The sequence below is a fragment of the Oryzifoliimicrobium ureilyticum genome (assembly GCF_037199735.1).
In the GTDB taxonomy this organism is placed as follows: Bacteria; Pseudomonadota; Alphaproteobacteria; order Rhizobiales; family Rhizobiaceae; genus Rhizobium; species Rhizobium ureilyticus.
Genome location: NZ_JBBBVQ010000028.1, coordinates 1 through 57,177, shown reverse-complemented (window position 1 = coordinate 57,177; position 57,177 = coordinate 1). Strand labels below are relative to the sequence as shown.

The 57,177-nt window shown below is 56.6% G+C and carries 54 protein-coding genes and 3 pseudogenes (1 of these 57 only partly in view); 39 read left to right on the top strand and 18 right to left on the bottom strand.

The window, feature by feature from the left end; genetic code table 11:
* The 12 genes from VQ830_RS25925 to VQ830_RS25870 all read left to right on the top strand — a co-directional run.
* On the top strand, window positions 1-156 hold the 3' end of the coding sequence (locus VQ830_RS25925) for a BMP family protein (protein WP_337271052.1). It extends 831 nt beyond the left edge of the window; the window shows 156 of its 987 coding nt (coding positions 832-987); its start codon lies beyond the left edge, outside the window; its stop codon occupies window positions 154-156.
* Window positions 157-164: 8 nt separating this feature from the next.
* Entirely contained in the window at window positions 165-1,568 is a 1,404-nt protein-coding gene (locus VQ830_RS25920; protein WP_337271051.1) for an amidase, read from the top strand.
* A complete protein-coding gene (locus VQ830_RS25915; RefSeq protein ID WP_337271050.1) occupies window positions 1,565-3,103 on the top strand; it encodes an ABC transporter ATP-binding protein in 1,539 nt (512 codons plus the stop codon). The genes VQ830_RS25920 and VQ830_RS25915 overlap by 4 nt, the downstream gene beginning before the upstream one ends.
* A complete protein-coding gene (locus tag VQ830_RS25910; protein WP_337271049.1) occupies window positions 3,093-4,142 on the top strand; it encodes an ABC transporter permease in 1,050 nt (349 codons plus the stop codon). The genes VQ830_RS25915 and VQ830_RS25910 overlap by 11 nt, the downstream gene beginning before the upstream one ends.
* A complete protein-coding gene (locus VQ830_RS25905; RefSeq protein ID WP_337271048.1) occupies window positions 4,139-5,083 on the top strand; it encodes an ABC transporter permease in 945 nt (314 codons plus the stop codon). Before VQ830_RS25910 ends, VQ830_RS25905 begins: the two co-directional genes overlap by 4 nt.
* Before the next feature lie 32 nt (window positions 5,084-5,115).
* Window positions 5,116-6,582, top strand: coding sequence for an amidohydrolase family protein (locus VQ830_RS25900; RefSeq protein ID WP_337271047.1), 1,467 nt, complete (start codon window positions 5,116-5,118; stop codon window positions 6,580-6,582).
* Between the two features lie 1,253 nt (window positions 6,583-7,835).
* Complete coding sequence (gene repA, locus VQ830_RS25895; RefSeq protein ID WP_337271046.1) at window positions 7,836-9,047, top strand: plasmid partitioning protein RepA; 1,212 nt, start codon at window positions 7,836-7,838, stop codon at window positions 9,045-9,047.
* Window positions 9,048-9,118: 71 nt separating this feature from the next.
* Window positions 9,119-10,090 (top strand): plasmid partitioning protein RepB, encoded by a 972-nt coding sequence (gene repB / locus VQ830_RS25890; RefSeq protein WP_337271045.1) that lies wholly within the window; start codon window positions 9,119-9,121, stop codon window positions 10,088-10,090.
* 151 nt (window positions 10,091-10,241) lie between these two features.
* Entirely contained in the window at window positions 10,242-11,477 is a 1,236-nt protein-coding gene (gene repC / locus VQ830_RS25885; protein WP_337271044.1) for a plasmid replication protein RepC, read from the top strand.
* 151 nt (window positions 11,478-11,628) lie between these two features.
* On the top strand, window positions 11,629-12,099 hold the full coding sequence (locus tag VQ830_RS25880) for a tetratricopeptide repeat protein (RefSeq protein ID WP_337271043.1): 471 nt from the start codon (window positions 11,629-11,631) through the stop codon (window positions 12,097-12,099).
* Between the two features lie 460 nt (window positions 12,100-12,559).
* On the top strand, window positions 12,560-14,527 hold the full coding sequence (locus VQ830_RS25875) for a methyl-accepting chemotaxis protein (RefSeq protein ID WP_337271042.1): 1,968 nt from the start codon (window positions 12,560-12,562) through the stop codon (window positions 14,525-14,527).
* Window positions 14,527-15,000, top strand: a complete 474-nt coding sequence (locus tag VQ830_RS25870) for a chemotaxis protein CheW (protein WP_337271041.1) — start codon at window positions 14,527-14,529, stop codon at window positions 14,998-15,000. The genes VQ830_RS25875 and VQ830_RS25870 overlap by 1 nt, the downstream gene beginning before the upstream one ends.
* Before the next feature lie 93 nt (window positions 15,001-15,093).
* On the opposite strand, the gene VQ830_RS25865 is transcribed toward VQ830_RS25870, so the two are convergent.
* Together VQ830_RS25865 and VQ830_RS25860 are read right to left on the bottom strand one after the other, a co-directional pair.
* Window positions 15,094-16,512, bottom strand: coding sequence for a sensor histidine kinase (locus VQ830_RS25865; protein WP_337271040.1), 1,419 nt, complete (start codon window positions 16,510-16,512; stop codon window positions 15,094-15,096).
* Entirely contained in the window at window positions 16,513-17,178 is a 666-nt protein-coding gene (locus VQ830_RS25860) for a response regulator (RefSeq protein ID WP_337271039.1), read from the bottom strand.
* A 261-nt stretch (window positions 17,179-17,439) separates the two neighbouring features.
* On the opposite strand from VQ830_RS25860, the gene VQ830_RS25855 reads away from it, so the two are divergent.
* Together VQ830_RS25855 and VQ830_RS25850 are read left to right on the top strand one after the other, a co-directional pair.
* Complete coding sequence (locus tag VQ830_RS25855; protein ID WP_337271038.1) at window positions 17,440-18,738, top strand: MFS transporter; 1,299 nt, start codon at window positions 17,440-17,442, stop codon at window positions 18,736-18,738.
* Between the two features lie 89 nt (window positions 18,739-18,827).
* Window positions 18,828-19,607: a substrate-binding domain-containing protein gene (locus tag VQ830_RS25850; RefSeq protein WP_337271037.1), complete on the top strand. Its 780-nt coding sequence runs from the start codon at window positions 18,828-18,830 to the stop codon at window positions 19,605-19,607.
* 184 nt (window positions 19,608-19,791) lie between these two features.
* On the opposite strand, the gene VQ830_RS25845 is transcribed toward VQ830_RS25850, so the two are convergent.
* Together VQ830_RS25845 and VQ830_RS25840 are read right to left on the bottom strand one after the other, a co-directional pair.
* Window positions 19,792-20,691 carry a recombinase family protein gene (locus VQ830_RS25845; protein ID WP_337271036.1) on the bottom strand — a complete coding sequence of 300 codons (900 nt, stop codon included), beginning with the start codon at window positions 20,689-20,691 and terminating at the stop codon, window positions 19,792-19,794.
* Between the two features lie 349 nt (window positions 20,692-21,040).
* Window positions 21,041-21,403 carry a metalloregulator ArsR/SmtB family transcription factor gene (locus tag VQ830_RS25840; protein WP_438618731.1) on the bottom strand — a complete coding sequence of 121 codons (363 nt, stop codon included), beginning with the start codon at window positions 21,401-21,403 and terminating at the stop codon, window positions 21,041-21,043.
* 158 nt (window positions 21,404-21,561) lie between these two features.
* On the opposite strand from VQ830_RS25840, the gene VQ830_RS25835 reads away from it, so the two are divergent.
* A complete protein-coding gene (locus tag VQ830_RS25835) occupies window positions 21,562-22,548 on the top strand; it encodes an acyl-CoA desaturase (RefSeq protein ID WP_337271034.1) in 987 nt (328 codons plus the stop codon).
* 180 nt (window positions 22,549-22,728) lie between these two features.
* Here VQ830_RS25835 and VQ830_RS25830 read toward each other — a convergent pair.
* The 5 genes and pseudogenes from VQ830_RS25830 to VQ830_RS25810 form a co-directional block, all read right to left on the bottom strand.
* Window positions 22,729-23,000: pseudogene (locus VQ830_RS25830) on the bottom strand (site-specific integrase); the annotation flags it as partial.
* A gap of 119 nt (window positions 23,001-23,119) precedes the next feature.
* The gene (locus tag VQ830_RS28875) at window positions 23,120-23,380 is read right to left on the bottom strand and encodes an ester cyclase (RefSeq protein WP_438618729.1); all 261 of its coding nucleotides are present in this window, start codon (window positions 23,378-23,380) and stop codon (window positions 23,120-23,122) included.
* Between the two features lie 57 nt (window positions 23,381-23,437).
* Window positions 23,438-24,253 carry an NAD-dependent epimerase/dehydratase family protein gene (locus tag VQ830_RS25820; RefSeq protein ID WP_337271033.1) on the bottom strand — a complete coding sequence of 272 codons (816 nt, stop codon included), beginning with the start codon at window positions 24,251-24,253 and terminating at the stop codon, window positions 23,438-23,440.
* Window positions 24,254-24,257: 4 nt separating this feature from the next.
* Window positions 24,258-24,710, bottom strand: a complete 453-nt coding sequence (locus VQ830_RS25815) for a MarR family winged helix-turn-helix transcriptional regulator (RefSeq protein ID WP_337271032.1) — start codon at window positions 24,708-24,710, stop codon at window positions 24,258-24,260.
* Between the two features lie 407 nt (window positions 24,711-25,117).
* A complete protein-coding gene (locus VQ830_RS25810; RefSeq protein WP_337271031.1) occupies window positions 25,118-25,555 on the bottom strand; it encodes an ester cyclase in 438 nt (145 codons plus the stop codon).
* 121 nt (window positions 25,556-25,676) lie between these two features.
* Here VQ830_RS25810 and VQ830_RS25805 point away from each other — a divergent pair, with 121 nt between their 5' ends.
* From VQ830_RS25805 to VQ830_RS25795, 4 genes and pseudogenes are all read left to right on the top strand, one after another.
* Window positions 25,677-26,033 carry a winged helix-turn-helix transcriptional regulator gene (locus VQ830_RS25805; protein WP_337271030.1) on the top strand — a complete coding sequence of 119 codons (357 nt, stop codon included), beginning with the start codon at window positions 25,677-25,679 and terminating at the stop codon, window positions 26,031-26,033.
* 274 nt (window positions 26,034-26,307) lie between these two features.
* On the top strand, window positions 26,308-27,267 hold the full coding sequence (locus VQ830_RS25800; RefSeq protein ID WP_337271029.1) for an alpha/beta hydrolase: 960 nt from the start codon (window positions 26,308-26,310) through the stop codon (window positions 27,265-27,267).
* A 192-nt stretch (window positions 27,268-27,459) separates the two neighbouring features.
* Window positions 27,460-27,633 (top strand): annotated as a pseudogene (locus tag VQ830_RS28870) (transposase); the annotation flags it as partial.
* Window positions 27,634-27,659: 26 nt separating this feature from the next.
* Window positions 27,660-28,217 carry an IS5 family transposase gene (locus VQ830_RS25795; RefSeq protein ID WP_438618727.1) on the top strand — a complete coding sequence of 186 codons (558 nt, stop codon included), beginning with the start codon at window positions 27,660-27,662 and terminating at the stop codon, window positions 28,215-28,217.
* 78 nt (window positions 28,218-28,295) lie between these two features.
* Here the strand turns inward: VQ830_RS25795 and VQ830_RS25790 are convergent, their stop codons facing one another.
* From VQ830_RS25790 to VQ830_RS25760, 7 genes are all read right to left on the bottom strand, one after another.
* Window positions 28,296-28,688 (bottom strand): VOC family protein, encoded by a 393-nt coding sequence (locus VQ830_RS25790; protein ID WP_337271027.1) that lies wholly within the window; start codon window positions 28,686-28,688, stop codon window positions 28,296-28,298.
* Between the two features lie 107 nt (window positions 28,689-28,795).
* The gene (locus tag VQ830_RS25785) at window positions 28,796-29,077 is read right to left on the bottom strand and encodes a type II toxin-antitoxin system RelE/ParE family toxin (protein WP_337271055.1); all 282 of its coding nucleotides are present in this window, start codon (window positions 29,075-29,077) and stop codon (window positions 28,796-28,798) included.
* Between the two features lie 25 nt (window positions 29,078-29,102).
* Window positions 29,103-29,354 (bottom strand): ribbon-helix-helix domain-containing protein, encoded by a 252-nt coding sequence (locus VQ830_RS25780; RefSeq protein ID WP_337271026.1) that lies wholly within the window; start codon window positions 29,352-29,354, stop codon window positions 29,103-29,105.
* A 669-nt stretch (window positions 29,355-30,023) separates the two neighbouring features.
* Complete coding sequence (locus VQ830_RS25775; RefSeq protein WP_337271025.1) at window positions 30,024-30,572, bottom strand: sarcosine oxidase subunit gamma family protein; 549 nt, start codon at window positions 30,570-30,572, stop codon at window positions 30,024-30,026.
* Window positions 30,565-33,528, bottom strand: coding sequence for a sarcosine oxidase subunit alpha (locus VQ830_RS25770; RefSeq protein WP_337271024.1), 2,964 nt, complete (start codon window positions 33,526-33,528; stop codon window positions 30,565-30,567). Before VQ830_RS25770 ends, VQ830_RS25775 begins: the two co-directional genes overlap by 8 nt.
* On the bottom strand, window positions 33,525-33,800 hold the full coding sequence (locus tag VQ830_RS25765; RefSeq protein WP_337271023.1) for a sarcosine oxidase subunit delta: 276 nt from the start codon (window positions 33,798-33,800) through the stop codon (window positions 33,525-33,527). Before VQ830_RS25765 ends, VQ830_RS25770 begins: the two co-directional genes overlap by 4 nt.
* A 24-nt stretch (window positions 33,801-33,824) precedes the next feature.
* Window positions 33,825-35,075 carry a sarcosine oxidase subunit beta family protein gene (locus VQ830_RS25760; protein ID WP_337271022.1) on the bottom strand — a complete coding sequence of 417 codons (1,251 nt, stop codon included), beginning with the start codon at window positions 35,073-35,075 and terminating at the stop codon, window positions 33,825-33,827.
* A 92-nt stretch (window positions 35,076-35,167) separates the two neighbouring features.
* On the opposite strand from VQ830_RS25760, the gene VQ830_RS25755 reads away from it, so the two are divergent.
* The 19 genes from VQ830_RS25755 to VQ830_RS25665 all read left to right on the top strand — a co-directional run bounded on the left by VQ830_RS25755 (window position 35,168) and on the right by VQ830_RS25665 (window position 53,751).
* A complete protein-coding gene (locus tag VQ830_RS25755) occupies window positions 35,168-36,142 on the top strand; it encodes a GlxA family transcriptional regulator (protein WP_337271021.1) in 975 nt (324 codons plus the stop codon).
* Between the two features lie 48 nt (window positions 36,143-36,190).
* Window positions 36,191-36,856: a helix-turn-helix domain-containing protein gene (locus tag VQ830_RS25750; protein ID WP_337271020.1), complete on the top strand. Its 666-nt coding sequence runs from the start codon at window positions 36,191-36,193 to the stop codon at window positions 36,854-36,856.
* 95 nt (window positions 36,857-36,951) lie between these two features.
* Window positions 36,952-37,857 carry a class II glutamine amidotransferase gene (locus VQ830_RS25745; protein ID WP_337271019.1) on the top strand — a complete coding sequence of 302 codons (906 nt, stop codon included), beginning with the start codon at window positions 36,952-36,954 and terminating at the stop codon, window positions 37,855-37,857.
* Between the two features lie 36 nt (window positions 37,858-37,893).
* On the top strand, window positions 37,894-38,580 hold the full coding sequence (locus VQ830_RS25740; RefSeq protein WP_337271018.1) for a GXGXG domain-containing protein: 687 nt from the start codon (window positions 37,894-37,896) through the stop codon (window positions 38,578-38,580).
* Between the two features lie 15 nt (window positions 38,581-38,595).
* On the top strand, window positions 38,596-39,924 hold the full coding sequence (locus tag VQ830_RS25735) for an FMN-binding glutamate synthase family protein (RefSeq protein WP_337271017.1): 1,329 nt from the start codon (window positions 38,596-38,598) through the stop codon (window positions 39,922-39,924).
* An 86-nt stretch (window positions 39,925-40,010) separates the two neighbouring features.
* Window positions 40,011-41,318, top strand: a complete 1,308-nt coding sequence (gene glnT, locus VQ830_RS25730) for a type III glutamate--ammonia ligase (protein WP_337271016.1) — start codon at window positions 40,011-40,013, stop codon at window positions 41,316-41,318.
* 82 nt (window positions 41,319-41,400) lie between these two features.
* Entirely contained in the window at window positions 41,401-42,285 is an 885-nt protein-coding gene (gene purU, locus VQ830_RS25725; RefSeq protein WP_337271015.1) for a formyltetrahydrofolate deformylase, read from the top strand.
* A gap of 152 nt (window positions 42,286-42,437) precedes the next feature.
* Window positions 42,438-43,136: a GntR family transcriptional regulator gene (locus VQ830_RS25720; RefSeq protein WP_337271014.1), complete on the top strand. Its 699-nt coding sequence runs from the start codon at window positions 42,438-42,440 to the stop codon at window positions 43,134-43,136.
* 480 nt (window positions 43,137-43,616) lie between these two features.
* Window positions 43,617-44,219: an amino acid synthesis family protein gene (locus tag VQ830_RS25715; RefSeq protein ID WP_337271013.1), complete on the top strand. Its 603-nt coding sequence runs from the start codon at window positions 43,617-43,619 to the stop codon at window positions 44,217-44,219.
* An 11-nt stretch (window positions 44,220-44,230) separates the two neighbouring features.
* Complete coding sequence (locus tag VQ830_RS25710; RefSeq protein WP_337271012.1) at window positions 44,231-45,076, top strand: alpha/beta fold hydrolase; 846 nt, start codon at window positions 44,231-44,233, stop codon at window positions 45,074-45,076.
* A complete protein-coding gene (locus tag VQ830_RS25705) occupies window positions 45,073-46,011 on the top strand; it encodes a flavin reductase family protein (RefSeq protein ID WP_337271011.1) in 939 nt (312 codons plus the stop codon). The genes VQ830_RS25710 and VQ830_RS25705 overlap by 4 nt, the downstream gene beginning before the upstream one ends.
* Window positions 46,008-47,048, top strand: coding sequence for an LLM class flavin-dependent oxidoreductase (locus tag VQ830_RS25700; protein ID WP_337271010.1), 1,041 nt, complete (start codon window positions 46,008-46,010; stop codon window positions 47,046-47,048). The genes VQ830_RS25705 and VQ830_RS25700 overlap by 4 nt, the downstream gene beginning before the upstream one ends.
* Before the next feature lie 4 nt (window positions 47,049-47,052).
* Complete coding sequence (locus VQ830_RS25695) at window positions 47,053-48,519, top strand: aldehyde dehydrogenase (protein ID WP_337271009.1); 1,467 nt, start codon at window positions 47,053-47,055, stop codon at window positions 48,517-48,519.
* 4 nt (window positions 48,520-48,523) lie between these two features.
* Window positions 48,524-48,838, top strand: coding sequence for an NIPSNAP family protein (locus VQ830_RS25690; RefSeq protein WP_337271008.1), 315 nt, complete (start codon window positions 48,524-48,526; stop codon window positions 48,836-48,838).
* 58 nt (window positions 48,839-48,896) lie between these two features.
* Window positions 48,897-49,907: an ABC transporter substrate-binding protein gene (locus tag VQ830_RS25685; RefSeq protein ID WP_337271007.1), complete on the top strand. Its 1,011-nt coding sequence runs from the start codon at window positions 48,897-48,899 to the stop codon at window positions 49,905-49,907.
* Window positions 49,908-49,981: 74 nt separating this feature from the next.
* The gene (locus VQ830_RS25680) at window positions 49,982-50,857 is read left to right on the top strand and encodes an ABC transporter permease (RefSeq protein ID WP_337271006.1); all 876 of its coding nucleotides are present in this window, start codon (window positions 49,982-49,984) and stop codon (window positions 50,855-50,857) included.
* Window position 50,858: 1 nt separating this feature from the next.
* The gene (locus VQ830_RS25675) at window positions 50,859-51,659 is read left to right on the top strand and encodes an ABC transporter permease (protein ID WP_337271005.1); all 801 of its coding nucleotides are present in this window, start codon (window positions 50,859-50,861) and stop codon (window positions 51,657-51,659) included.
* A complete protein-coding gene (locus tag VQ830_RS25670; protein ID WP_337271004.1) occupies window positions 51,656-52,738 on the top strand; it encodes an ABC transporter ATP-binding protein in 1,083 nt (360 codons plus the stop codon). The genes VQ830_RS25675 and VQ830_RS25670 overlap by 4 nt, the downstream gene beginning before the upstream one ends.
* Window positions 52,739-53,187: 449 nt before the next feature.
* Complete coding sequence (locus VQ830_RS25665) at window positions 53,188-53,751, top strand: metal-independent carbonic anhydrase family protein (protein ID WP_337271003.1); 564 nt, start codon at window positions 53,188-53,190, stop codon at window positions 53,749-53,751.
* A gap of 5 nt (window positions 53,752-53,756) precedes the next feature.
* Here VQ830_RS25665 and VQ830_RS25660 read toward each other — a convergent pair whose 3' ends face one another.
* On the bottom strand, window positions 53,757-54,467 hold the full coding sequence (locus tag VQ830_RS25660) for a response regulator transcription factor (protein ID WP_337271002.1): 711 nt from the start codon (window positions 54,465-54,467) through the stop codon (window positions 53,757-53,759).
* On the bottom strand, window positions 54,464-56,092 hold the full coding sequence (locus tag VQ830_RS25655; protein WP_337271001.1) for a sensor histidine kinase: 1,629 nt from the start codon (window positions 56,090-56,092) through the stop codon (window positions 54,464-54,466). Before VQ830_RS25655 ends, VQ830_RS25660 begins: the two co-directional genes overlap by 4 nt.
* A gap of 669 nt (window positions 56,093-56,761) precedes the next feature.
* Here VQ830_RS25655 and VQ830_RS25650 point away from each other — a divergent pair.
* Window positions 56,762-57,177 (top strand): annotated as a pseudogene (locus VQ830_RS25650) (MFS transporter); the annotation flags it as partial.

Below are 57,177 nucleotides of genomic sequence, written 5' to 3'. Positions count from 1 at the left end.
TACACCGCCTACGGCCTGATGAAGGAAGGCGGGAGCGATATCGTCTACGTCAAGGGCGTCGCACCCGCCGATGCGGAGGCAGCCATGGAAGCCAAGCGCACCGAGATCAAAGCTGGGAAATTCGAAGTGCCGAAGATCATGGACGAACCGAAGTAATCGCTTCCATGTTGGCAGATGCAACGGCGTTGGCGGAAGCGATCTCGGGCGGCCGCCTTTCCAGCAAAGAGGCCATGCAGGCGTCTCTTGAGGCGGCAACCGTCGCGGCTGATCTAGGCAGCATAGCCTATCTGGATGCGGAGAAAGGACTGTCGTCGGCAGACAAAATCGACAGCCTGCCACGCGAAGCGCTCAAAGCAATGCCTTTTGCCGGGGTGCCGAGCCTTGCCAAAGACTTGGGAGGCCCGTTTGCTGGCTTTCCCGTCACAGCCGGCTCAGCTCTCATGACGCGGCGAGGCGGTCTGATCGATTCTGATCTGGCAGAGCGTTTTCGTGCGGCCGGCCTCTGCGTGTTCGGACTGACGACAAGCCCGGAATTTGGCCTGTCTCTTTCGAGTGAACCTGCCGTCGGCCCTGTTGCTCGCAATCCGCTCGCACCGCATCTTTCGGCTGGCGGCTCATCCGGGGGTGCAGCGGCTGCGGTCGCCGCGGGCATCGTCTCCATTGCTCACGCCACCGATGCCGGCGGCTCCATTCGTGTGCCCGCTGCTTGCTGTGGCCTTTTCGGGATGAAACCCAGCCGCGGCCTGATGCCGGCAGGACCGCATTTCGGCAACCATCTGGGCGGCATCGCCACGGAACTCGCCATCTGCCGTTCGGTCCGGGACACAGCGGCCATTTTGACAGCCCTTTCGGGCAATGCTCGCGGGCCGTTTCCGCCGGTTGCTTTGCAAAGCGCGCCGCAACAGAGCCTGCGGATCGGCGTTTTAAGCGAAACCGGCACCGATCTACCAACGACCTCTGAACGAAGCGAGGTCGTCGAAGAGGCGGCGCGCTTCCTTCAAGCAGCAGGGCATCGGCTCGTACCGATCCCTTTCACCACTATTGAGGCCGTTGCCGAGACCAGTCGCCGTGCCTTCGTGGAGATCGTCTGCATCAATCTAGCCGAGACCTTTACGCGTTTCGACCTCGACGCCGGAAGGACCGAGGTCCTGACACAAGCTGTTATCGAGCGCGGATTGCAGATCTCTGCTCGCAGTCTTTGGCAGAGCCTCAATGCCATGGTTCTGGTGAGCCGCGATCTCTGGCGTCTCTTCGATGAAATTGACTGTCTGCTCAGTCCGATCCTTTCTTCAGCGCCACTTCCGATCGGCTCTTTTCCGAGCAACCACACCGATACAGATTTGCATTTTCACCGCATGGCGGCTCTTGCTCCGCTAGCAGCCCTTGCCAATGCCTCAGGCTTTCCGGCGCTGACCCTGCCCTTTGGAGCGGATGCGGACGGTTTGCCATTGCCCGTGCAAATCATGGCGCCTATGGGCGCGGAGGCTTTGCTATTGCAGCTTGCCGGCAGCTTGGAGCAGGATGGCCGCTGGCAACACCCCTTCCCCATTGCAGGATGGCCCGCATGAGCACACCCGTTCTTGAAATCGAGGGTGTCAGCAAACGCTTCGGCTCGACGCTTGCCAACGACAATATTTCACTTTCCCTCGCGAAGGGCGAGATCGTTGCGTTGCTGGGCGAAAATGGCGCAGGCAAGACGACGCTAATGAGTATTCTCTTCGGCCATTATGTGCCAGATACCGGACAGGTCCTCGTGGATGGCGAGGCGCTACCTCCGGGCCAGCCCCGCGCCGCCATCCGCGCTGGGATCGGCATGGTTCATCAGCATTTTGCCTTGGCACCCAATCTGACCGTGCTGGAAAACGTCATGACCGGCACTCAAAGCCTGCGATCGCTTGTTCTTAAACGCGCTGAAGCCCGCGTCAGACTTGTGGCGATCTCCAAGCGTTTTGGTCTCAAAGTCGATCCTGACGCGCGGCTTGGTGATCTTTCCGTTGGCGAGCAGCAGCGGGTCGAGATCCTGAAAGCCCTCTACAATGACGCGCGCATTCTCGTGTTGGACGAACCGACGGCTGTCCTTACGCAAATCGAGGCGGAACATTTATTCTCCACATTGAAGGGTATGGCCCGCCAGGGACTTTCCCTGATCTTCATCTCGCATAAGCTCGATGAGGTCATGGCAACGGCCGACCGCGTTGTCGTTCTTCGCGGCGGACGCCATGTGGCGGAGCGGAGAGCTGCCGAAACGAGTAAGGCTGAACTCGCCGAGCTTATGGTCGGACGCACTGTTGAGCGTCCGGTGCGCGATGCAGCAACCCCCGGGGAGGTGGTGCTGGAAGCTGCAGCTTTGACGGTGCGCAGCGGCGGCGTTGATCGCTTGAAGCGGATAGATTTTCGCTTACGCTCCGGAGAAGTGCTCGGCATCATTGGCGTTTCCGGTAATGGCCAGGCGACGCTGGCACAGCTCCTTTCGGGCACGCTCTCAAAAACAAGCGGTGATCTTCATCTGTTCGGGCAGCCCGTTGATATGCTGACTGTTTCAGGCGTCGTCTCTGCGGGTATCGGGCGCATACCGGAGGACCGCAACAAGGAAGGCGCCATCGGAGAAATGGCAATTTGGGAAAATGCGGTGCTGGAACGCTTGCCTGCCTTCTCCCGGTACGGATTGGTGGATCGCAAGGCGGCGATGGACTTTGCAAAACGGATCATCGAGCTTTTCGATGTGCGCGGCGGCAGCCCCGGCAGCCGTACTCGGTTGCTCTCCGGCGGGAACATGCAGAAGCTTATCCTCGGGCGAAACCTCATCGAGCGGCCACGTATCCTCATAGCGGCGCAGCCTGCGCGTGGGCTGGACGAAGGTGCGGTCGCCGCCGTCCATGAGCGCATTTTGAATGCACGACGGGAGGGCACGGCGGTACTGTTGATTTCCGAAGATCTCGACGAGGTGATGGCCTTGGCCGATCGCATCCAGGCGATCGTCGGCGGCAGGCTTTCGCCGCCAATTGCCGCAGAGGAGGCATCGGCCCGCCGGCTCGGTTTGATGATGGCGGGTGAATGGCCTGGCAGCGAGGCAAGGCAGGAAGAGATGGTTCATGCGGTTTGAACGGCGCGAACACAGACCGCTGGCCCTCGTGATCGCCACGCCGCTGATAGCAGTGGTTGCAGCCCTTGCGATCGCAGGCCTATTGATTGCCATTGCCGGGGCGCCGGTTCTTGAGGCTTATTGGCGCATTTTGAAAGGTGCCTACGGCTCTCGTCTTTCCACGACGGAGACTTTGACGCGCGCTACCCCTCTGATACTCACCGGCCTTGCCGCAGCTGTCGCCTTTCGGGCGCGGCTGTGGAACATCGGCGGCGAAGGGCAGCTCTATCTCGGCGCCATCACAGTTGCTTGGGCGAGTTCCCATTTTATTGGAAATTGGCCATCGGCCCTGCAGATTCCAATGCTTCTCGTTCTCGGCGCGCTGGCCGGCATGGTCCTTCTTCTCGTACCTCTATGGTTACGGCTTCGCTTTTCCGTTGATGAGGTGGTGACGACCTTGCTTTTGAACTTCGTTGCCGTGCTCTTCGTGTCGATGTTGATCGACACCGTACTGAAAGACCCGACAGCCTTCGGATGGCCCCAATCGCAGTCCGTTGCCGATGCCGCGATGCTGCCGAAGCTTCTGGCGCGCTCTCGCCTCAATTTCGGGCTTGTCATCGCAATTGGGCTAGCGCTGATCCTTGCTTTCGTGCAGTCGCGCACCGTCTTTGGCATGCAGTCGCGTGCCGCAGGCCTCAATCCATCCGGCGCCCTGTTTGCCGGCGTGCCGCTGGGACGTACCTTGGTGGCCGTTGCCTGCCTATCCGGTGGATTGGCCGGTTTGGCTGGTGCCGTAGAGGTGATGGGCGTCAAAGGTTATGTCACTACCGATCTTTCCCCAGGCTATGGCTATTCGGGGATCGTGGTGGCCATGCTCGCCAATCTCAATCCCTTCGGAGTGGTGCTGGCAGCAATCTTTACCGCAACTATGTTCGTCGGCGCCGATGGCATGAGCCGTGCCTTGGGTATTCCAAGCTACATTGCAGATGTCATCGTGGCGCTATCCTTGCTGACCATGCTGATCGCCGTCTTCTTCACGCAGTATAGGATCCGCCGATGAGCGCCATTTTCGACATCATCGCATCAGCAGGGCTTTGGGCGGCCGTCATGCGGATTGCAACCCCGCTGATCCTCGGCACGCTCGGTGCTCTTCTCAGCGAAAGATCGGGCGTCCTCAATCTCGGCATTGAGGGCATTATGACCTTTGGCGCTATGATCGGCTGGCTGACCGTCTATCATGGTGGCGATCTCTGGACGGGTTTCCTGGCCGCAGCCTTCGCGGGAGCGCTGTTCGGATTTCTTCATGCGGTTCTCACTGTGACGCTTGGGCTCTCGCAGCATGTCGCAGGTCTCGGCGTTACACTGTTCGCCTCCAGCTTCAGCTATTATGTGTTCCGCCTTGTCGTTCCGGTGGCCGGCACGCCTCCGACCATCAAGCCGTTCCAACCGATCAGTATATCTGGTATCAGCGATCTTCCCTTCATTGGTCCGGCGTTCTTTACACAGACGTCGCCGACCTATCTGGCCATTTTCCTCGCCTTTGTCCTGACCTATCTGATCTTTCGCACGCCGCTTGGTCTCGCAATCCGCATGACGGGTGAAAATCCGCATGCTGCGGAAGCACAGGGAATTAATCCCATTGTGATGCGCTATGGGGCGGTGATGGCCGGCAGTGCTCTCATGGCCATGGCAGGGGCCTTTCTTACGCTTTCTGCCTTCAACAGTTTCTTCCCTACGATGGTGCAAGGGCGAGGCTGGATCTGCATTGCTCTTGTCGTCTTCGCGTCATGGCGGCCTGAAAGGGCGCTGCTTGGCGCCTTGCTGTTTGCCTTCTTCGACGGCTTTCAGCTGCGGCTGCAGACGGTGCTGGGCGGGGCCGTGCCTTACCAGCTGTTCCTGATGATCCCCTATCTCCTGTCGATCGCCGCTCTTGCGCTGATGGCGCGCCGCGCGCGGGTTCCACAGGCCCTCATGCAACCTTATAGGCGCGGCGAGCGCTGAAGCCTGTCTTTGGCTCAATGGAGGAATTTTCCATGTTCGATCTCATCATTCGCAAGGCGAACCTGCCGGACGGGCGCGAAGCTTTTGACATTGGTGTTACCGGCGGCAAAATCAAAGCGATCGAAAAACATATCGATGCGACGTTTGGCGAGGAGATCGACGCGACGGGACGCTTGGTCAGCCCTCCATTCTGCGATCCACATTTCCACATGGATGCAACACTATCGCTTGGCATGCCGCGCATGAATGTCTCGGGCACGCTTCTTGAAGGTATTGCGCTATGGGGCGAACTCAGACCGCAGTTGACGAAGGAGGCGCTTGTCGACAGGGCGCTGCGTTACTGCGACCTTGCCGTCACCCAAGGCCTTCTCTTTATTCGTAGCCATGTCGATACATCCGATCCAAGGCTGGTCACGGCGCAAGCCCTGATCGAGGTGCGCGAACGGGTCGCGCCTTACATTAGGCTTCAGCTTGTTGCATTCCCGCAGGACGGTTACTACCGCGCAGCCGATGGGGCAAAGTCCCTTGAAAGAGCGCTCGACATGGGGCTCGACATCGTCGGTGGCATTCCCCATTTCGAGCGAACCATGGACGACGGGCGAAAGTCGTTGGAAGTACTTTGCCGCCTCGCTGCCGAGCGCGGCTTGCCCGTGGATATCCACTGCGACGAGACCGACGATCCATTGTCGCGGCACATCGAAACCCTGGCAGCCGAGACGGTACGATACGGTTTGCAAGGCAGGGTGGCTGGCTCCCACCTCACCTCCATGCACTCCATGGATAACTATTATGTCTCCAAGCTCATTCCCCTGATGGCCGAAGCCGAGATCAACGTCATTCCCAATCCGCTGATCAACATCATGCTGCAGGGCCGGCACGACACATATCCCAAGCGCCGAGGCATCACGCGGGTGCGCGAACTGATGGCTGCCGGTCTTAACGTCTCATTTGGTCAGGACTGCACCATGGATCCCTGGTACTCCATGGGATCTGCCGACATGCTGGAGGTCGGCCATATGGCGATCCATGTCGCGCAAATGGGCGGCATCGAAGACAAANATCCCAAGCGCCGAGGCATCACGCGGGTGCGCGAACTGATGGCTGCCGGTCTTAACGTCTCATTTGGTCAGGACTGCACCATGGATCCCTGGTACTCCATGGGATCTGCCGACATGCTGGAGGTCGGCCATATGGCGATCCATGTCGCGCAAATGGGCGGCATCGAAGACAAACAGAAGATCTTCGAGGCGCTGACGACCAATTCGGCGAAGACGATGGGGCTTGAGGGCTATGGGCTTGAGGTCGGCTGTAACGCCGACCTCGTGGTGCTACAGGCTGCCGATGTCATTGAGGCACTGCGTCTCAAACCAACGCGCCTGGTCGTCGTCAAGGCAGGCAAAGTCATCGCCGCCAGCCCACCGCGGATCGGGAAGCTTTTCCTGGATGACCGCCCGACGGAAATCGATCCTGGCCGAGATTATGTGCCGAGGAAAGGCTAATCTCCGAGATGTCGCGCAGGAAAGATCTCGCGCTCTGAAGGGCAAACCAGTCGTTGCACGATAGATCAACGCTAGTTGCTCTCAGTGAGCTGGATGCGCGATCGCGGAGGCGCTCCTTCTGTTATGTCTCTCCGATGCTGATACAGCGTGTTCAACGACACGGGTGACCTTTGGCGGATTGGGCCACCTATCCGATGCCGTTGAACAATGGCGGACGTACTTACGAATAGGGAACGTCAGCCCGGCCCCCAAAGGCCGAGATCCAGTGTTACCCAATGAACCAGCACCGCCACCAAACCTGCCCCAGGTATCCCACCACGAAGACGATGTTCTGCTTTTGGGCAAAAAGTAAGCCTTTGAATTTCCAAGGAATAGCTTACCGACAAGAAGCGATTTCAATGGTCGTTTCCGTCACCAATGAGGGTGCCGAAGAAGCCGTATCGCTGTCGGTGAAGTAATGCGCATGAGTTCATACTGAACTCGGTCTGGCTTCTCACTATGTGAATAAAAGAAGCCCTCGTCCAGTCGAAAATCACTTGAGCTCGTCATTTATTGTCTCGGTTGATGCTAGCACAGAGTGCCGTACTCCGGCAAACGATCTCGCCGCCTTACAGGCTTTTAGGCACGAAGGATGGCACGTCCGCACAGGATCGTCTGTTCAGTTGAAATGGCCTACAGGTGCGATTGCGCGTGATACCGCGGCTTCTCGTTGCGCTCCTGGCCAGCCTGAATAAAGCTGATAGTATCTCCATCACACGACTGACCGCAGCAAAAGTCCGGGTCCCACTTCTGAACTTACCATTGCTAACCTCCGGCATTCATCATCTCTTGGATCAGGAGAAACGTGCAATCACCTCCACGAAATTGCTTGGATCTGGTGGCTCCCTTTCCTTCTCTGCTCTAGACACGAAAAGCAGCTCGTGCTGCGCGGCATTCAAAGGCAACGCCGGCGCAAGGACGCCAAGATAGTCGTCATTTCACATCTGCCGCCTTTCAGAGGGTGGCATGAGTTTTCTTTGCAGAAAATGATATGTTGGATCAACAGACGCACGCCCTGCCCCCCCCTAACTGAAGCTCGCATCACAAGGCTTTCAAGCAAGCTCCACGAATAGCGGGAAAATGGGCATCTGAAAGACTCTTGTGCCTTCAGATTACGTTAACTTTAATTTCCTTGTCGGAATCAGAGAATCGGAGATAATGACGCTTACATGGCGGTTTCTCGCCAAAAATCGTTATCTAAGGTCAGATCGCCAATGAACGCTAATTCAGCTTCGGTCCAGCGGAAAGCCGCTGTCAACTTTGAAGACCAAATTCTCGAGCAAGGCGATCTCATCTCGCAAAAGCTTCATCTGCTCAGTATGCAACGGTTTCCGCCGAATGCCAGAAAGACGCTTCGGTCTTTTTCCTTAGCAGAAGTCGCCAATTATGTCGGCGTTTCGCAAAGCACGCTGAAGAAGTTACACTTGGATGGAAAAGGCCCCTCCCCGCAGACATCGACGTCGGGACGCCGATCATACACTGCAGATCAAATGCAGGAGCTTCGCGCCTACCTCGATCAACACGGCCGGTCCGAAAGCCGCATGTATGTTCCGCATCGCCGCCGCAGCGAGAAGCTTCAGGTTGTCGCCGTCGTGAACTTCAAGGGTGGCTCGGGTAAAACCACAACGGCGGCGCATCTCAGCCAATATCTCGCTTTGACCGGCCATAGGGTGCTTGCGGTAGACCTCGATCCGCAGGCGTCCTTGTCATCCCTTCACGGATTTCAGCCGGAACTCGATCAAGTGTCGTCGATCTACGATGCGATTCGCTACGATGCTGAGAAGAAGACGCTCTCCAGCATTATCCAGCCCACCAATTTTCCCGGCCTCGATATTGTCCCGGCCAATCTGGATCTGCAGGAATACGAATACGACACGCCGCTTGCCATGGCGGATCGGTCCACCAATGAAGGCAAGACCTTCTTTACGCGGATATCGCGAGCGCTGGCCGAGGTTGACGATCGCTACGACATCGTCGTGATCGATTGTCCACCACAACTCGGCTATCTGACCTTGACCGCCCTGACCGCTGCAACAAGCGTGCTGATCACAATCCATCCCCAGATGCTGGATGTGATGTCCATGGGGCAGTTCCTTCTCATGCTGGGCGGCATCTTGAAGCCCATCCGCTCTGCCGGCGCCGAGGTCAACCTTTCCTGGTACCGCTACGTCATCACCCGCTACGAGCCTACCGACGTCCCGCAAGCCCAAATGGTTGGCTTCATGTCGACGATGTTCCACGAGTTCATGCTCAAAAACCAGATGCTGAAGTCAACAGCGGTTTCCGATGCCGGTATCACCAAGCAGACTTTGTACGAGGTCGAGCGCGCTTCGATGAATCGCGCAACCTATGATCGGGCACTCGAGTCCTTAAACGCAGTCAATGCCGAAATTGCGGACCTGATCCACCAATCGTGGGGGCGCTGAATTTGTCAGCTGACAAAAACGCCCTTTTCCTCAATGAATTCATAATTCTATAGGCTTTTGGAGTAGTCGAAATGGCAAGAAAAAACCTTTTAGCTGGACTTGCCGATATGTCGGAGGAGGGGGGAACGTCGCACTCCTATCCGATGAGAGGGGCTGGTAAGTCATTGGTGCGTTCGCTCGACGAACTTGCAAAACAGGCTGACAAGTATCTTGAAGGCGAAGCCGTTGTCGAACTCGACCCCGACACCATTGACGATTCATTTATCCAAGACCGCTTGACCAAGGACGATGATGACTTCCGGGATCTCGTCGAAGCCATCCGCGCACGCGGTCAGGATAGCCCAATCCTCGTTCGGCCCCACCTCAGTGCTCAAGGTCGTTATCAGGTGGTGTTCGGGCATCGCAGGGTGAGGGCGGCACGCGAGCTTGGTCGGCAAGTTCGCGCTGTCGTTAAATCAATCGATGACAGAGATCACGTGATCGCGCAGGGCCAGGAAAACTCTGCCCGCGCCAATTTAACATTCATCGAGCGCGCGCTGTTCGCAAGGCGGCTTGATGAACGGGGATACAATAGAGAAGTGGTTGCCGCAGCGCTTGCTGCGAATGCAGGCTCATTGTCCAAGATGATGAGTGTCACCGAGCGCATCCCAAGTTCAGTTATCGAACAGATTGGGGCGGCGCCCGCTGTCGGACGTGAACGCTGGGTAGAACTGTCGCTTTTGATCGGTAAACCAGGCGGGGCAAGCAAGGCCCGCTCTATCCTTGAGGAAAAAGCATTTTCCTCGCTATCCTCGGACGAGAAATTTCTCGCACTTTATAATGCTTTGAATAAGGCTGCGCGGCCGGTCAAGAAAGTCGCTCCCGCAACGCAGGCAAAGTGGGCGGCAAGCGACAAGACGGTCGTTGCCGAGATCAAAAATAGCGGCAAAAGCTATTCAATTTCATTGAAGTCGAAGAATGCCGGGCGCTTCGGAGACTATTTATCGCGGAATTTGGAGCAGCTTTATGCCCGCTTCATAGAGGAAGAAAACAAAGGAGACTGAACAGCAAAAGAAAAAGGCCCCGCAACGTTGCCGTCGTGGAAGCCCTCTTCGTGTGTAGCAACTGAAGAATCGCATTTCCACGAATCACAGTCAAGAGTCTTTGGCACCGTTTTGGTGAGCAATATTCTTTTGCCTTCTTGAAGGTGAAGATATGCAAGGTGGAAATGTAACGACGCCCTTTGGGCGGCGAGCGATGTCGCTTGCCCTGTTTTCAAGACAACAAAAAGCGGCTGAACTCAAAAGCGGTAAAAGTGCCGATAAATGGAAGATCTATCGTGACGCCTGTGACGCAAGATCCCTTCTGGGATTGCGCGACAGAGCTCTGGCCGTATTAAGCGCTCTTCTCTCATTCTATCCAGATACCACTCTGAGAGAGGACGCCAATCTTGTCGTCTTCCCATCGAATGCACAGCTCAGCGCCAGAGCGAACGGAATAGCGGGAACGACCCTGCGTGAGAACCTCGCTATGCTGGTGGAAGCGGGACTGATCCAGCGCAACGATAGCCCGAATGGCAAGAGATATGTCCGCAAGGCATCAGATGGGTCTATCCAAACCGCATACGGCTTTAGCCTTGCCCCGTTGCTCGCAAGATCGGAAGAGCTCGCTAGTCTCGCCCAGCAAGTTGCAGAGGAAACCCAGCGCCTGAAAGCGACCAAGGAAAAACTGACGATAACACGCAGAGATATCCGCAAGCTCGTTTCGGCAGCCATTCATGAAAACGTTCAAGGTCACTGGCTGGAACTTGAAGAGCGTTATGTTCGTATTGTTTCCAAGCTCAAGCGTGCAAAGACCTTACCCGATTACCGGTGCATTCTGAAAGAGTTGGAATTGCTACGCGTAGAGGTCGTTAATCATCTGGAAAATCACATAAACTCGCAAAAAATCGACGCCAATGGTGCCGAAAGCCGCTGCCACATACAGAATACAGATTCTGAACTCTTAAATGAATCTGAACCTGGCTTTGAAAAAGAGCTGGGAGCAACGTTCATCGAACCGATAACAGGCATGTCCAAACCGCAGACAAAAGTGGAGCCCGTCAAATCATTCCCACTCGAGATCGTTTTGCGCGCTTGCCCCGAGATCGTAAGCTATGGCCCAACAGGAGCAATCGGAAACTGGCGCGACTTGATGTCGGCAGCGGTCATCGTCCGCTCTATGCTGGGGGTCAGCCCTGCGGCCTATCAGGAGGCTTGTGAGGTGATGGGGCCTGAAAACGCCGCGACGGCGATTGCAGCCATCTTCGAGCGGAGTGGCCACATCAATTCTCCCGGTGGATATCTGCGAGATCTCACTGGCAAAGCGCGCAAGGGAGAGTTTTCACTCGGGCCCATGCTTATGGCACTGCTGCGAGCAAGGGGTGGAGAACCTTTGAGAAGAGCGAGTTGAAGCTAAACCCAATCGGCTTGGCCTTTCAAGAAAAAAGCGCAGTCATCGGAGGGACAAACAGTCCAGCTTTGATTGAATGGCGTCGCTTGTTGACCATAGGGGGGAGGTAAAATCTTCGAAACCGCATCTGTTTTATCTGACGAGGTTCCTTGTGCTTGTTCTCCTCGCGGACAGCTTTGATCGCTCGGCGACAGCGCAAAACACGATAGAGCGCGCTTTGAACGGGCAAACCTGTAAGCAACCGTCGGGCGGACTATCTTCAATTGCGGCCTGCGACAGATTGGTTTCGTCAGGTCGGTATACCGGACATGCGCTTGCCGTTATTTTGAATGGTCGCGGCCTGCTGCGTTTCAAGGATGGGGAGACAGAGGGAGCCTTGGCTGACTACAATGTAACAATCGTTGCCGATGAAGGTCTCGGTGCACCCTACTACAACCGTGGTCTAGCCTTCGTCCAGTTTCATCGACTTCGAGAGGCGACCGATAGTTTTGGCGAGGCAGGAAGGCGCGTGCCTGATAAAGCCGCGATCTGGTATAACCGGGGTGTCGCTCGCGTCATGACAGGCGATTTTAAAGATGCACTGCCAGATTTCGATCGTGCCATTGCTTTAGACCCGCGATAGCTCTGGCCTTTGGGTATCGCGGAGCGGTGTATGTCAACCTCGGAAAGATCGAGGAGGTTATCACCGATCTGGAAACGGCGCACAGGCTGGACCCCACAAACCGAAAGATTGCTGCGGCATTAGGCTAAAGCGGCGCGTCCGGGGCCGTAAAATCAGCCTTCGCAACGACGGTAACTAAGGTCAAATGCCACGAATTCAGCCAGGAACGTTGAGTCAGAATTCGATGGTGAGCTCCGCTGCAAAGCGAGCAGAGGGCGCGTCCAGAGCGGCTCATTCCGCATGGGAACGAGCCAAGTTTGCGTCTTAAAATTCGGCATCACATCTTGCTCAGTCATGGTCAACGAAATGTAAAAATAAGTAATATAAAGAAAGAATTAGGTATATATCTGTTTCCTGAGGAACAAATGGAGATTTAAAGCTTTATCGGGCCGGAAATGAACCAATTATCCGGATCACTTTGATGAATAACATCTCAATTATTGGAAAATTCTTAACTATTATGGCCCTGTTCGGCGTGTTTGCCCTTGGCGTTGCCGGCTATGCAGGCCTGAGAATTACTGGAATCGATACGTCTTATACGGATTTGCTCAATCATGAAACTGCTGCAGCTACCGCAGTCGCCCGAGCAAATCGCACATTACAAGGCGCCCGTACGGCCATTGCCGAACTGACGATCGCCCGCACCGAGGCGGATAATGCCAGCGCCGAACAGGAAATCTCCTCTGGCCGCGCGAGCTTCTCGAAATTCATGGACGCCGCCATTGCCGGGGCGCCCCAACGTTCTGATCTCGTCGCGATCAAAGCAGAGGGTCTTCAAGTTATCGACGGCGCCTGCGCGAACACCATCGCTTTGGGCAAAGGTGGAAGCTCGGATGCGGACACTAGAAAGGCTCAGGACGCTTTCATCAACGAATGTCAGTCGGCATTTCGTGTCATCACGCCGAAGCTGGCGCAGATCGTAGATCAGCTTGGCGATGTTGCAGATCAGAAAGGCGACGAACTGTCTTCGGCATCAAGCCAAGCTGCGGTGATGACGGTTGGTAGCATCGTCCTCGGCCTCCTGATCGTTCTCGCCATCGGGTTCTTTGCAATTCGCAGCTGGCTTGTCCTGCCGATCCGCAATATGCAAGCGACGATGCGCACGCTCGCTGACGGTGATCTTTCAGTCACCGTTGATGGTATAGATCGTCGCGACGAAGTTGGCGGCATGGCCAAGGCCGTGCAGGTCTTCAAAGACAATGGCTTGCGTGGCAGGGAACTGGAACGTGAAGCGGAAAACGTGCGGAACACGAGCGAAGCCGAACGGGCTCGCGTCGCCGAACTTGACCGCAAACGGGCAGAGGAAATGGCAGAGGCCACTTCTGGTCTTGCCGACGGTCTAAAACACTTGTCGAATGGCGACTTGCGGTTCCAGCTGAGCCAGCCCTTTGCTCCGGAATTCGAAACTCTGCGCAACGACTTCAACGCCGCCGTTAGCCAGCTTTGCGAAACGCTGTCTGCCGTCGCGCGTGCCACCGGCTCTATCGATAACGGTTCGCGGGAGATCAGCCAAGCTGCCGAAGATCTGTCGAAGCGCACGGAGCAGCAGGCAGCTTCGTTGGAGGAAACTGCTGCCGCCCTCGACCAGATCACAACCAATGTCGCCAACTCTTCCAAACGCGCAGAAGAAGCACGCCACATGGCAGCCGATGCCAATCAATCGGCAAGACAGTCTGGTGAAGTCGTCTCGAACGCTGTTGATGCTATGCAGCGCATTGAGCATTCGTCGAGCCAGATTTCCAACATCATTGGGGTGATCGACGAAATTGCCTTCCAGACAAACCTGCTGGCGCTGAACGCCGGGGTCGAAGCGGCCCGTGCCGGTGAAGCTGGTAAAGGCTTTGCAGTGGTTGCGCAGGAAGTACGTGAACTTGCCCAACGGTCTGCCCAGGCAGCAAAGGAAATTAAGGAACTGATCCGTAATTCGGCCAGCGAAGTCAGCAATGGTGTGAAGCTGGTCCGTGACACCGGTGAAGCGCTGAAGGCAATCGAGACCTATGTCGTCACGATCAATACCCAGCTCGATGCCATCGCGACCTCATCGCGCGAACAATCGGTTGGTCTCGCCGAGGTCAATACAGCAGTCAATCAGATGGACCAGGTAACACAGCAGAATGCTGCCATGGTGGAGCAATCGACGGCTGCAAGTTCTTCGCTTGCCTCTGAAGCCGGCCGTCTGCGCGAGCTGATCTCACAGTTTCAACTTGGTAACGGTCAGAGCGCAGCAATCTCTCGCGCAGCGGTGTCTGGCGCCATGGCCAGGGGACCAGTCGTTGCGGACGTCTACCATCTTCCGAAGGCTTCGCCCGCAAAGCGGATGGTAGGGCAGGTTGCCCGCGCCATGGGTGCGCAGAGCGCGGCACAGCCTGACAGCTGGGAGGAGTTCTGATGCAAGCGGCACTGAATGGTCAGGCAAAGTCCCTCGAAATTCTCGCTTTCCGGCTGCATGGCCAGGAGTTTTGCGTCAAGACGACAACGATCAGGGAAATCAGAGGCTGGGTTCCTGCCACCCACTTGCCACATGCTCCGGCGGAAGTGGTTGGGGTGATCAACCTTCGCGGCACGGTCGTTCCAATCGTTGATCTTGCGGTGAAGCTGGGCATGGAAGCGATGGTAGCAAGCGAGCGAAGCGCCATCGTGGTGGCAGAGGTCTCCGGTACCGTTATCGGGCTCCTGGTCGATGCAGTGTCCGATATTCTGACGGTTGCCTCCGACAACCTGCAGCCGGTTCCGCAAGCGACGATTGGTGGTCTGGATTTCTCTGAAGGAATGATCGTGACAGATTCCGGAATGATCTGTTTTCTCAACCTTCAACGCCTCTTCGGGGAAGGGGAATTTGCCGACTGCGGCATAGCCGCTTGAACCGGAAAACATGGATTGACGTTTAGAGGAAGCCCTGGGAACACCCTCCAGGGCTTCTTTCGTTTGCGTTTTTTTACATGCGCCCGAAGAAAATCAGTCTGGCGACTTCGCTTGAGATAGGCGCAGGCTAAGCCTTGCGCGCAATCCACGGCCCGACGCGGCATCGCCGAGACTGATCAATCCGCCATGAAGGTCAGCGATACGGCGCGCAATCGCAAGGCCAAGACCCGAACCTGGCTTCCCGTCGCCGCGGGTAATCTGGTAGAAGCGCTGAAAGACACGGCTTCGCTCCTCCTCCGGAATACCCGGTCCCTCATCCTCAACCGCAATTGTGCCCGTTGTAGCGTCCATCATCCCTCGGACCGTGACGCAAGCGCCTGCGGGACTATGGGCAATCGCGTTTTCGACCAGGTTGGTGATGACCTCCTTGAGGAGCAGCGGATTGCCCGTAACGGTAATGGCTTCGTCAGGCGCATCGAGCAGGATGTCGACATCTTGACTGATCGCTTTGGGCGCTTGCTCGGCCAAGACGTCTGCGGCAAGGCGGCCGAGATCGACAACCTGATCGAGATCGAGAGGACCGCTTTTGGCATCGACGCGCGCGAGCACGATCAATTGCTGAAGCATACGCTGGAGGCGCGTTACACCGTTCTGAGCTTCGCCTAGCGTGGAAAGAAGGTCGTCCTGGCCGACGGCTTGTCGCGCAAGCAGCTCAAGATGGAGTTTGACGCCACCGAGCGGCGAGCGCAATTGATGGGAGGCGTCAGCCGTAAAATCGCGGACCCCCGCGATTGTTTCATCCAGCCGCTCCATGAGCGTGTTGATCGCCGAAACAAGATCAATCGCCTCTTCTGGCACCCGTGAGGTATCGATGCGAGCAAAGGGAATGGCACCAGGCGACGCACGTCCCAGAAGCTCCTGGCTGATCTCAGTCAGTGGCAACAGTCCGCGTAAAATGGCCAGGTAAGACAAGATGGCGGCGGCGCTGAGGAGAACAGCTTCGAAGAACACGAGAACGACGATCATTCGCGCTTCCATATTCAACCGGCTGTTCAGCGTCTCCGCCAGTTTGACGGTGAGAGGGTGCGCAAAACCCTCGACAGTGCGTGTCGTCATCGCAATGCGCACTTGGTTACCCTTCAAATCGGCCGGCACATGCATGATGGTACCAGTGGGGGGAGGGGGCGTTTCCAGCGCACAAAGTTCTGCGTCGCCTCGCTGAAAACCGGTATCGTCAGAGATACAAAAGGCCGATCTGTCGTTTTCCTCCCCGCTCAGGATCTCAATCGCGCCCCTTGCAACCGTGTCATCGAGATTCGTGGTACCCCGTCCAGTCGCTCGATCGACGATAGAGACGAGTGCGGCATCGAGGAGACGATCCTGCGTCATGCTCACAACGCTATGGATGAGGAAAGATCCGCCGATGCCAAAGATGATTGCCAAGACACCGACTGGTAAGACCATATTCCGCAGAAGGCGTTGACGAATTGAAGGTACCGCGCTTGCATCCATTCACTCGACCTCGAGAATATAACCGACTCCACGGATGGTGCGAATGTTCGGGCCGTTCGGTTCGAGCTTCTTGCGCAGCCGGCCGAGGTATAGTTCTACGGCATTCGGGGTCAGTGCATCCTCGAAATTCGAAATCGCAGAGGCAAGTCGCTCCTTCTGAACGACTTGGCCGGCACGACTGAGAAGAAGAACCAGCACTGAATATTCCCTGGGGCGCAGAAAGAGTGTGCGTCCGGCAAGCGTTACCGTGCCGGAATTGCGGTCAATGGAAAGCGCACCGCACGTCAGAATGGGGCTTGGCTGCTTCTGGCCGCGCCGCACGAGTGAGCGGACGCGCGCCTCAAATTCCTCAAGCGCGAATGGCTTGGTAAGATAGTCGTCGGCACCAACGTCAAGCCCAGCAACTCTGTCGGGAATGGCATCGCGTGCAGTCAGGATCATGACCGGTGTTGTCGAGCCGGCTTGCCGTAGCGCCTTGAGAACCGTGAGCCCATCCATTTCGGGCAGGCCGATGTCGAGGACCACGAGGGCGTAGTCTTCCTCAAGCGCCGCGGAAAGCCCGTCACGGCCATTGTCGAGGCGATCGACCGCATAGCCTGCCGCCACAAGCGCCGCCGCGATCCCACGCGCCAACGACGGGTCATCCTCCACAATGAGGACCCGCATGCCTTCCTCCCTCGTCAGTTGTTTCGGCTTAGATCAAGCATGGAGGATGGGTCCACGACAAGACAATTTCGCTGCACCTCGGCGGCGTGACAGGATCGTGACAGGAAAACTGCGGTAAGCCGTTGGGATTGAGTTTGGTAAAGCCGCGTTCGCGGTCTGCCGTCGATACGCGGCGCAGGCCAACGCGACCAGCGCCCGACCGTTCGCATGGAGACTGGAGGACCCAAGTTGGGTACGTCTCATGCATAGGGAGAAACAAACATGACTGAAAACACACGCTCATCCCGCGTTGGCACCGTACTGCGCGTAACAAGCGGCAATTTCCTCGAGATGTTCGACTTTTTCCTGGTCGGCATCTATGCCAGCAACATCGCCAAGACCTTCTTCCCGTCGAACAATGAAGTCGCGTCGCTTATGCTGACCTTCATGACCTTCGGCGCGGGGTTCTTGATGCGCCCGCTCGGCGCAATCTTCCTTGGCGCCTATGTCGATAAGATTGGACGCCGCCAGGGTCTTATCGTCACGCTCAGCATCATGGCGCTTGGCACGGTGCTGATTGCCTTCGTGCCCGGGGTACAAACAATCGGGCTCTTCGCACCGCTTCTTGTTCTTATTGGACGCCTTTTGCAGGGCTTTTCCGCTGGTGTGGAACTCGGCGGCGTCTCGGTTTATCTGGCGGAGATGTCGACACCGGGTAAAAAGGGCTTCTACGTCTCTTGGCAGTCAGGCAGCCAACAGGTTGCCATCATGGTGGCAGCCGTTCTCGGCTATGGGCTGAATTCTCTGATGCCGCAGAACATGGTGGCGGACTGGGGCTGGCGCATACCCTTCTTCATCGGCTGCGGTATCGTTCCGTTCCTGTTTTATATAAGGCGTTCCCTCGAAGAAACGAAGGAATTTGCCGCCCGTCAGCATCGCCCGACGATGACGCAGCTCTATCAGACGCTGGCCAGCAACTGGGGGATCGTCCTGCTTGGCATGCTGATGGTCGTCATGACGACTGTCTCGTTCTATGCCATCACCGTTTATACGCCGACCTTTGGTAAGAGCGTCCTGAAGCTTTCAGAGACCGACAGTCTTCTCGTGACGTTCTGCGTTGCTTTGTCGAACTTCTTCTGGCTACCCGTCATGGGCGCTGTGTCAGACCGCGTCGGTCGCAAGCCGGTCCTGGTAATCTTTTCGGCGCTCTCCCTGATAACAGCCTATCCCGTTATGGCCTGGCTCGTTTCTGCACCAAGCTTCGAGCGCATGCTGATCGCCGAACTCTGGCTCAGCTTCCTTTATGCAAGCTACAATGGCGCAATGGTGGTTGCTCTTACGGAAATCGTGCCGCCTATCGTTCGAACAGCAGGATTCTCGCTTGCCTATTCGCTCGCCACGGCGGTATTTGGCGGCTTCACGCCGGCTATCGCCACATGGCTTATCCAGCAAACTGGCGACAAGGCCGCCCCGGGTTATTGGCTTGCCTTTGCGGGCGGGTGCGGACTCGTTGCGACCCTTCTCGTCTACCGCAAGGTGACAGACGGCGCACGGGCAAGCACCATCGCTGCCAAGGCATGATAGAGGACGTGGGACAGCCCGCCTTCTGTCCCACTCTCATTTCCGTCTATTCTCTTTTGAAGTTAATCCCGTCCAGGAGGAGTTTTGGGATGAAGCGCACCGCAGCGGCATTTGCCGCCATCTTTCTGTTTGTTGCTCCCGACGCATTTGCCGATACGATCAAAGTGGTCTCCTCAGGCGGTTTTGCTGCCGCCTACAAGGAACTCATACCCGAATTCGAGAAGCGGACCGGCAACAAGGTCATCTCCGAATGGGGGCCGTCGATGGGGACGACCAAGGATGCTGTACCGCAGCGCCTGGCTCGCCACGAAGATATCGACGTCCTGATCATGGTTGGGTACGCCCTCGACAAGCTGATCGCCGATAAGGCGGTGATTGCCGATACGCGCATGCCGCTTGCCCAGTCTGGGATAGGTATCGTCATCAAGGAAGGCGCACCGGCTCCCGACGTCAGCACGCCTGAGGCGCTCAAGAAGGCGCTTCTAGCAGCCAAATCCGTCGCTTATTCCGACAGTGCTTCCGGCGTCTATATCGAAAAGGAAATGTTCGACAAATTGGGCGTCAAGGCCGAAATGGCGAACAAGGCTAAGATGATCCCTGCTGTGCCGGTTGGCTCGGTTGTCGCCTCGGGCGAATATGAGATTGGCTTTCAGCAAGTCTCCGAGTTGAAGCCGATCAAAGGTATCAAGCTCATCGGTCAGGTTCCGGGCGACCTGCAAAAGATCACCGTGTTCTCCGCTGGCGTGGTTGAAGGGTCCCAGCATGTTGCGGCTGCGCGCGCCTTGATCGACTTCCTAGCCGATCCCGCCAATGCTTCGACCATCCGCGACAGCGGAATGGAACCACTGGGCAAGGCTTCTGCGAAGTAAGCTGGGTTTCCCTGTTCGGAGCCAAGGAAGATGGCGGTAGTGCTTGGAGACTTCAAGCACTGGCCGTCCTTTTCATGAGACCTTGCATCCTCACGCAGTAGGCCCAGCTGGCAGCGGTATCACCAAGAGCAAAACCTGGACGTTCTTTCGTGCAGGCAAGGCGGTCGCAATTGATTTGGTGCCTCTAATGACGGATCAGACCGAAGCGATAGGCCTCATCCAGCAGGTGACGAACGGAGGAGGCCTGCCATTTACGCCCGCCGCGTGCAGGCTGTTCGCCCATCTGCTCGAGTTGCCTGGCAATGTCGCGCAGCGAGAGGCTGGGATCAGCAATGGCGATTGCCGCAACCACCTGCATAAGGTGGTCTTGCGGAGTGCGACGGGGCGAGCGGGCCAAAAGGGACGGGTCGGCCAATTTCTCATGGATCATTCGCTTGACCGCGCGGCGCAGCCGCTCCACCGTCCAGTCTTGGCCTTGGCGATTGAGCACCCTCACAACATTGTCCCAACTATGCTGAGGGCGAAGTTTTTGGACCATCGGGAGCCATGTTTGAGCGGAGGGGATCAGTTCACCGAGATAACGTTTCTTTCGCGCTTTGGAGACTGCTTCGATCGCTTCCGGTCGTCGTTCCCGAAGTCCAGGATTGCCCGGTAGCCTGCCGCGTCCTTTTGCGGCTTTAATGCCCGCTTTGGTTCGCTCGACGGTCAATGCGCGTTCGAGCCGTACGACAGCTCTGATGACTTCAAGAGAAAACTTTCCCTCTGCCGTGGTGGTGTCGATCGGATCGCGGATCGATCGAAAATGAATGTCGCGCCCTTCAAGGTCTTCGATGACCTGTAACAGATGATTGACCGAACGGGCGAGGCGATCCAGTTGTACGACAACAAGCACGTCGCCAGCAGCAAGCTCGCCAAGCAACCTCGTCAGAACCGGTCGCGCCGGGGAAGTGCCAGATACAGGCTCCTCAAAAATCCGCTCGCAGCCAGCGGCACGCAATTCCTCCATCTGCGTATCGTGGAGCTGCTCCTCGGTTGAGATGCGTGCGTAGCCGATAAGACGTTTGGTGCCTTCTAGTTTCGTCATGGATGTCTTCTCGGAATCAGAGCTTGCTGTACAAAAAATAAAGCATGAGTAAACGTATATTTACAAGCGTCTTTTGTGGCCCAACAGGACGGCCATGTGATCGCAAATACGGATGCGGATGAGTAGAACCAAGGTTTCTATGGAGACGCGCGCTGGTGGGTCTTAGTGAAGAAACACGAGATGCAGCGTATGAACTATCGATCAATACCTTGTCTTCCGCTTGGCGTCGATAACCATAGGCTCACTCGATCTCGCCCTAATGCGTCTAGCTTCGATCGAACGGCTCGGCAGAAATGCGGCAAGACACTATCAGAAGGCAGAGTTTCGGTTTGCCTTCAAAAAAGCGGCTTCACTCTTTTGTCTCTTCCGCATCAATCTTTGCACTGGCGATCTGCCGGCTCTCCTTTTTAATTGGGCGTGCAACCGGGCAGACATCCTGCACAAAACCGTTCAGCGTGTTGGCAAGGTTATTGGGTACGATCGAGTAGTGGATGAACTGCCCCCGCCGCTCTTTAGCAATCAGACCTGCATTTTCCAGGATGCCGAGATGCTGGGATATAGAAGGCTTCGACATATCGAAGCGAGCCGCGATCTCGCCTGCTGTCAGGGAAGCATGAGCCAAATATGCCAGGATGCGTCGACGCGGCGCTGACGCCAGCGCCTCGAAGACCCGTTGAAACGAGCCATTCGCGCTTAACGCATCTTCCATCATCTCATCCGATTTCTGCTCTTCCACCTTAACCTCGAAAATTAGAAATAGGTAATTGCCTAAATACCTAAATTAATGCATAGGTATTTAACCTAATGCCTAAATATCCCCTTGCCGACGCCTTTGCAAGGTAGAGGCGACGCAAAGTTCCGGAGGCCACAATGGCAACCCTAACGAAGCAGACTCTTTCCACTGAACGTATGATCGCGAGCCCGTCAAGCAACGCGACTGAGGGCAAGGTTGTTTGGATGCCGACGAAATCAGTCTGGTCCGGCGCGCTAACGCTGATCGCATTGACGGTCGGCCCGCTCACTTTCAGCTGGGGCGCTTTCGCGCTCTTCGTATTCTCGACGGCAATCACCATCTGCGCTGGTCATTCGGTTGGGATGCACCGCCTGCTTATTCATCGTTCGTTCCGAACCGACAAGAGGATCGAATATTTCCTCATGTATCTGGGCACGCTGGTCGGTATGGCAGGTCCTTTTGGGATGATCTACGCACACGATGTCCGCGACTGGGCACAGCGTCAGCGTGACTGCCACCCGCTCTATGCCCATCGCCGGTCGTTCTTTGTCGATGCCTGGTGGCAGATGCATTGTGCGGTGAAGCTGAGATTTCCTCCTACCTTCGTCGTCGAGGAGACCGTGCGCGAAGACCGCTTCTATCAATTCCTCGAGCGGACGTGGATGGCGCAGCAACTACCATGGGCGATAGTGTTCGTTGCCATCGGCGGTTGGAGCTGGGTGGTTTGGGGGATTGCGGTGCGGGTCTCGGTCTCGCTGACAGGCCATTGGCTGATAGGTCATTTTGCCCACCGCCGCGGCCATCAAGGCTGGAGGGTCGATGACGTCGCGGTTCAGGGTTACAATCTGCCCGCTTTTGGATTGGTCACCTTCGGCGAGGCGTTTCATGGCAATCACCATGCCTTTCCCCAGTCCGCGCGCCTTGGTCTGGAAGTTGGCCAAATCGACCTCGGCTGGACCTTCATCCGGCTTCTCATGGCACTGCGTCTCGCCGACGAGGTTAAGCTTCCCGAAAATACGCAGGCTCGTCAGGGACTGCAGCGCCTGCCTGATGCTGGGGTTTATGTACCTCGGGCATGTCTGAGGACATGCAAAGGGTGCCCGTTTTCGGCAAAGCGCACATGAGCAGTGCGAGCATATATGAGCGGGAGGTCCAGCGGTCGCTCCAGATTGTGGGTTTTATCACTCGATTGAGGGCGCACGATATGGGCGAAGATCACGTCAGGCGTCGGGGCGCTGAGCCTCAAACGCTGATAGTGAGATTGGTGAGACCGTTACCAGCTTCATTGACTGGCATGCTGGCGATCAGAGCAACACGGAAGAGCGCGGCGATGCCTGCTGCACTGACAGATGCCTTGATTGTTCCATGGCCTCTTGCAGCGGAATGCTGCGGCTGGCCGCTTGCGCCAGGTATCCCGACCTTAGCCATTGGGCGGGAACTCCGCGCTCTCCAGCCCCGCCATCTGCACGCGTTGTTTTAGGATTGTATTGACTAACTGCGGATCAAACGCTCGGCGCGAGATGGTGCCCCAGCGCCCAATCCCCGGGAATACACTCCCTTTGTCGATCTTTGCGGCCGTTCATCCTCAAATGTTGAACATCATGTCGATGAGCCAGTTTCTTATGATGCTCGGCGGGATCATGGAACCGGTCGCCGAAGCTGGCGCTAAGATGCGCGTGCAATGGTTCCGGCATTTCATGAAAAAGACGTGCCATTCGTTGACTGGCCTGCCGAGGAACTCGTCCACAGGCCCGCAGTCGAACCGTAGGCGGATGCAAGGCGACGTTCGTCCGCCACGAGGAGATCGGCGATGAAATACAGGGTAGGGATGTCTCGGTAGTTTTCCTCGAGCATTGCCCGATAGCCGTCCACGCCGAGTGCAAGGCCATTGCGGACGACGTCAGCGGCAACGAAGTCGGGGAGCTCGTTCCATTCACAGCCATTCGGGTAGGCGATGTATTGCCCGTAATTGTATATTCCAAATCTTCACAGACACGAGAATTCGCGCCCCACTCACATGATCTGTTCTTGCACCGCCTGGTAAACCGTCCGTACGTGGGGCCGAAAGCCGAGACTCCGCGCCAGTGAGGCATCGGCGTGAAGATGCCAGGGGTGTTCCAATGGGTCAGCGGATGGCTCCAGCTTTTCGCCGACCAGCCTCGCGAGTTCATAGATAGAAGTCGGTGCTTCATCAGCAATATTAACTATCCGGCCGTCGAACACACCATCCAAGGCGAGGCGCATAGCAGTCGCGATGTCGCGGTGATGGATCGTACTGACCCGCTTTGCCGGATGCCACTTGCCTGCGATCGCATGCTTGGGCAGTTCCTCTAGATGGCCATCCCGATCTCCGTAGACGAACGGAAATCTTATGACAGCCCAATTGAGACCGCTCTCCTGCAATGCTTTCTCGGCCGCGACCTTGCTGGCAGGGTAGGCAAACTTGGGATCGACCGCATCGTCTTCGCGGCCGGGATGACCGCCATTGGTGCCGTAGACATGGCTGGTGCTTGCGAGAATAAAGCGCGCCGCCGGTGCGTGGCTCTTGGCCGCGTCAATGAGATTTTGCGTCCCTCCAAGATTACTTTTCCAGATCAGGTCAGTGTCCTGAGTCCGGAAAACTGCAGCGAGATGGATGATGTCGGTCACGCCCTCAACGGCTTGCTGCAGGATTAAACGATCGAAAAGATCGCCCTCGAAGGCCGTCACGCCCGCGGGCACTGCATTTCCCGAGCGCACGAGGGCACGACATTCGACATCCGCCTCAACGAGACGAGGCAAAAGACGAGCCCCGACCAGGCCGGTCACGCCAGTTATAAGGACTGCCATAACATCATTTCCCTTCCGTCATCTGTTCGAGCCGCTCTGTCGCGGTCTTAAGAACCTCGATCGCTGCGGCGACGGCGGCTTCGTCAAGACCGTCGAACGCCAGGGCGTTAATAACCGCCAGATCGGGCAGTTCGTCCCAAAGTTTGGCGCCAGCCGGAGTCATCCGAAGCAGCTTTTGCCGCTGGTCAGTATTGTCCGGTATTTGCTCCACAAGCCCCTTACGGACGAGCACGGCCACGATGCCGCTTAGTGTAGCCCGCTCGATCTGAAGCGTTTTCACCAGATCGCGTTGCATGCTCGGTCCATCATTGGCGAGATGGTAGAGGACGTACCACTGGGTTGCGCCAAGATCGTAAGGGCGAAGCATCGCCTCCATCGCTGCGCGACCGGCGAGGTAGCACCGCTTCGTCCAATGGCCGACAGAGCTGAGCCGATTTTCAGTTAATTTGTTAGGCATCTAACAATATTGTCAGGCACCATACAAAATGTCAAGCGAGGACGGTGAAGCTCACACCCGGCGTTCTCGATTAGCCTACCTATCGAGTTCGAAGACTGCTGTGGTCTGTCGGTCAGTTTGACAGAGGTGGTAGCCGAGGAACCCCTCTAGGTTGTTGGACCTCAAAGAGATCGGCATCTGAGTTCACCGGGCGCCGCCCGCACCCCGGCTTGCTGGGGCTGGCGGGCGATGACAAGGAAATGACAAGGATCAGCAGCAGGGTTTTCTTGATTACTTCGCCTCGCGCATACCGCTCGGTCAGGTTGGCGAGGCGGAAGAGATTGCCAGGGCTGAGCTTTTCCTCGCGTGGGACGATTGCCGATCGAAATGAATTGGCGGATCGTCACACGATTGGCATCTACACTAAATCAAGCTGCCATTTCGCTTCCCGTAAGGCCCAACTGACGCAGCAAGATTGAAGCAGCATTGTAGCAATGAAAGGAAACAACCTTTCCCTCACGGAGGTGGAAGACATCGCAGCAAGGAACATCGATGGTCCTGCCGGTCGCAGGCACCGTGCCCGTTGGTGTCGCCAACGATCCTCTGTGGGTGCCGCGAATGGCGAGTTCAACCACGATGACATTTTCCATCGCATAGATCTCGAAAAGCTCCCGGTGAATATCTGGAAATGCCTGAGCCATGCCGCTGGCGACTATCGCGATATCCTTACCCCGGAATTCCAAGTTGGTCGGAATATCCCGCACGTAGGCATCTTCGGCGAAGAATGAAACGAATTTGCCGACATCCACTACGTCTCCTTCTGCTGCGGCGTATAGCTCTTTGATCATCTTTATGTCGTCGCTCATTGATAGCTCCTTGTCCAGGTTTACGACTATCCCCGATTTTCGCGGCCGGAGGACAGAGGGCATGTAGACGTGAACTAGCCGAAAGGGTAGAACCTACCAAAAAGTAAGTGTGAGGTTTTTAGTGAACAAATCCGAGATCCAGTGTGGCCTGGACGTTTCGCTGGCTGTCATTGGCGGCAAGTGGAAGCCTCTCGTCCTTTACCATCTCCAGGATGGTCCTACGCGGTTTTCAGAAATCAGACGGCGGATTGGAGGCATCAGCGAAAAAGTGCTGATCCAGCAGTTGCGGGAGTTGGTTGCAATGAACGTTCTTGTACGCCACGATCACCACCAGGTGCCGCCGGTGGTCGACTACGCGCTTACACCGTTCGGGGAAACGCTTGTTGAGGCGCTGGTTCCGCTCTGCGAATGGGGCAATCGGAATCGAGGTCAGGTAGCGGAAACGCTTCAGCAATCTTCGAAGGTGGCATCCATGTGAAGCACGGACTGCATAATTCGATCCGGGTGCTTTCGTTTCGCCCCGACGAGAGCCGCCAGCTGAAATGCCGAACGCCTCAACCGATGGGACTAATCTTTTTCTTGCTCCACTTGGGTTAGAAATAGAAATTGCATGTTGACTGCGATGGTTGTCTCGGACGCGAACATTGCGATCTTGGCGCCCCACGCCGCTAATCTAGGGCGTGGTTACTGCTTCCGTCCTGCAGCGACGTTCAGCCGTGCCCGGCGTTGCTGTTGTGAGGAGATGAATGCAAATGCTGACCAAATGGGACTTTATGAAGCAATTGCCGATTGTACTGGGGTTTCTCGTCATGAGCGAAAGCGTTCAAGCGAAACCCATGGTCTGGCAGCCCGCTCAGGGGATTGAGCAACTTGCGCTATGGCCTGGAGCGGTTCCAGGAGCGCAGCCCGCGCCAGGACCGGAAGACGTTTCAATAGTCGCAAAAGGTGTAGCGGGTAAGCCAAATACCAATGTCACGAATGTTACCACTCCAACCATTTCCGTTTATCCGCCGAAAGGAGCCAATACGGGAGCTGCCGTGGTCGTCATTCCAGGGGGAGGGTTCCAGATCCTTGCGATCGACCTTGAGGGCACTGAGGTCTGTGACTGGCTTACCGCAAAAGGTGTGACATGCGTGCTGTTGAAGTATCGAGTTCCTAGTGCGCCTTATGTTTGGCAATGTGATTGCCGCCCGCACAATCAGGCAATCTCGGAGCCGTCATTGCAAGACCTGCAGCGAGCAATGCGGATGGTGCGCGCTCATGCACAGCAGTGGGACATCGATCCGCATAAGGTCGGCGTTCTCGGATTTTCTGCTGGAGGGTATCTTGTAGCGGAGATCAGCACACTGTTTGACCGCTCACTTTATCCCAAGATTGATACTGCTGACGATCTAAGTGCGCGGCCTGATTTCGCAATGCCTGTCTATCCTGGACATCTTGTGCAGCCGGATGGAAAACTTAACTCGAATATCCCGGTATCCAGTCAGACGCCACCAACGTTTTTGCTGCAAGCAGAGGACGACGATGTGGATGGCGTGCAGCAGTCTATGGTCTATTACGCCGCGCTTTCAAAGGCGCATGTTCCTGCGGAAATGCATCTGTATGCACAAAGCGGCCATGCATTCGGGGTGCGTCGGACAGAGCTACCGATCACAGACTGGCCTGCTTTGGCAGACGCTTGGTTACATACGATTGGTATCATCCGGAACTGAGACGGATTTGACTGCCTTAAGGCATCCCAGAATGGGGCGAGCGGACGAACGTCCAGTCTGGGTACGGTACTCCGTCTCTCTCCAACGCCCAAGTCTTAAATGATGGGCGTCGTGGGTGTGAATTGTATCCACCTAGGCTCAGGACCTATTAATTTGGATTGAGATGTGATTCAGGGTTTCCGGAAGGAGACTATGATGAGTGATTTGTTTTTGCTGAGCGAGGGCCAGATGGCTCGTATTGGGCCGCATTTTCCGCTTGCGCACGGTGTACCGCGCGTTGATGATCGCCGTGTTGTCAGCGGGATTGTCTACGTCATCAAGCATGGCCTGCAATGGAAGGACGCACCAAAGGACTATGGGCCGCACAAGACGCTCTATAACCGTTTCATCCGCTGGAGCCGGCTTGGCGTGTTCGACCGCATCTTCGCAGCGCTGGCCGGTGCAGGTCCCAGGCCCGAGCGCATTATGATCGACGCCACGCACCTGAAAGCACACCGGACGGCGGCGAGCTTGCTCAAAAAGGGGATGTTCCCCGTCGTATCGGGCGAACCAAAGGTGGATTGAATTCCAAACTGCACACTGTCTGCGATGGCGAGGGACGCCCGATTATCATGCTGCTCAGCGAAGGCCAGATGAGCGACCATAAGGGGGCACGCCTTGTTCTGGATGCCCTGCCACCAGCCAGAACGCTGATTGGAGACCGGGGCTACGACAGCACGGCGTTCCGGGAAGCCTTGCTGGCAAAAGGCATCGAACCCTGCATCCCTTCGAGCCGAAGCAGAAAGGTGCCATACTCATACGACAAGCAACTTTACAAGAAGCGCCACAGGGTCGAGAACCTCTTCGCCAAGCTCAAGGACTGGCGGCGCATCGCAACCCGATACGACCGATGCGCCCATACCTTCTTCTCAAGCATATGCATCGCCGCAGCCGTCATCTTCTGGCTGTGATTTAACGAGTCCTGAGCCTAGACTTCCATTTGATCCGGATACATCGCTCATCGAAAGCCGCTTTCGCTACAATGCCTATCAGAAATACGGGTCTGTGCTCTTTCGCTGTGACACCCACCAGATGTTGCCGGAAGGATCGTGGACGCCGCCCTGTCGATCACCATAAGGCATGTCTTCGACGTCCATGATCTTTTCAGCACCCACTGCAATAGCCCGAGCAACCGCCTCGTCTGCATCGGCGACGTAAAGATAGAAAGCGGCCTGGCTCGGCGGAAATGCCGCTGACGCTTCGCTAATCATGATCGTGGCAGTGTCGAAACGCACCTGGCAGTTGGCAATCCTTCCATCCGGCATCACGCTTCTGCCGAGCTCCACTGCACCGAAGGCCGCGTTTAGAAAACGCACGTAATCGTCGGTGTTAACGGCGAAGATGTATGGCGTGACGATTGCAAATCCTGGTGGCATATGCATTACGGTTTCTCCAATCAAAATCCCCCAAGGAAAACCGCTCTTGCTTCTCAGCGTGGTGGCCTGATCAATGTCTGCCTCGCGTTGAACCTGGCGCGTTACGCGCAAGCTCAAAGCTCGAAATCCTGCGGCTTAATATCCTCGGCGCCATGCTTTACGCGCAGGATGACGATCCGATCATGATAGGAGCGATAATAGATGCAGCGGTTCCGGTAGGGCAGGCCGCGCAGGCCCTCCGAGATATGATCGCGGGGAGATCCGGTGAAGTCCACCTCGGCAATCCATGCGATCTTGGCGGTCAAGTCGGCCAAAAATTCCTGCGCATAGTAAGGGCTGCTCTCGGCGATATAGCGCCGAATGTTCCGCAAGTCCTCGATGGCGGATGGCGCGATTATCAGGCGTTTCGGTTTGATGGCCCTAGCTTTCGTTCATGACCTCTTTGAGGAGATCCCCGCCAGTAGCGTATTCCTTCCCGAGGCCTGCTTCAATCTCGGCGTCGGCTGCCTGAATGTCGCGACGCAAGATCTGCATTTTAAGCTCGTGGTCTGCCAGCATGCGAATGCCTGCTCGAACGGCTTCGGTCTCCGTGCCGAACCGGCCATTGCGAACAAGATCAGAAAGAATCCCGTCGTAGGTATCGCCAAGCGAGAAGGTCTTTGCGCGTGCCATGTCCATTAGCTCCTTGCTCCGATTATATGGCAAAATACAATACTTTTACAATACTAATCCTAAAACGACCCTGCTGTCAGGGTGGCTCCCAGCCGTCCACTTCTCCAGTTACGGGTAAGCACGGTGCGCACTCGGATGCTATCCGGGTACGACACTGAAGTAATCAATCTGTACGATATTATAGAATAAATCAGGAACAAATGTGCGAGAACTCGCTGAAAGCGGACGTATTCCGCTTTCCCATCGACCGGGAGTGTTTCGGAGATGAATCAGAAAGGGTCGGTTGAAGTCGCCACAGCATCCTAGTTGCTCTGTCGCTGCGCCTTGTCGCGTTGTTGTAGTATTCAGACGCCTGCTGTCGGCTATTGCACGCAGATGCCGTGGATCGATGGATCCTCGCTCGCCAAGGTGAACGAGCGCCGCCAACTCCTGCTGTGTTGGCTCAACCGGCAACGTGTGCGGGGCGGGGTGGAACTCGCATTCTTTAGCCATTTGCTATTCGAAATAATTTAGGCGTGGCTGACCGGATCGTCGCCGACGGTAATCTTCGCGAAACTCGGTTTGGGTCCGCTGCGTTTTACCGATTATATCGCTTGTATGTTAAACCGCATCGATCACCGAGCTGGCGGTTGCTTTTCCATCAACGAATATTGCCCCTTATCGTGCTTTTCAACCGAATTCGAGGCTGATGCGGACAAGATCGTCCCACAAGCTTTCGGCGAAGCCGCGCAGGACGATGATCTCGAAAGCGTGTTCTTCGACACGCGTCAGGTGCGCCGTAATATGGCCGATCAACGTCATGGCAGATTGTCCAACAGCAAATGCTTTGATCGATAGATCGACAGCTGTGCCTTTTGCCAGAGCGCGCTCGACCATCCTGCCTTCTATCCGCATGCGCACACGGCCATGGCTTTGATCCACCGCTGTCGCCTGCGGTTTAAGCTGAGTGAAGAATGCCGCCATTTCGGTGTGCGGCATCACTTCATCTCTGACGATGAACCATTGTCCGGGCGACACGGCGCGCACGTCACCTTTGTTCAATGCGCGAAGGTGGCTTTCCATATCGGCGGCACCCTGTGCGGCGAGGACGTGGATGATCGTGCCTTCCGGCAATGGCGACAGCCGGATCGCATCAGAGAACACCGTTTCCTTCGCGCTCAGCACCGCACGGAGCACCGTTTGGTAACCGGATTTGAAATCGAGCCGTGGTTCAGACATGGAGCTTCTCGTTCTTGGGGTCGAAGAAAACCGGATCGCACAGACGCGCGGCGGTGAATTCGTTTCGCAGGCCGTTCCAGACCAGGACCTCCTCCCCGTGCCGACTTCTGCCGTTCTTCACGAGGGCAAGGCCGATGGTCGAGCCGATATGTGGTGAGAAGGCGCTGGACGTCACATAACCTTGATCGTTCTCAAGTGTCGCGGCGGCATCTTTTGCCAGAATATGGGAACCGGTGCGAAAGCTCTGGCTTTTATCGAGCGGCGTAACCCCGACGAGGCTTGGCCGATCACTTGCTGACAAACCTTCGCGTTGTAACATCACCTTGCCGATGAAATCCGTCTTGGTGGCGGACACCATTTTTCCGAAGCCAAGATCGGCAGGCACAACCGTGCCGTTGATCTCGTTATGGGTGACGTGACCCTTTTCGACGCGCAGAACGCTCAGCGCCTCAACGCCATAGGGCATGATGCCTTCCGGCGCCCCGGCTTCCATCAGCGCATCGGCAACGCTCTCGCCATAGCCTGCCGGAACAGCAAGCTCATAGGCCAGTTCGCCGGAAAACGAGATGCGGAACAGACGGCCCTGTAACCGTCCGCCAAACAGAGAGACCTCTTTCGCAGCGAGGAAAGGAAAGGCGTCATTCGAAAGATCGTCGTCAACGATTTTTTCGAGGATGGTCCTGGATTTCGGTCCGGCGATCGCCATCTGCGCCCATTGATCGGTGACAGAGGCCAGTTGTACGTCGAGATCCGGCCAGAGCGCCTGGGCGCAGAACTCCAGATGGTTCATCACGCCGGCGGCATAGGCCGTGGTCGTCGTCATGAAATACCGGTTTTCGTCCAGCCTGCTCGTCGTGCCGTCATCATAGATCATGCCGTCTTCGCGCAGCATCAGACCATAACGCGCTTTGCCGATGGGGAGCTTGAGGAAGGCATTGCAATAGACCCGGTTGAGAAATTCCGCCGCATCACGCCCGCAAACCTCGATCTTTCCGAGCATCGAAACATCGCAGAGGCCTGCATTCTTTCGTACATTCAGAACTTCGCGATCGACGCTTTCCCGCCAGCCATTTTCGCCATCCCGCGGGAACCAGGAGGAGCGATACCAGAGGCCGGTTTCGACAAACACCGCGCCATTCTTCTCGGCCCATCCATGCAGTGGCGATTTACGCACGGGCTGAAAATGATGACCGTGGTAGGCGCCCGTCAGCGCGCCGAAGGAAATCGGCGTGTAGAACGGCCGGTAGGTGGTGGTGCCAACCTCTGCCGGCGAAATACCGCGTGCCCCGGCAAGCAGTCCAATGGCGTTGACGTTGGAAAGCTTGCCCTGATCCGTCGCCATGCCATTGGTTGTATAGCGCTTGGCAAGCTCGACATGGGCATAGCCCTCTGCAACAGCCAAGCCGAGATCCTTCCGATGCACGTCGTTCTGATAGTCGATGAAAGCCTTGGCCTTAACGCCAGGAATGGACCAGAGCGCTTTCGCCGGTGGGGCAACGATATCGTTTTCAACCGATCCGAAGGACGGTGCGGTCGAGGCAAAGCCAAGAGCTTGCGCCAGTGCTGCACCCTTGTTCGCGCCCTCTTGAAGGCACGCGGCGAGGCCATACGTGGTAGAAACGGCACCGGCAAGATCAAGCCCTTCAAGAGGACCGGGCGCGAGGAAGGCGGCTTCTTCGTCTGACCATGCGGGTTTTCCACCCCGGTGGCAGGCAAGGTGAATGACCGGGCTGAAACCGCCAGACATAGCAAGCGCGTCGACATCCAGATGTTCGCTTCTGCCGTTTCTGTAGATTTCGATTCCGGTCAGCACCTTGTTGCCCTTGGTATTGGCAACCACGCCACCCTTTATGACGCCCGTCTTGCCGGCATAGGAGGGATTACCCTCATCGCGGCTGTCGATAATGGCGACCAGCGGGATTCCCTTCGCTTCGAGATCCCGTGCTAGCGCATAGCCGCTGTCATTGGTCGTGAAGATCGCCGTCGCTTTGCCGGGGCTGACGGCGTAGCGGTTGAGATAGCTACGCATTGCGCTCGCCATCATCACACCGGGAACATCATTGCCGCCGAATACCAGCGGCCGTTCTTCCGCGCCGGTGGCGAGAAGCGCGCGCTTAGCCACGATGCGCCAGAGGCGTTCCACTGGCACATGGGCTTTCGGATCGGAGAGATGTTTTTGCACCCGCTCCACCGCGCCGAAGACATTGCCGTCATACCAGCCGAAAGCCGTGGTTCGCGTCAGCACCGTTACATTCGAAAGGGTTTCGAGCTCGGCAACACATTGCGCCGCGAAATCCGGCGCGCTTTGGCTACCGATGGAGGCCGTTTCCCAAAGCAGTGCGCCACCCGCGACGGGATGTTCATCAACAAGGATAACGCGTGCGCCAGCGCGTCCAGCGGCGAGAGCCGCAGCAAGTCCGGCAGCACCGGCGCCGATCACCAGCAGATCGCAATGTGCCCAGCATTTGTCGTAGGCGTCTGGGTCGGCCTCGTACGTAGCTTTGCCAAGGCCTGCTGCGCGGCGAATGAAGGGCTCGTAGAGCTTTTCCCAAAAGGCCGCAGGCCACATGAAGGTCTTGTAGTAGAAGCCCGCGCTGAGAAACGGCGAGATCAGGCCGGTCATCGCGCCGATATCGAAGTCGAGAGACGGCCAGCGGTTCTGGCTTCGCGCTTCCAAGCCGGCATAAAGCTCTTGCATGGTGGCGCGGGTATTGGGCTCTTGTCTGCCGGCCTTACCGATCGTCATCAGCGCGTTCGGTTCTGCCGCGCCCGCAGTGAGGATGCCGCGAGGACGGTGGTATTTGAAGCTGCGAGCGACGAGTTGCTGGCCATTGGCAAGCAGCGCAGAGGCAAGGCTATCGCCTTTGAAACCCTGCATCGTTTTGCCATCGAAGCTGAAGGAGAGAGGCTTGGAGCGATCGATCAGACCGCCAGCGGGTAGGCGCTGGGATGTCATGCGCTTTTCACCTTTGTCTTGTCGGCTGCATCTTCGCAGGCATGGATCTCATGCGTTGCCGTATTGCGGGTCACCACCAGCCACCGGCGGCAGCCTGACGTGTGGTGCCAATATTCCTCATAGCTGCCACGCGGATTGTCGCGCAGATAGACATAGTCGAACCATGCCTGCGCGCTGTCGCCCGGTGCGGGTCGCTGAAGGACGGCACCCTTGATGGTGAACTCTTCCTTTGGTCTTGGCCCGCAATGCGGGCAGGGCACGAGACTTGCCATTTCGAATGTCCTTGATCCGCGCTGTCAGTGAAGATTTGGCTGGGCGCCTTGGCCTTTTTCGTCAATGATATAGCCGCGTTGAAAGCGGTCGAGACGAAAGGCCGTTGCCGTTTCCTGCGGTGCGCCCCGCGCGAGAAGATGGGCAAAGCAGAAGCCGGAGGCAGGCGTTGCCTTGAAGCCGCCGTAGCACCAACCCGCATTTAGATAGAGATTGTCGATACCGGTCCGGTCGATGATCGGCGAGCCATCCATCGACATATCCATGATGCCGCCCCATGAGCGCAGCACACGGACGCGGGAAAGCGCCGGGATCATCGCCTTGCCGGCCTCGGCGACATGCTCGACCGTCGCCAGATTTCCGCGCTGCGCATAGGAATTATATCCGTCGATATCACCACCGAAGACGAGCCCGCCCTTGTCCGATTGCGAGACGTAGAAATGTCCGGCACCGAATGTGACGACGCCATTGATGAATGGCTTCAGTCCTTCAGAAACGAAGGCTTGCAGCACGTGGCTTTCGATCGGCAGCCGAAGTCCGGCCATGGCCGCGACCTGGGAGGAATTGCCAGCCGCTGCGAGCGCCAGCTTATTGCATCCGATAAAGCCGCGGCTCGTCTCCACACCGACCACCTTGCCGTTTTCGCGGCGAATACCCGTGACTTCGCAGCTCTGGATGATATCGACGCCGCGTTGATCGGCCCCGCGTGCGTAACCCCAGGCGACCGCGTCGTGACGAACGGTTCCGCCGCGCCGTTGCAACAGACCGCCCTGGATGGGAAAGCGCGCATTGTCAAAATCGAGGAATGGCAGCATGGATTTGACGGCGCTGCGATCCAACAGTTCGGCATCGACACCATGCAGACGCATGGCATTGCCGCGCCTGGTATAGGCATCGCGCTGCGCATCGGAATGATAGAGGTTGAGAACGCCGCGTTGGGAGACCATGGCGTTGAAGTTGAAATCCTGCTCCAGCCCTTCCCAGAGCTTCATCGACAGCTCGTAGAAAGGATTGTTGCCGGGCAGAAGATAGTTGGAGCGAATGATCGTCGTGTTGCGCCCGACATTGCCGGAGCCGATATAGCTCTTTTCCAGCACCGCTACATTGGTGATGCCGAATTCCTTGGCGAGATAATAAGCAGTCGCCAACCCATGTCCGCCACCGCCCACAATGATGATGTCGTATTGAGGTTTGGGTGCGGGGTCCCGCCAGGCAGGCTTCCAGGCCTTATTGCCACGAAGGCCGTTCACCAAAATGGAAAAAGCGGAATAGCGCATCTGGTCTCACCTCGAACGATAGCGCGCCAGACTAGCTCTACGATGATGATATAGCGTTGCGAAAAAAAGACATTTGGATATAGAAAAGAGACATGGCGATCAATGAGCACACCAGCACCCAGCGCATCGGGTTTCTCCTTACGCCGAATTTCGCGTTGATGTCCTATGCCTCCGCCGCCGAGCCACTGCGGGCGGCGAATGTCCTTGCCAGAACAGATCTCTATGACGTCGTGCTCTTGTCCTTCGATGGGAAACCCATCACAAGCTCCTCCGGCATCCTCGTCAAATGCCAGCCTCTCGCAGATGCCGGTGAGGCCTGCCACACGATCTTCGTCTGCGCTGGCGGTGGGCCGCAGGATTGGGTATTGCCAGAAAGTTCACTTGCGACGTTGCGGCGTCTGGCGCGCCAGGGGATAAGGATAGGCGGCATCTCAGCTGGTGCTTATGTGCTGGCTGAGGCGGGACTGTTGGACAATCGCGATTTCACCATTCACTGGGAAAACGCGCCATTGCTGCGGGAAGCCTTTGGCCATCTCACGCCCCGCCAGGCGCGCTTTGTTTTCGATGGTGACCGGATCACCTGTGCCGGCGGTGTTGCCGCTCTCGATATGATGCATGCAATGATTTCGCAGCGCATGGGCGCGCATTTTGCAAGGCGTGTGAGTGATTGGTATCTCCACACGGCAGTCGCCGAACCTGGCGCGCCGCAGCGGGGATCGCTTGCCGAGCGCTATGGCACGCATCATCCCGCCTTGCTGACAGTGCTTGAAAAAATGGAAGCGACGATCGAGAACCCGCTCGATCGCCGGATCATGGCTAAGCTCGCCGGAACGAGCCCGCGCCATCTCGACAGGCTCTTTGCAAACGAGCTCGGATCGTCGTTTCTGGAAACCTATCGCGCGATCCGCCTGGATCACGCCCGCAGACTGTTGGAGCAGAGCCCGCTTTCCATTGCTGAGGTGGCCTTTGCCACGGGTTTTTCCAGCGCCGGTCATTTCTCCGGAAGCTTCAAGGCGTATTTCGGCAGCACGCCCCATGCGGTGCGGCAAAGATTTCCTCCGAATTAAAATGATATTCTTGTAAAGAAGAGAACGCAGTTCGGCGACGGAGGGATAATGGCCAGTAACATGATTGACAGTGAAGCAGCGCAGTTTCCATCGCAAAATCCCCATGCCGTGCGCGAACCGCGCGTCAACAATCTGGAAATGGCGATAGGCTATGAGGTCAGAGCCTATCGCAAGAAGCTCGGCATTACTGTTACTGATTTGGCATCGGCAACAGGCGTTTCCGTTGGTATGTTGTCGAAGATCGAAAATGGCAACATCTCGCCGTCGCTCACAACGTTGCAGACTCTCTCCAAGGCATTGGGCGTGCCGATTACAGCGTTTTTTCGCGGCTTCGAGGAGCCGCGCAGCGCCACCTTCGTGAAGGCAGGGGAGGGCGTCAATATCGAGCGCAGGGGCACGCGGGCCGGACATCAGTACAGCTTGCTCGGTCATATCGACAACAACACGAGTGGTGTCACCGTCGAGCCCTACCTCATCACATTGACCACTGATTCCGATGTTTTCCCGACCTTCCAGCATGAGGGAATGGAGTTTCTCTACATGCTGGAGGGCGAGGTGGTTTATCGCCACGGAGAGCAGCTTTTCACAATGCAGGCGGGGGATAGCTTATTTTTCGATGCAGATGCGCCCCATGGACCGGAGGTTCTGGTGCAGCTTCCAGCGCGCTACTTGTCGATCATTTCTTATCCTCAGCGAAGGATGACCAGCGACTGAATATTGCCTTAGAAGAAAACTTTATTCCTGATAGTTGACGTTTTCGAATTTCTTATGATACGCCTTTGTTCAGCAACGAACGGAGGTGCCTATCGATGTGCGGCATTGTTGGATTATTCCTGAAAGATAAAAGCCTGGAGCCGCAGCTCGGTCAGCTGCTTTCGGACATGCTGATCACCATGACGGATCGCGGTCCGGATTCCGCAGGAATCGCGATATACGGCGGCGCTGCCGCAGGGCGTGCCAAGGTGACGATCCAGTCGGCCAATCCGGATGCCGATTTTTCCGGTCTTGCAGACGCGCTGAACGAAGAGGGCGTCGATGCGACGGTGACGGTAAAGAGTACCCATGCGGTACTCGACATTCCTTCTACCGCCCTCGACAATATCCGTCCCCTTCTTTCCGTAATCCGTCCGAACGTGCGCGTGATGGGGTCGGGCGACAGCGTCGAAATCTATAAAGAGACTGGCCTACCGAAAGACGTTGTTGCTCGTTTCGACGTGCGCTCCATGGCCGGCACCCACGGCATCGGCCACACTCGCATGGCAACGGAATCGGCGGTGACCACACTTGGCGCGCATCCGTTCTCGACCGGCCCGGATCAGTGCCTCGTGCATAATGGGTCGCTCTCCAACCATAACAATCTGCGCCGCGAACTGATCCGTGAGGGCATGAGTTTCGAAACCCAGAACGACTCCGAAGTGGCCGCCGCCTACCTCACGGCGGAAATGGCGAAGGGCAAGGATCTCGGCGAGGCGCTGACCGGCGCCCTTGATGATCTCGACGGCTTCTTCACCTTCGTCGTTGGAACAAAGTCCGGCTTCGGCGTCGTGCGTGATCCGATTGCCTGCAAACCGGCTGTCATGGCCGAGACGGATCAATATGTCGCCTTCGGCTCGGAATATCGCGCGCTGGTCAATCTGCCGGGCATCGAGACGGCGCGGGTCTGGGAGCCAGAGCCTGCCACCGTCTACTTCTGGGACCACGAAAAAGCAGCCTGATGCCGTCATCGGTCTATCCGTGTGAAAGTTATACAAATGCCAGTCTTCGATCTCTCCCACACGCCGCTGCGTGACCTCAACAAGGCGCTGCACGGCCTTTCTAACGGTGCGAACGACACCAAATTTGAGGTTGTCAATCCGCGCGGGCATCACGCCGTTGCCGTTGGCATCGACAGTCCCGTCACTGTCGATGTGCATGGTTCGGTCGGCTATTATTGCGCCGGCATGAATGACGGCGGCACCGTCACCATTCGCGGCTCCGCCGGTCCTGGAGTCGCGGAAAACATGATGTCCGGCACCGTCGTCATCGAAGGCGATGCCTCTCAATATGCGGGTGCCACCGGTCGCGGTGGGCTTCTCGTCATCAAGGGCAATGCAGCTTCCCGGTGCGGCATTTCGATGAAAGGAATCGATATCGTCGTGCAGGGCAATATCGGCCACATGTCGGCCTTCATGGGCCAGTCCGGCCATCTCGTCGTCTGCGGCGATGCGGGGGACGCATTGGGCGACAGTCTTTACGAGGCAAAGCTTTTCGTGCGCGGTTCGGTCAAAAGCCTCGGCGCGGACTGCATCGAAAAGGAGATGCGGCCCGAGCATCTGCAAAAGCTCTCGGAGCTTCTCGACAGGGCCGGCATCATCGATGTGAAGCCCACCGACTTCAAGCGCTACGGCTCGGCCCGCACGCTCTACAATTTCAACATCGACAACGCCGATGCGTATTGAGGCAGGGATCACACGATGAGCTACCACAACCCATTTACCCCGCCACGCAAGTCCGCAACCTTTGACGACCATACGCTGGCGGAAATCCGCCGCGCCGCAGCAACCGGCATTTATGACATTCGCGGGGCTGGCACGAAACGTAAGGTGCCGCATTTTGACGATTTGCTGTTTCTCGGTGCCTCGATTTCTCGCTATCCGCTCGAAGGCTATCGCGAAAAATGCGATACGAGTGTCACGCTTGGAGCGCGCTTTGCCAAAAAGCCGATCACGCTGAAAACGCCGATCACCATTGCCGGCATGAGCTTCGGGGCGCTCTCCGGTAATGCCAAGGAAGCGCTCGGCCGTGGCGCCACGATTGCCGGCACCTCCACGACCACGGGCGATGGCGGCATGACGGATGAGGAGCGCGGCCACAGTCAGACCCTCGTCTACCAATATCTGCCCTCGCGCTATGGCATGAACCCGAAAGATTTGCGCCGTGCGGACGCCATCGAAGTGGTGGTCGGTCAGGGGGCCAAGCCCGGCGGCGGCGGCATGCTGCTGGGCCAGAAGATTTCAGACCGCGTTGCCAATATGCGCAACCTGCCCAAGGGCATCGACCAGCGCTCGGCGTGTCGCCATCCCGACTGGACCGGCCCCGACGATCTGGAAATCAAGATCCTCGAACTGCGTGAAATCACCGACTGGGAAAAGCCGATCTACATCAAGGTCGGTGGTGCACGCCCCTATTACGACACAGCGCTTGCGGTGAAAGCCGGTGCCGATGTGGTGGTGCTCGACGGTATGCAGGGCGGCACGGCCGCGACGCAAGACGTCTTCATAGAAAATGTCGGTATGCCGACGCTTGCTTGTATTCGCCCCGCTGTTCAGGCTCTTCAAGATCTTGGCATGCATCGCAAGGTACAACTGATCGTGTCAGGCGGCATTCGTTCCGGCGCGGACGTTGCAAAGGCTCTGGCCCTTGGTGCCGATGCGGTCGCGATCGGTACTGCGGCGCTGGTAGCGCTTGGTGATAACGATCCGAAATGGGAAGAGGAGTACCAGAAGCTCGGTACAACGGCTGGCGCCTATGATGACTGGCACGAAGGCAAAGACCCGGCTGGCATCACGACGCAGGATCCGGAGCTTGCCGCACGTCTCGACCCCGTCGCCGCCGGTCGTCGACTTGCCAACTATTTGAAGGTGATGACACTGGAAGCGCAGACGATCGCGCGAGCCTGCGGCAAGAACCACCTTCACAATCTGGAGCCGGAAGATCTCGTGGCTCTAACCATGGAGGCTGCTGCCATGGCGCAGGTTCCGCTGGCGGGAACAAACTGGTTCCCCGGCAAGGGTGGCTTCTAAATGCATTGCATTCAGGGACGGGCGCGTTTGGGAGGATGCGGCCGTCTTTCTAAATCAAGTGTCTGATACCAAAAAAGGGGAATGACGTGACACTGGACCTCTCCGCATATGCAGCCGAAAAGGGAATTAAATATTTCATGATCAGCTACACCGATCTCTTCGGTGGGCAACGCGCCAAGCTGGTGCCTGCCGAAGCGATCGCCGACATGCAGAAGGATGGTGCGGGCTTTGCCGGTTTTGCCACCTGGTTCGATTTAACACCTGCTCATCCTGATCTTTTTGCCGTGCCGGATGCCTCCTCGGTCATTCAGCTTCCATGGAAGAAGGATGTCGCCTGGGTTGCCGCTGATTGCGTGATGGAAGACCAACCGGTCGAACAGGCGCCGCGTGTGGTCTTGAAGAAACTGATTGCAGAAGCTGCAAGCCAAGGGCTACGGGTGAAAACCGGTGTCGAGCCGGAATTCTTCTTAATTTCAGCTGATGGCAGCAAGATTTCCGATGAATATGATACTGCCGAAAAGCCTTGCTATGATCAGCAGGCGGTGATGCGCCGTTACGATGTCATCGCCGAAATCTGCGACTACATGCTGGAACTGGGTTGGAAGCCTTACCAGAACGACCATGAAGACGCGAACGGCCAGTTCGAAATGAACTGGGAATATGACGACGCGCTTCAAACGGCGGACAAGCATTCGTTTTTTAAATTTATGGTCAAATCCGTTGCGGAAAAGCATGGGCTTCGCGCAACTTTCATGCCGAAGCCGTTCAAGGGTCTGACAGGCAATGGCTGCCATGCGCATATCTCCGTTTGGGATCTGGAGGGCAAGGTCAATGCCTTTGCCGACAAGGCGATGCCATTCGGGCTATCAGCCAAGGGCAAGACCTTTCTTGGCGGCATCATGAAACATGCCTCCGCGCTGGCGGCTGTTACCAATCCGACCGTCAATTCCTACAAGCGCATCAATGCGCCGCGCACCGTATCCGGCGCCACGTGGGCACCAAACACGGTGACATGGACCGGCAACAACCGCACCCATATGGTGCGCGTGCCGGGACCGGGACGGTTCGAGCTTCGTTTGCCGGATGGTGCCGTCAATCCCTATCTGCTTCAGGCCATCATTATCGCAGCCGGCCTTTCCGGCGTTCGCTCTCAAGCAGATCCAGGTCCACATCACGATATCGATATGTATCGCGAAGGCCATACGGTCGCCAATGCGCCGAAACTACCGCTCAATCTTCTCGACGCGCTGCGCGAATATGAGAAGGATGAGGCATTGCAGCAGGCGCTCGGCACAGAGTTCTCCAACGCGTATTTGAAGCTCAAGCATGGTGAGTGGAACAGCTACTGCTCGCAGTTCACCGCCTGGGAGCACCAGACCACGCTCGACGTTTGATAACGTTACCCCGCCGCCTTACGGCTTTTCCCGCGCTCTTCGCGTCGCGCGGGCTTTTCCATTGAAGACATAGAGGGGCCAGATGACGAGTTTCGTCCTAACGGTAACATGCACGTCTACACGCGGCATCGTGGCCGCCATTTCGGGTCTCCTGGCAGAGAAAGGGTGCAACATCGTCGATAGCTCGCAGTTCGACGATCTTGAAACGGGACGCTTCTTCATGCGCGTGGGCTTCATCTCGGAAGAGGGGGCCACCTGCGAGGAATTGGCGGCATGCCTGGAACCGATCGCGAAGACATTTGGCATGGAGGTGGGGCTGTACGACCAGGCGGAGCGCACAAAAGTGCTGCTGATGGTGTCTCGCTTCGGGCACTGCCTCAACGATCTGCTCTATCGATGGCGTATTGGTGCGCTGCCGATCGATATCGTCGGTGTCGTCTCCAACCACTTCGATTACCAGAAAGTCGTCGTCAATCACGACATTCCCTTCCACCACATTCCGGTGACAAAGGAGAACAAACCGCAAGCCGAAGCCCGGATCATGGATCTTGTCGAAGGCAGCGGCGCGGAGCTGATCGTTCTGGCCCGCTATATGCAGGTACTCTCCGACAGAATGTGCGAGGCGATGTCCGGCAAGATCATCAACATCCACCATTCCTTCCTGCCAAGCTTCAAGGGCGCCAATCCTTATAAGCAGGCCTATCAGCGCGGCGTGAAGCTGATCGGTGCCACAGCCCACTACGTCACTGCCGATCTCGATGAGGGTCCGATCATTGAGCAGGATACGGTACGCATCACCCATGCCCAGTCACCGGAGGATTATGTCTCGCTCGGCCGTGACGTGGAGGCTCAGGTGCTGGCGCGCGCCATCCATGCCCACATCCACAAAAGGGTGTTCCTGAACGGCAACCGGACGGTCGTTTTCCCGCCAAGCCCAGGTTCCTATGCCTCGGAGCGGATGGGGTGAGGGTTCTATTGTAGGCAGGAAGCGTCCTCCATCATCGGGCGGTTGCCATCGTTACGCGGCGCCGTTAAATATTCTGGTACGCCATAATATTAAGAGCCAAATCCTGATTCCGCGTTGAGTACGACCAGGCTAGCGGCAGACGAGGTGATACCATGAGTGATGCTTTGCCGGGAAATGCCATTCGCGTTGAACGTCCGACGAAAACCTTAAGAGAGCTTGCGCTCGACAAAGTTCGGGATGCGATCGTGAACGGCTACTTTCGTCCTGGTGATCGTCTGGTAGAGCGCGATCTTTGCGCGCAGCTCGGTGTTTCGCGGACTATCGTTCGCGAAGTTTTGCGTCATTTGGAATCCGAAGGACTGGTCGCCAACCTGCCGAACAAAGGTCCGATCGTTGCCTTGCTCGATCTGGACGAAGCCAGACAGATTTATGAGATCCGTGGTGCGCTGGAGGGAATGGCTGCCCGCCTCTGCGCTGAGCGACGCGATCCTGCGATCGTTGCTGCGCTGGAAGCGTCGCTCGAGCAGATCCGGAAGAGTTACGCCAAGAAGGATATGGCGGGGGTTCTGGCGCATACCTCGTCTTTCTATCAGACGCTGTTCAGCAAGGTCGATCGGCACGTCGCCTGGGGGGTAGTCAACCTTCTCACCGTTAGGATCAACCATCTTCGCTCGATGACGATCAAGACCAAGAGCCGCGACACCGAGGGCCCGGCACAAATGGAGAAGATCGTAAAGGCTATCCGCCAGGGAGACGGCGATGTCGCCTATCAGGCGGCGCTCGATCATGTCGCCAGCGCCTGTGCGATTGCCGAAGCCGTTTTGACGGCACAGAAAAACGCCGGAGCTTAACCGCTAGGCGAGCGAATATGGAACAATGCGGCTGGTCTTCAAAACCAACCGTCTTCACCGTGCGCGTCAAGTTTATTCGAAATTACAATAGTTTAGAAAATTGTTTGGCCTTATTGACAGGTGAATCCGTTTGATGTGATGGTATGCCATAATCAGTAATATAGACGGCGGAGATCAAAGAAGAATTGCAGTCCGAATTTTCTGAAAGGCAGAACCGTGTCGGATCGCAATTCGATTATAAAACGGGTCTTCGGCCTCTTTGAATTGCTATCACCGATGAACAATTGGTCTTTGAAAACTGCATGAGGCTTTGCGTATCGCTATGCCATATGGCTAAGCCAATGCTCATGGAATGTAGGCCAACGTCCGGCAAGTTTTTGAAAAATATCATGCCTTAGGAAATTTTATTTGTCCCGTTGCACGCGCTTGACTGTTCAATATTATGGCATACCATAAGACATCATAACAACGGAGCGCGCCATGCCCATTCAGATCCGCAAGACCTTGCTGCAGGTCGAAACGACATTGATTGAGGGAGGCAAGGCGGCTGCGACACCTTTGAAGCTCTTTGCTGCAATGGCTGTGGTCAAAAACCCGTGGGCGGAAGAGGGCTTCGTTGATGATCTGAAACCGGAAATCCACGCCGCTGCGCCAGTTCTCGGCGAATTGTTGACGAAGATGATCCTCGATGCGGTGGGCTCGGGTAATGCGGTCGAAGCCTATGGCAAGGCGGCGGTCGTCGGTCTCGATGGCGAGATCGAACATGCATCCGCGCTGATCCATACCTTGCGTTTCGGCAATCATTTTCGTCAGGCGGTCGGTGCCAAGTCCTATCTCGCCTTCACCAATACGCGCGGGCCCGGCAACGCGCCGATCATGATCCCACTGATGGACAAGAATGACGAAGGCCGCCGCTCCCATTATCTCACAATCCAGACGTCCATTCCCGATGCACCGGCTGCAGACGAAATAGTTGTCGCTCTTGGTGCGTCCGTTGGTGGCCGGCCTCACCATCGTATTGGGGATCGCTATCAGGATTTGAAAGATCTCGGCCAGGACGTTGCCAATCCGGCCGGCGTTTGAGGGCCGCACTGATGCAAGACGCTCTCAGTTCACCCGCAGTCCATGTTGACAAAGCAATGGCGCCGACGTTGCCACGCAAGACGACCGCGAGCGGCGCTGCCTATTTCGAAGCGGGGGAGGGCGAAGACCTCATCCTCATTCATGGCGTCGGGATGCGTCTCGAAGCCTGGCAGCCACAAATCGAGACTTTCGCCCGGAGCCATCACGTCATTGCCGTTGATATGCCGGGGCATGGTGGCAGCGGGCGCCTTCCCGAGGGAAGCACGCTCGAAGAGTTTGTAGGCTGGTTCGGACATTTTCTGGATGATCTGAAGATTACGCGTGCCAACGTTGCGGGCCATTCCATGGGCGCTCTAATTTCAGGCGGTGCCGCAGCAACCTTCGGCGACCGGGTCATGCGGGTGGCCTATCTGAACGGGGTCTATCGCCGCGATCCAGCGGCAAAGGCTTCCGTCCTGGCGCGTGCTTCCTCGATCCGTACCCAAGGCGTGGACAAAGAAGGGCCGCTTTTACGCTGGTTCGGTGATGACGCGAAGAGCCTTCGAGCACGGGAACTGACCCGCAGCTGGCTGGATATGGTTGATCCCGAAGGCTATGCAGTTGCCTATAGCGCCTTTGCTGGCGGAGACGACACCTATGCGGATCGCTGGCCATCCGTCACATGTCCTGCGCTTTTTTTGACGGGCTCCGATGATCCGAATTCGACGCCGCTGATGGCGGAGCAGATGGCGGCGATTACGCCACGTGGCTACGTTCGTATCGTTGACGCCCATCGGCATATGGTCAACCTGACGGCGCCAGAGATTGTGAACGCATTGATGGCCGAATGGCTCGCTATCGAGGAGGAGGCGAAATGACTGTGCCAACACTTGATCCTCGCGCCCTGCGCGATGCTTTCGGCGCTTTCTTAACGGGTGTCACGATCGTTACGACCCGCGATGACTCAGGCAAGCCGATTGGCTTTACCGCGAACTCCTTCACCTCCGTTTCGCTCGACCCGCCGCTGCTGCTGATCTGCCTTGCACGCTCGTCGCGCAATTTCGCGACGATGACTGGGGCAAAGACCTTTGCCGTCAATATTCTTTCCGAAGGCCAGAAGGATCTATCCAACACGTTCGCTCGTCCTGTTGAAGATCGTTTCGCTGCCGCGGCGTGGTACGACGCACCGAATGGATCGCCGATCTTTACCGATGTTGCCGCCTGGTTCGAGTGTTCGATGCAGGACGTAATCGAGGCCGGCGATCATGTGATCTTGCTCGGCCGCATTGCTGCCTTCGACAATAGCGGCCGTAATGGTCTCGGCTATGCTCGTGGCGGTTACTTCACGCCTATGCTGGCTGCCAAGGCCGTGTCTGCCGCCGCTGAAGGCGATGTCACTGTCGGCGCCGTACTTGAGCGGCATGGCGAAATTTATCTGCTTGGCGATGATCAGCTTTCGCTTCCGGTTTGCGTGGTTGCCGGTGAAGATCCGGTGGCGGCGCTCACCGATCGGCTTGAGAAACTCACGGGTTTTTCGATCAGGACAGGTTTTCTCTACTCGGTTTATGAAAACAAGGCCGATGGGCGGCAGCACATCGTCTACCATGCTCTGGCCGAAGGCGACGGATCCCCCCGCGAAGGGCGCTTCTTCCAGCCGGATGCGCTCACGTCGGCGAAATTCGAATCCGGTGCGACTGCCGACATCGTCCATCGCTTCGTGCTGGAAAGCTCCATCGGCAATTTCGGTCTTTATGTTGGTGATGAAACGGCAGGCAAGGTTCATCCTTTCTCGATCAAGGGTGCGCGCCCATGAAATTCTCACTGTTTGTTCACATGGAAAGGCTCGACGCCTCTCAGGACCACAAAACCCTCTACGATGAGTTCGTCCAGCTCTGTGAGATCGCCGACAGGGGCGGCATGCATGCCATCTGGACTGGCGAGCATCACGGCATGGATTTCACCATTGCGCCAAACCCCTTCGTGACGATTGCCGATCTCGCCCGCCGGACCAAGACCGCACGCCTGGGCACCGGCACGGTGATCGCGCCCTTCTGGCATCCGATCAAGCTCGCCGGCGAAGCTGCGATGACCGATCTCATCTGCGATGGTCGCCTCGATATCGGTATTGCCCGCGGCGCCTATTCCTTCGAATATGAGCGACTGCTTCCTGGCCTCGATGCCTGGGGTGCAGGGCAGCGTATGCGTGAGCTCATCCCCGCCGTTAAAGGCGTTTGGGCAGGTGATTACATCCATGATGGGGAATTCTACAAATTCCCGGCAACAACATCAGCGCCTAAACCCCTGCAGCAACCGTTCCCGCCGATCTGGGTAGCGGCGCGCGATCCAAACTCGCATGAATTTGCGGTCGCCAATGATTGCAATGTGCAGGTCACCCCACTCTGGCAGGGCGATGATGAGGTCGAAACCCTGATGGGCCGCTTCAACGACGCCTGCGCCAAGAGCCCGGATAAGCCACGCCCCAAAATCATGCTGCTTCGCCATACCTATGTCGGCTCCGATGAGGCAGATATTGCCCAGGCGGCGCATGAGATGAGCGTCTACTACAACTACTTCTTCGCCTGGTTCAAAAACGAAAAGCCTGTCCACCAGGGGCTGATCGAGCGCATTCCAGAGGAAGACATTGCGAGCAACGCCATGTTGTCCGCCGACGTGATGCGCACGAACAATGTCATCGGCAATCCGGTTGATGTGATCGCACGGATCAAGACCTACGAGGCGATGGGCTACGACGAATATTCTTTCTGGATCGATACGGGCATGAGCTTTGAGCGGAAAAAGGCGTCGCTGGAACGCTTTCTGTCCGACGTCATGCCGGTCTTCAAGGAGTAAGCGAATGCGTCGTTTCCAATGTTACATCGACGGGCGGTTCGAAGATGGCGAAGCGCAGTTTGCAAGCCTCGATCCCGCGACCGGCGCGGACTGGGCGCAAATGCCGGAAAGCCGGGAGGCGGATGTTGGACGCGCAGTCGATGCAGCTCATAGGGCGCTTTATGAAGATGGTGCGTGGTCGAAGATGACGGCAACGCAGCGTGGCAAGCTTTTGTACCTGCTTGCCGATCTGGTCGCCGAGAACGCGAAGACGCTGGCTGAGCTGGAAACTCGCGATACCGGCAAGATCATTCGAGAGACCTCGGCGCAGATCGCATATGTCGCGGAATATTACCGTTATTATGCAGGGCTTGCCGACAAGATTGAGGGCGCCTATCTGCCGATCGATAAGCCGGATATGGACGTCTGGCTGAGGCGCGAGCCTGTGGGTGTCGTGGCGGCAATCGTGCCATGGAACAGCCAGCTGTTTCTTGCTGCGGTGAAAATCGGCCCGGCGCTTGCGGCGGGTTGCACCATCGTCATCAAGGCATCTGAAGACGGGCCAGCACCGCTTCTGGAATTTGCGCGGCTTGTGCATGAGACGGGCTTTCCCGCAGGCGTTGTTAATATCGTCACCGGCTTCGGCCCCTCTTGCGGCACGGCGCTAACCACGCATCCGAAGGTGGCGCACATCGCATTTACCGGCGGACCGGAAACTGCGCGCCATATCCTGCGCAATTCGGCGGAAAACCTGGCGTCTACTTCCTTGGAACTCGGCGGCAAATCGCCTATCCTCGTCTTCGCTGATGCCGATCTCGAAAGCGCCGCCAATGCACAGGTCGCCGGCATTTTTGCCGCCACCGGCCAGAGCTGTGTTGCTGGCTCCCGGCTGATCGTCGAGCGTAGCATAAAGGATCGTTTCCTCGACATTCTGAAGGCAAAGGCAGATGCCATCCGCATCGGCTCACCGCTGGATATGGCAACCGAGGTCGGCCCGCTTGCGACGGAGCGGCAGAGAAAACACATTGTGTCTCTGGTCTCGGCGTCTGTTGAGGCGGGCGCAAAACTGGTGACAGGTGGTGAGGCGATTGATGGGGAGGGTTATTTTTATCGCCCGACCATTCTCGATTGTGACGGTATCCGCTCGCCCTCCATGGAAAGAGAATTCTTCGGCCCGGTTCTATCTGTGATGTCGTTCGATACGGAGGCAGAAGCGGTCTTGCTTGCCAACGACACAGTCTATGGCTTGGCTTCCGGCGTCTTTACGCAGAACCTGACACGCGCCCACAGGTTGATGAAGGCCATCCGCGCCGGCGTTGTTTGGGTGAATACTTACCGGGCCGTGTCGCCGATCGCGCCCTTCGGTGGCTTTGGGCTTTCGGGCGATGGCCGCGAGGGAGGCCTTGCCGCTGCACTTGACTATACCCGCACGAAGACCGTGTGGCTGAGAACATCCGACGATCCAATTCCCGATCCGTTCGTAATGAGGTGAGACGATGTTCTACGAAATACGCACCTACCGGCTGAAGAACGGCACCATCCCAGCCTATCTCAAGGTCGTTGAAGACGAAGGGATCAATATCCAGAAAAATCATCTTGGCGAACTGGTCGGATACTTTTTCTCCGAAATCGGGCCGATCAACGAGATCGTCCATGTCTGGGCCTTCTCCAGCTTGGACGACCGAGATGCGCGCCGCGCACGGCTGATGGCCGATCCGGCTTGGCTCGCCTTCCTGCCAAAAATCCGCGATCTTATTGAAGTCGCTGAAAACAAGATCATGAAACCGGCTGCATTTTCGCCCCTGAAGTGAGGCGATGCCGATCACGATACGCATGCCAATAACAAGCTCAAAAGCGGAGTATGGGAACATGAAATCGAAACTGGTATTGACGACATGCGCAGTTCTTTTTGCCTTTGGAACATCCGCCAAAGCGGAAGATTTGGTGTTCTCCAGTTGGGGTGGCACCACGCAGGACGCGCAGAAGGCGGCCTGGGCCGATAAGTTTACTGCGTCCACCGGCGTGAATGTGGTGCAGGATGGCCCCACCGATTATGGCAAGCTGAAAGCCATGGTTGAGGCGAAGAGCGTGACTTGGGACGTGGTGGACGTAGAGGGCGACTATGCGGCACAGGCCGGGCCGAAAGGCCTTTTGGAAAAGCTCGACTTCAGCGTCATAGACAAATCAAAGCTCGACCCTCGCTTCGTCACCGATTACTCCGTCGGCAGCTTCTATTATTCCTTCGTCATTGGTTGCAATGTCGATGCGGTCGAAGCATGCCCAAAAAGCTGGGCCGATCTCTTCGATACGGCGAAATTTCCGGGCAAACGCACCTTCTACAAATGGTCCGCGCCTGGCGTCATCGAGGCTGCACTCCTGGCCGATGGCGTTCCCGCAGACAAGCTCTACCCGCTCGATCTCGACCGCGCCTTCAAGAAACTCGACACCATCAAGTCCGACATCGTCTGGTGGTCGGGTGGTGCACAGTCGCAGCAGTTGATCGCGTCTGCGGAAGCACCTTTCGGCAGCGTCTGGAATGGGCGCATGACCGCACTTGAGAAGAGCGGTGTGAAGGTCGAGACGTCCTGGGCGCAGAACATAACCGCAGCGGATTCGCTCGTCGTTCCGAAAGGGACGAAGAACAAGGAAGCGGCCATGAAGTTCATCGCTTTTGCGACTTCAGCGCAGCCGCAGGCAGATATGGCGTCCGCAACGGGCTATGCTCCGGTCAATATAGAGTCTGCCAAGCTCATGGACCCGGCGATCGCAAAGACATTGCCAAACCAGCAGACTGCAAGCCAGGTCAATGCCGACATGGGGTACTGGGCGCAGCATCGCGATGAGATCGGTGAGCGCTGGTACGCCTGGCAGGCGAAGTGAAGCAAGCCGACTAATGCAGTGACGCGGGCGCTTCTGGCGTCCGCATTGTCTTCCAAGTTTCGGTAGGTTCGGACATGGTTTCACTCACCAATGATGCAGTCAGCCCAAAAGCGCGCTCCAGGGTGCTTTTTCGCTCCGGCAACTTTGCGGCAATCTCGCCGGCGTTGCTTCTGATTGTGCTGTTCTTCGTGGTTCCGGTTGTCATTCTTCTGACCAGAAGTGTCACAGAACCGGTCTTCGGTCTTGGAAATTACGCGGCGCTGCTCGGCAGTTCGACTTATTTGAAGATCTTCTTCAACACCTTCGCAGTCTCGGCACTGGTGACAGTAGTGTCGCTTGTCATCGGCTTTCCGGTCGCATGGGCGTTGGCGATCATGCCTTCGCGCATGGCGTCGATCATCTTCGCAATATTGCTGCTGTCGATGTGGACCAACCTTCTCGCGCGCACCTATGCCTGGATGGTGCTGTTGCAGAGAACTGGTGTCATCAACAAGACGCTGATCTACCTCGGCATCATCGCCAAGCCGCTTGCGCTCGTGAATAATCTCACCGGCGTGACGATTGGCATGACCTACATCATGCTGCCCTTCATCATCATTCCGCTCTATGGGGTGATCCGCAAGATCGACCCAGCCATCCTTCAGGCAGCGGCACTCTGCGGTGCGACGCGTTGGCAGGCCCTGACGCGCGTTCTCATTCCACTTGCTGCGCCTGGCATGATGGCCGGTGCGTTGATGGTTTTCGTTATGTCGCTTGGTTACTTCGTTACGCCTGCGCTGCTTGGCGGCACTGCGAACATGATGCTCGCCGAACTGATCGCCCAATTTGTGCAGTCACTGGTCAATTGGGGCATGGGCGGAGCGGCTGCTTTCGTCCTTCTGGTAGTCACGCTTGCGCTTTACGCGGTGCAGCTGAAATTCTTCGGCTCGGCCGGGGCAGGGGGGCGCTGACATGCTGTTGAACTATAACAGCTTGGGCGTCTGGAAATGGCTGCTGCTCTTTATCACGCTTTTAACATCCGCCTTTCTCATTCTGCCGATCATCTTCATAGCGGCGCTGTCTTTCGGGTCCTCACAATGGCTGATTTTCCCACCTCCCGGTTGGACCTTGAGGTGGTACGCAGATTTCTTTGCCGATCCCCGTTGGCTTGACGCGGCATGGACGAGCCTGCGGATTGCCCTGATGGTGACCGCTTTGTCCGTGCTGATCGGGCTTGTCGCCTCCTTCGGTCTTGTGCGTGGGCGCTTTATTGGTCGCAACACGCTGCGTGCGCTTTTCATGACGCCGATGATCCTGCCCGTTGTGGTGCTTGCAGTTGCGCTTTACGCCTTCTTCCTCAAGCTTGGATTGGCTGGCACGACTGCAGGCTTCGTCATCGCTCATCTCGTTGTGGCGCTGCCTTTTTCCATTCTGGCGCTGACCGGCGCGCTCGAAGGTTTTGACAAGTCGATAGAGGATGCGGCGGTGCTGTGTGGCGCGAGCCCGTTGCAGGCGAAGATCCGCGTCACCTTGCCTGCCATTAGCCACGGCCTGTTCTCCGCGGCGATCTTCTCGTTCCTTACCTCGTGGGATGAGGTGGTGCTGGCAATCTTCATGGCAAGCCCGACCCTGCAAACGCTTCCAGTGAAGATCTGGGCGACGCTGCGCCAGGATCTGACACCAGTGATCGCTGCTGCTTCGACACTTCTCATCGCGGTCACCATCATTCTGATACTGTTGGTTGCTGCCGTGCGAAAAGGACTGAAAACATGACACAGCCACTCCTGCAAATTCGCGGTATTCGCAAGCAATACGGGCCGGTCGTAGCCGTTCAAAATGTTAATCTCGACGTGCAGCCCGGTGAATTCCTGACCTTTCTCGGTCCGTCCGGTTCGGGAAAGAGCACCACCCTTTATATTCTAGCAGGCTTCGAACAGCCGACAGATGGCGATATTCTGCTGAGTGGTCAAAGCTTGCTGTCGACGCCCTCGCACAAGCGCAATATCGGCATGGTTTTTCAGCGCTATACTTTGTTTCCGCATCTTTCCGTTGGCGAAAATATTGCCTTTCCGCTGAAGGTCCGCAGAAAGAGCAAGGCAGAGGTAGACGCGAAGGTAAAGGAGATGCTGCGGCTTGTGAGGCTTGAAGGTTTTGAGGACCGAAAGCCCGCGCAAATGTCCGGCGGCCAGCAGCAGCGCGTGGCGTTGGCGCGCGCACTTGCCTATGATCCACCGCTCCTTCTGATGGACGAGCCGCTTTCGGCGCTCGACAAGAAGTTGCGTGAAGAAATCCAGCTCGAAATCCGTCGCATCCACCAGCAGACGGAAGTAACTATATTGTACGTCACCCACGATCAGGAGGAGGCTTTGCGTCTTTCAGACCGGATCGCGGTGTTCTCAAAGGGCGTGATTGACCAGATCGGTACGGGGCCGGAGCTTTACGCTCACCCCACCACCCGCTTCGTGGCTGAATTCATCGGTGACAGCGACTTCATCACCTGCGATCTTCTGGCCAGTTCGGGCGGCAAGGCGACAGTCTCGCTCGGGCAGAATATCGTTTTTGACCATATCCCGATGCATGGTGAAGCTGCACCGGGAAAAAAGGCGGCTCTGATGCTGCGTCCGGAGCGCCTACAACTCAGTCGCAACGGACCCGGCTCTGCCGCCGGCTTTCAGGCTACCGTCCGCGATATGACCTTCCTCGGAAACAATGTCCATGTCGTAGCTCATACAGGTTCGGGAGAGCCCTTTGCCGTGCGTCTGCCATTTGGCCATGAGGCGATTTCAGGTCTCAGCCGTGGCGATCTCGTGCATCTATCGTTCGATCCCGCGTCGGCACAGGTTTTCTGTTGAAGGCTGGAATACGCATCTAACGGTCCTACTCTTTTCGGCGAGAAGGTGCCGGCGGTCAGTCGTTGGGTCCATTGCCATGGAGTGAGACGACGATCTGCAATCTGGCGACCGGGGAAGTCATTGGAAAAGTCTCCGAACTTGGACCGAAGGAAGCTCTTGCAGAAGCCGCGACTGCTTTGCAATTTGCCCGCGTCAAATGTCAGCGTACCTAGCTTCGACTTTAGCCAATCCATGTCCGCGCACCACTCGTGTTACGCTTTACGTTGGCTAAGCCATAAGATTTAATCTTGGAGGGACCCGCGTCGCTAAAAGCAATGCTTGCTCGAAACCGCTGCTGAATTTTGTAATCGCCTGTCCATGATCTGTTCATAAAGTAGCCACGTCGATTTCACCAAAGCATTTCATAGTCCGTTTGTCGCCAAATTTGGAAAAGCAAACAGGAGAAAGAAATGCGTTTGATAGCAAAGGCCATAGCCGTCACAGGAGCGGCTCTGCTGCTGACCACAGGTGCTGCGACCGCTATCGAAATACACAATGGATCAATTAGCCAGGACGAAGTTTTAAAGACACAGAAGGCCTGGGGGGACGCCCTCATTGCGATCTCGAAGGAGCATGAGGAAAAAGGCCCCGATGCAGCCCGCGTCATGGCGGCAAATGTCATCGACGCAGCCTATGGTTACAGGCTGGGACCTGTACTTTTCAAACCGACTCTGACGCAGGAGCCACAGACATTTAGGACCGACCGAGAGGGTGCGCTTGCCTATTTCGTAGGGCAGAATCCCAATTACCCCGCTGATACCGGGTTCGCCCTGAAGGGTTGGCGCAAGGTCGAAGTGAATAATGCCGCCATTCTTCTTGACGGTGAGTACGCAACGACACTGGGCAAGGTGTCATTCACCGACAAACAAGGTAAAGTGACGACAGTAGATAAGTCTTGGACTTTCAAAAAGGACGACGCGGGCGTAATCCGTATCGTCCAGCATCATTCCTCTTTGCCATATCAGGCAAAGTAGCTAGTTCACTGAAAACTCTCCAAACGATAGCCAATCCCTCGGACAGTGGTGATCGACGAGCGGTCATCTGAGGGATTGTCGATTTTCGCTCGCAGGCGTCTGACATAGACATCGACAACATTTGTCAGCGGATCCTCTCCTGCCCCCCAGATATTTGCAAGTATCCGCTCGCGACTGAGTACTCGTCCCGGTGCAGACATAAACAATTCCAGCAATGCGAGCTCCTTGGCCGTCATGTTTATCTCTTTTCCGGCAACGGTGACACGCATGGATTCACGATCCAGCTCCAGTGGACCGACTGATAACGTCTTCGCCGCAAGAGGCCTGATATCCACCGGCCGACGCATTAGAGCCTCAATGCGCGCCAGCAATTCCTCAAAAGCAAACGGCTTGACGAGATAGTCATCTGCCCCCATTCGCAAGCCCGAAATGCGATCATTCACCGATCCCAGCGCCGTCAGCATAAGGATTGGCGATGATATCCCGCTCGCCCTCAGCGTCTGGCACACATCCGAACCGTTGATGATCGGGAGCATGACATCGAGAAGAATGACGCCGCTCTCCGCGGCAGCGCGCCATTTTTGCCAGAGTTCATGAGCTTGCTCAATGCCACTTGGACCGTCTCGAGCAACTGACACCGTGTAGCCTTCAGCGCGCAACCCACGTTCCAGGAAATCCGCTACTCGGGGATCATCTTCTACGATCAGTAGGTTCACTGGTACCGCTCCGTAACGGGTGCAAGAACAACGTCAATTGGTTGCAACGGAAGCTGGAGGGTCGCGGTGGTGCCCTTTCCAGGTTCGCTGTAAAGTGAAATTGTACCGTGGTGAAGCGAAACAAGGTGTTTTGCTATGGTGAGACCAAGGCCTGTACCGTCCGGTCGATGTCGTCTCGCATTGCTGCCGCGAAAATTGCGTTCGAAAACATGCGCAAGTTCATCAGCGTCGATACCGATCCCTCGATCATGGACGAACAATTGCCATGTATCGGCGTCTACTTTGGTGCGGACATCTATTGCCGTTTCGCGTGAAGAATAGCGGATGGCATTGTCAAGAAGAATGGCGATAGCCTGCCGCAAGCGAATACCATCTCCCAAAACAATGTGTTCGGTCTCATCGATATCAGTCACAATCTTGACCTCACGTTGATTGGCAAGTGCGATCGCGCTCAAAAGTGCTTCTTCAAGGGGGCCGGCAATATCGATAGGCTCCTTGTTCAATACCAACGCTTCGTTCTCGCCACGCGATATCAACAAAAGGTCATCGATCAGGCTACTCATCTGGCCAGCAGCCTGCCCAATTCGCTCAAGGGAAGCACGATAATCGCTTTCAGCCTTTTTACTTCGAAGAGCGATTTCCGCCTCCCCCCGGATTGCGGTAGTGGGTGTGCGAAGTTCGTGGCTAATATCGGCAAGCAAACTCAAGCGGCGCCCCTCTGAGGCGCGCAATCGTGACAGGGCATCTTCAAGAGCTGCCGTTCGTTCTTTGACCTGCTGTTCAAGAGCAAATCGATGGTTCGCCTCCTCATTGCGTCTCGACAACAATTCGGAGGCCATGTGGTTGATACTAATAGCGAACCGGGCAAACTCGTCGCTCGTTGTGACCGGTATGCGATGTTCCAGATTGCCGGCCTCGTAAGCTTTTGCGCCTTCCAACATCTGCAGCAACGGACGTCGGATGGCATTAGCGACCACATAGGCCAGACCCATCCCGAAAACCGCGATGAAGAATGTGACGAATGCCATAACTCGGTTCAAATTCAATAGGGCGACATCCGCATTCTGTCGGCTCTGTACAAGCTGCAACCGTTCTTTGGATATCGTGTTGTTGAGCACCTCACGGAGATCTCGCCCAGCGCCTTGATCAAAGATTGCTTCAATAGATTCCCAAGCCGTGCGAGCATCTTCAGCTCCTGCATGGGATTTTATGTCCTCTATAGCCGGTTTTAAGGCAACCACACTGTCGGAAATAAGTCTCAACGCTTCATCGCGCGCATCATCGTCATCCGTTGGCGCATTCGCCAGTCGATCCATCTCGCGCGTTTCGCCGCTGATGCGTTGAAGCTGCGTAATCGTCGCGGCCATATTGGCGCGAAGCATTTCTCCATCTCCTGGCACGTGATCAGCACCAATCAGCGCACGCAAAGACCATGCGCGCAGGCGCTGCTTGGTTGCGGAAAGTTCCAGCATGCCCGAAAGGAGATCCCCAGCAAAGCGACCGCGAACAACCTGCTGCTCGGCTACCGTCGCGATATGGCGATTGAGTAGCCCTTGCGCCACAATCAACAGCGCGAGCACCGTGAAGGCGGCAACCAGCCGCAAGGTGAAATCGAGGTGCTTCATATTTTTACATCCTGCCTGGTTTCCTTCCTTGAATCCGTTTGACGCCGCGGCAACTTCATTCGTGTCCTGTCTTGCATAACTTGGTAGTGCTCTCTGGATTTCTATGCCTCTGTTAATATTCAGAAGAGAGGCCTTCGTCTTTGAACAAGTTTACTTACGTCCATCGGCCAAGCAATGTTTGGTGCTACCTGCTGGAGCTAAAGATGGCGCGTTAATCGATCCGACTGGATTCAAGCGCTGAAAATCGAGTGAAGCGATATCTCAAATTCGGTGCCATGAGCTGCTGGTAAGGGCGCGTCCTTGCAGTCCGACACCAAATGACACCTGCCAGACATTCCAGAGTAGCATCATCGGTCGCTTCTTCGCGGTCCTACGGGAATTTCGCTGAGCGCCGCATGATCCCAATTTGCTTCGTGCGGCAAGTGGCGATCTACACATTTATAAAGTAATAGGTGTCATCCCGCGAGACCTGAGTGACAGGATGATCAATCGCTTTTGCTGTATCGGTCAAGAGAAGCTGGATTGTTGAAGGTCTGTTTGGCCGGAAATGACCCTAATCAGTCCCCCTAATCCCTTGTTGGCCTTTCGGCTTGTCATATCCTCGTCATGGCAAGAGCAGGCAAAGAAAATAACCGCTCTTTTGCTTCGTCATCCTGAGGGGGAATGGCAATGATCGGTTGGATCATCGGGTTAAGTGCAGCCTATGCTATCGCTTTGAACGGCACCATGGTAATGCCGGTCGTCGTGCTCGCGATGAGCAAGCTTAGCGGCTATGACGAAGGGCTTGCAACGGTCGTTGCCAGTGCCGAATTGGCAGGCATTGCCATCTATGGTCTGTTTCTAGCGAAGCTGGGTCTTCGCTCCTGGCATTTCGTTGCTTTGTTCGGCACGCTTGCCGTTCTTGTCGGAGAAGCGGCGAGCTTCTGGCTGCAAGCTCCGGTGGCGCTGGCTCTTGCGCGCCTCGTCACGGGTCTCGGCGAAGGGGCGATTTTTTCAATCGTTGCAACGAACCTTGCCTCTCTTGCCGATGCCGAGCGCATCTGGGGCGCATTGTCGTTGATCGGCGGCACCGCTATGGGCGTCTT

Excerpts from the sequence above, each read along its gene's own strand:
- VQ830_RS25745 (WP_337271019.1), top strand. The coding sequence starts at position 36,952 with ATGTGCGGCATTGTTGGATTATTCCTGAAAGATAAAAGCCTGGAGCCG.
- VQ830_RS25780 (WP_337271026.1), bottom strand. The coding sequence starts at position 29,354 with ATGGCACGCGCAAAGACCTTCTCGCTTGGCGATACCTACGACGGGATT.
- VQ830_RS25670 (WP_337271004.1), top strand. The coding sequence starts at position 51,656 with ATGACACAGCCACTCCTGCAAATTCGCGGTATTCGCAAGCAATACGGG.
- VQ830_RS25835 (WP_337271034.1), top strand. The coding sequence starts at position 21,562 with ATGGCAACCCTAACGAAGCAGACTCTTTCCACTGAACGTATGATCGCG.
- VQ830_RS25800 (WP_337271029.1), top strand. The coding sequence starts at position 26,308 with ATGCTGACCAAATGGGACTTTATGAAGCAATTGCCGATTGTACTGGGG.
- VQ830_RS25760 (WP_337271022.1), bottom strand. The coding sequence starts at position 35,075 with ATGCGCTATTCCGCTTTTTCCATTTTGGTGAACGGCCTTCGTGGCAAT.
- VQ830_RS25655 (WP_337271001.1), bottom strand. The coding sequence starts at position 56,092 with ATGAAGCACCTCGATTTCACCTTGCGGCTGGTTGCCGCCTTCACGGTG.
- VQ830_RS25855 (WP_337271038.1), top strand. The coding sequence starts at position 17,440 with ATGACTGAAAACACACGCTCATCCCGCGTTGGCACCGTACTGCGCGTA.
- VQ830_RS25850 (WP_337271037.1), top strand. The coding sequence starts at position 18,828 with ATGAAGCGCACCGCAGCGGCATTTGCCGCCATCTTTCTGTTTGTTGCT.
- repC (WP_337271044.1), top strand. The coding sequence starts at position 10,242 with ATGCAAGGTGGAAATGTAACGACGCCCTTTGGGCGGCGAGCGATGTCG.
- VQ830_RS25860 (WP_337271039.1), bottom strand. The coding sequence starts at position 17,178 with ATGCGGGTCCTCATTGTGGAGGATGACCCGTCGTTGGCGCGTGGGATC.
- VQ830_RS25790 (WP_337271027.1), bottom strand. The coding sequence starts at position 28,688 with ATGCATATGCCACCAGGATTTGCAATCGTCACGCCATACATCTTCGCC.
- VQ830_RS25915 (WP_337271050.1), top strand. The coding sequence starts at position 1,565 with ATGAGCACACCCGTTCTTGAAATCGAGGGTGTCAGCAAACGCTTCGGC.
- VQ830_RS25700 (WP_337271010.1), top strand. The coding sequence starts at position 46,008 with ATGAAATTCTCACTGTTTGTTCACATGGAAAGGCTCGACGCCTCTCAG.
- VQ830_RS25810 (WP_337271031.1), bottom strand. The coding sequence starts at position 25,555 with ATGAGCGACGACATAAAGATGATCAAAGAGCTATACGCCGCAGCAGAA.
- VQ830_RS25675 (WP_337271005.1), top strand. The coding sequence starts at position 50,859 with ATGCTGTTGAACTATAACAGCTTGGGCGTCTGGAAATGGCTGCTGCTC.
- VQ830_RS25775 (WP_337271025.1), bottom strand. The coding sequence starts at position 30,572 with ATGTCTGAACCACGGCTCGATTTCAAATCCGGTTACCAAACGGTGCTC.
- VQ830_RS25770 (WP_337271024.1), bottom strand. The coding sequence starts at position 33,528 with ATGACATCCCAGCGCCTACCCGCTGGCGGTCTGATCGATCGCTCCAAG.
- VQ830_RS25845 (WP_337271036.1), bottom strand. The coding sequence starts at position 20,691 with ATGACGAAACTAGAAGGCACCAAACGTCTTATCGGCTACGCACGCATC.
- VQ830_RS25905 (WP_337271048.1), top strand. The coding sequence starts at position 4,139 with ATGAGCGCCATTTTCGACATCATCGCATCAGCAGGGCTTTGGGCGGCC.
- VQ830_RS25690 (WP_337271008.1), top strand. The coding sequence starts at position 48,524 with ATGTTCTACGAAATACGCACCTACCGGCTGAAGAACGGCACCATCCCA.
- VQ830_RS25680 (WP_337271006.1), top strand. The coding sequence starts at position 49,982 with ATGGTTTCACTCACCAATGATGCAGTCAGCCCAAAAGCGCGCTCCAGG.
- VQ830_RS25750 (WP_337271020.1), top strand. The coding sequence starts at position 36,191 with ATGGCCAGTAACATGATTGACAGTGAAGCAGCGCAGTTTCCATCGCAA.
- VQ830_RS25710 (WP_337271012.1), top strand. The coding sequence starts at position 44,231 with ATGCAAGACGCTCTCAGTTCACCCGCAGTCCATGTTGACAAAGCAATG.
- repA (WP_337271046.1), top strand. The coding sequence starts at position 7,836 with ATGAACGCTAATTCAGCTTCGGTCCAGCGGAAAGCCGCTGTCAACTTT.
- VQ830_RS25910 (WP_337271049.1), top strand. The coding sequence starts at position 3,093 with ATGCGGTTTGAACGGCGCGAACACAGACCGCTGGCCCTCGTGATCGCC.
- VQ830_RS25720 (WP_337271014.1), top strand. The coding sequence starts at position 42,438 with ATGAGTGATGCTTTGCCGGGAAATGCCATTCGCGTTGAACGTCCGACG.
- VQ830_RS25865 (WP_337271040.1), bottom strand. The coding sequence starts at position 16,512 with ATGGATGCAAGCGCGGTACCTTCAATTCGTCAACGCCTTCTGCGGAAT.
- VQ830_RS25715 (WP_337271013.1), top strand. The coding sequence starts at position 43,617 with ATGCCCATTCAGATCCGCAAGACCTTGCTGCAGGTCGAAACGACATTG.
- VQ830_RS25665 (WP_337271003.1), top strand. The coding sequence starts at position 53,188 with ATGCGTTTGATAGCAAAGGCCATAGCCGTCACAGGAGCGGCTCTGCTG.
- purU (WP_337271015.1), top strand. The coding sequence starts at position 41,401 with ATGACGAGTTTCGTCCTAACGGTAACATGCACGTCTACACGCGGCATC.
- VQ830_RS25920 (WP_337271051.1), top strand. The coding sequence starts at position 165 with ATGTTGGCAGATGCAACGGCGTTGGCGGAAGCGATCTCGGGCGGCCGC.
- VQ830_RS25820 (WP_337271033.1), bottom strand. The coding sequence starts at position 24,253 with ATGGCAGTCCTTATAACTGGCGTGACCGGCCTGGTCGGGGCTCGTCTT.
- VQ830_RS25740 (WP_337271018.1), top strand. The coding sequence starts at position 37,894 with ATGCCAGTCTTCGATCTCTCCCACACGCCGCTGCGTGACCTCAACAAG.
- VQ830_RS25870 (WP_337271041.1), top strand. The coding sequence starts at position 14,527 with ATGCAAGCGGCACTGAATGGTCAGGCAAAGTCCCTCGAAATTCTCGCT.
- repB (WP_337271045.1), top strand. The coding sequence starts at position 9,119 with ATGGCAAGAAAAAACCTTTTAGCTGGACTTGCCGATATGTCGGAGGAG.
- VQ830_RS25685 (WP_337271007.1), top strand. The coding sequence starts at position 48,897 with ATGAAATCGAAACTGGTATTGACGACATGCGCAGTTCTTTTTGCCTTT.
- VQ830_RS25695 (WP_337271009.1), top strand. The coding sequence starts at position 47,053 with ATGCGTCGTTTCCAATGTTACATCGACGGGCGGTTCGAAGATGGCGAA.
- VQ830_RS25875 (WP_337271042.1), top strand. The coding sequence starts at position 12,560 with ATGAATAACATCTCAATTATTGGAAAATTCTTAACTATTATGGCCCTG.
- VQ830_RS25765 (WP_337271023.1), bottom strand. The coding sequence starts at position 33,800 with ATGGCAAGTCTCGTGCCCTGCCCGCATTGCGGGCCAAGACCAAAGGAA.
- VQ830_RS25815 (WP_337271032.1), bottom strand. The coding sequence starts at position 24,710 with ATGCCTAACAAATTAACTGAAAATCGGCTCAGCTCTGTCGGCCATTGG.
- VQ830_RS25705 (WP_337271011.1), top strand. The coding sequence starts at position 45,073 with ATGACTGTGCCAACACTTGATCCTCGCGCCCTGCGCGATGCTTTCGGC.
- VQ830_RS25755 (WP_337271021.1), top strand. The coding sequence starts at position 35,168 with ATGGCGATCAATGAGCACACCAGCACCCAGCGCATCGGGTTTCTCCTT.
- VQ830_RS25840 (WP_438618731.1), bottom strand. The coding sequence starts at position 21,403 with ATGATGGAAGATGCGTTAAGCGCGAATGGCTCGTTTCAACGGGTCTTC.
- VQ830_RS25735 (WP_337271017.1), top strand. The coding sequence starts at position 38,596 with ATGAGCTACCACAACCCATTTACCCCGCCACGCAAGTCCGCAACCTTT.